We start from the raw sequence: 41,026 nt of genomic DNA on the forward strand, positions 1-41,026 counted from the left end.
CCCCATGGCCTTCAAAAGGTTTTTTCGCGTTACAGCCGCCCCCCCGCCCCGGACTGCGCGGTCCTGGCGGCGCGGCCGTCGGCCCTTCGGGTCGGGCGTTCGTGCGGGCTGGTGGAGCCTGGCCGAGCCTGGTGGGGGTGGGGCGGGACCGCCCGGTGAGCCTGTGCCTCAGGCCAGGCGGCCCGCCGGTGCGCTGGGGGCGGCGTCCAGGAACGCGGGGGCGCCGAAGCCCTCGTGCTCGTAGGCGGTGGCGACGGCATGGGCCACCTTCTCAATGTCCTGGGCGTCTACCAGGGCGATGGCGCTGCCGCCGAAGCCCCCACCCGTCATACGGGCCCCGTGCGCTCCCGCGGCACGTGCCGTCTCTACCGCCAGGTCCAGTTCGGGACAGGTGACCTCGTAGTCCACTCGCAAGGATTCGTGGGAGGCGTCCATGAGGGCCCCAGCGCGGGCAAGCTTGTCCCCGGCCAGCGGTCGCCCGTCCTGGAGCAGGGCGACCAGCTCAATGGTGCGGGCGATCTCGGTGACGACATGGCGAGTACGGCGCACCAGGACCTGGGCGTCGCCCTGGCCACTGGCCTCCAGTTCCTTCAGGCGGGCGGGGAGGTCATCGGCGTCAATGTCGGCCAGGAGCTCGACGCCCAGAATCCGGGCCGAGGTCTCGCAGGCGGCGCGGCGCGCGCCGTACTGGCCGTCAACCAGGGAATGCGGGGCCTTGGTGTCAATGACCAGCAGTGCCAGGCCCTGGCCCGCCAGGTCAAAGGGGACGTGCCTCACAGAGCCATCGCGGCAGTTCAGCTCCAGGGCGTGCCCGGCGCGGCAGCGCAGGGAAGCGGACTGGTCCATGCCTCCGGTCGGAGCGCCTGCGATCTCGTTCTCCGCACTCACGCAGCAGGCCACCAGGCGGGCGCGTCCGGCGTCGTTGGGCTGGGCGACAGTGCCGGCCAGGCCCAGGGATGCCACTTCGTCCAGGGCCACCGCCGTAGCGCATTCCAGTGCTGCCGAGGAGGACAGGCCCCCGCCCAGTGGCACGCAGGAAACCAGGGCGGCGTCGAATCCGGGCAGCGGTCCCAGCCCGTCGCGCTCCAGCGCCCAGGCCACTCCGGCGATGTAAGCGCCCCAGTGGGTGACTTCGCCGGCGGAGCCCCTGGGGCCGATCTGGTCCAAGTCGAGGGTCTCGATCCGGGTGGGATCCTGGGAGGAGACGAGCCGGATGGTCCGGTCTGCTCGGGGGGCCAGCGCCACGTGGGCGCGATGGGGCAGGGCAATGGGCAGAGCCAGGCCCCCGTTGTAGTCGGTGTGCTCGCCAATGACGTTGACGCGCCCGGGGGCGTACCACACGCCGGCGGGCTCGGCGCCGAAGGCGGTGCGGAAGAGTCCGGTGGACGCGGCCATGGCCTCGGCAGGGGGCAGGTGGGGGGTGAAGACGGGGCGGACGGGGGTCATGGTGGCTCCTAAGGTGAGGGCGGTGTGTCGCAGAGGCCTGGTCGGATGTGGATGTTGGTTGCGGCTGGATGCGGGTTTCGGTGAACGGTTGACTGCGGCAGGCGGTGGATGCTCTTAGCGTGCCAGGAGGAGGGTGGCGCCGGCCTCGTCCAGGGCGGCCGTGGTGGACTCGTCAGGTTGGAGGTCGGTGACCAGGATCCCCAGGGAGTCAGTGGGGCAGAAGGAGCGCAGGCCCAGTATCTCCCACTTCGAGGAGTCCAGGACGGCAACAACTGTGCGTCCGCTGGCCACCAGCGCCTGGTTGGTGGCCGCTTCCAGGAGGTTAGGGGTCATGAGCCCCGCCTCGGGGGTGAAGCCATGGGCGCCAACGAACACCCACTCCACGCGCATCGTCTTGAGGGTGTCAATGGCCACTAGTCCCACCAGCGCCCGTGAGATGGTGAGTTCGCCCCCGGTGAGGATCACCGAGGGGGCGGGGCGGCCATCGGAACGGATGGCGTCTGCGGCCTCGAACAGGAGCTCGGCGGCGGGCAGGGAGTTGGTGATAATGGTCAGGGTGCCCAGGTGCGGTAGTGCGGCCACCGCCCGCGCTACCTCCAAGGTGGTGGTGCCCGCGGAGAGTGCCAGGGCGTCCCCGGGGCGCACCAGGCCGGCAGCGGTGGCGCCAATGCGGCGCTTGGCGTCCTGGTGCTGGGTGGACTTCGTCGTGAAACGGGGCTCCAGGGCGGCTGGTCCAGCGGCGACGGCGCCCCCATGAACGCGCTCGACCAGTCCCTGGGCGACGAGCTCGGTAATGTCCCGGCGCACCGTCATCTCGGAGATGCCCAGGGCGTCGACGACCTCGGCCACGCGCACCCCGCCAGTGGCGGCGATACGCGCCAGAATGAACTCCTGACGCTGACGGGCCAGACGGGGCGGCGCGGTGGAGGACATGCACTTATTCTGCCAGAAATTCTCACCTTCGAACAGGGTCGCTCAGAGTCGAACAATTCCTCTGTGTGCTATCCAATGCCGGCCGTGACCGGGTCTGAGCAGGCGGCACGGTATCGTTGCCCCGCGCGCACGCGGAGGCGCGCCACCGCCGAGCCCGCGCACCGCGCTCGCGGATCCCTTCCCGCATCCCTGAGGAGCACAGATGGACGTTCCCGTGGCCAGGTCCTCGGAGTGCGTCATTGGGATTACCATCCCCCTGCCCGAGCCCTGGGCCGCCCAGGTCACGCGCGTGCGCAGCCGCGCTGGAGACCCCTTCGCAGACCACATCGCCCCGCACGTGACGATCGTGCCCCCGACCCTCATTGAACGCGACTGCCTGGAAGACTTGCGCACCCACCTCAGACGGGTCGCCGCCCGCACCGCCCCCATCCGCCTGCACATGGCCGGCACCGAGAGCTTCCGCCCCGTCAGCCCGGTGACCTACCTGGTCGTCGCCTCCGGGGCTGAGCAGTGCGACGAGCTCCACCGGCGCGTGCGCAGCCAGGAGGGTCCTCTGCATCGCCCACCGCGCTTCCCCTTCCATCCTCACGTCACCCTCGCCCAGGGGGTTAGTGACGATGCCCTGGATGCCGCCGCCCAGGAGGGCTCGGCCATTGATGCGGTCTTCATCGCCCAGAATGTCCATCTTCACCTTCTGGCTGAGGACGGCGCCTGGATGCTCCTGGAGGCCCCCGAACTCGCAGGCCTGGACACCCCGAAGAAGCGCGTCGCGACAGGCGCACCATAACAACCCGAACAGCCCCCAACCCGAACAGCCCCATGGATGCTCGCCTGCTCGCTCCCGGCCTCAGCGTCAGTACGCAGGACGCGGGTCGAGACGGGCTCACGAGCGAAGACATTAACCTGGGGCGATGATTAACAGCGCCTCCCCACAACTGGTCCATGCCATTATCCCCGCAGGCGGAGCGGGCACCCGCCTGTGGCCGCTGAGTCGGCGCGACCATCCCAAGTTCCTCTTGGACCTCACCGGGGCCGGACGCACCCTCATCCAAGGCACCGTTGAGCGTCTGGCACCGGTGGCCGCCACGACAACCATTGTCACGGGGACCGCCCACCTCGCCGCCGTGGCCGACCAGCTCCCCGGCGTGCCCAGGGAGAATCTTCTAGCTGAGCCGGCCCCGCGCGACTCCATGGCCGCCATTGGGCTGGCGGCGGCGATTATTGCCGCCCGCCACGGGCATGATGCCATTGTGGGCTCCTTCGCCGCCGACCACACCATTAGCGACGAGTCCGCCTTCATCGCCGCCGTCCGCCAGGCCGCCGCCTTGGCGCAGAAAGGCTGGGTGGCGACCATTGGTATTGAGGCCACCGGGCCCTCCACCGCCTTCGGCTACATCCACACCGGTGAGCTCCTGGGCGTCCAGGGCGCACCGCAGGGGAGGCGTGTTCTGGATTTTACGGAGAAGCCCGACGCCGCCACTGCCGCCGCCTACCTGGCCACTGGCGATTACCGCTGGAACGCCGGCATGTTTGTGGCGCGCGCAGGCGTTCTCCTGGAGCACCTCGCCGCCCAAAGGCCCGCCCTGGCCGCCGGCCTGCAACGCATTGCGAGCGCTTGGGACACCTCCGCGCGCGAGGAGGTCCTGACTGCCACGTGGCCCTCCCTGGAGAAGATCGCCATTGACCACGCCATTGCGGAGCCGGTCGCCGCCGCTGGGGGAGTGGCCGTGGTTCCGGCCTCCATGGGGTGGGACGACGTCGGCGGCTTCGACGCCCTGGCGGAACTGGTCGCACCCCGACACACCGGGACGGCCGCGGGCGTGTCCGTGCTCGACGACGCAGCTCGGGGCGGAGTGGCCGCCGATGTCGAGGCAGTCGCCAGCCGCGGCGCCCTGGTGGCCTCGACCACGGGCCGGAGGGTGACACTCCTGGGGGTGCCGGGGGTCGTGGTTGTCGACACTCCGGACGCCCTCTTGGTGACCACCCCCCGGCACGCCCAGGAGGTCAAGGGCGTCGTTGACCGCCTCACGGCCCAGGGCCGCGACGCTCTGCTCTAGCAGGGGCCCGGGGCGCACCCGGTGGAGCGCCGCTGGTGCGCACCAGTGGGAGCCTCACAACGCCAGCGGATGCCTCAAGCCGTGCGAAGTGGTCCAGATGACACGGCGTGTTCCGCGCGTGATGTCTGATGACGTTGGGCGCCTATGCCGCTACCCTTGATGTGCACGACCAACGCCGGTCCGCCCCACGCACCGCTGACAACTGGAGTCACACCGTGAAGAAGTTCCTCCCCGCAATAGCCCTGAGTTTGGCTGCCGCCCTGGGCCTGGCCGCTTGCGGCTCCGCCCCCACCGACACTGGTGGTACCGCCGATTTCAAGGCCTGCATGGTCTCTGACGAGGGCGGCTTCGACGACCAGTCCTTCAACCAGTCCGGTATGGAGGGCCTGGAGCGCGCCAAGACCGAGCTGGGCGTCCAGATCAATAAGGCCGAGTCCAAGTCCGACTCCGACTACCAAACCAACGTTGACGCCATGGTCCAAGACGGCTGCAACCTCATTATTGGCGTCGGTTTCAAGCTCGCCACCGTCCTGACCGACTCGGCCAAGGCCCACCCCGACATCCAGTTCGCCCTGGTGGACTCCGCCTTCACCGACAACTCCGGCGCCGTTGTCGAGATCGACAACGGCCGCCCGCTGATCTTCAACACCGCTGAAGCCGCCTATCTTGCCGGCTATGTGGCCGCGGGCACGTCCGCCTCCGGTAAGGTCGCCACCTACGGCGGCATGGAGATTCCCACTGTTCAGATCTTTATGGAGGGATTCGCCCAGGGCGTGGCCAAGTACAACGAGGACAATGGCACCAGCGTCGAGGTCCTGGGGTGGAACTCCGAAACCAAGACCGGCTCCTTCGTGGGCGACTTCTCTTCCACTGACAAGGGCCAGACTCTCACCGAGGGCTTTATCGCCCAAGGCGCCGACGTCATTATGCCGGTGGCCGGACCGGTCGGCTCCGGCACCCTCTCGGCCGTCGCCGCCGCCTCCAATGGGGCGGACATTAAAGTCATCTGGGTCGACTCCGACGGTTTCCTGACCACCGGCGACTCCCACATTCTGACCTCGGTCATGAAGGAGATCGACGTCGCGGTCTACGACACTGTCAAGGCCGCCTCCGAGGGCAACTTCACCTCTGACTCCTACATTGGCACCCTGGCCAATGAGGGCGTGGGCCTGGCCCCCTACCACGACCTGGACGCCTCCGTGCCTCAGGACCTCAAGGACAAGGTCGTCGAGCTCCAGACGCAGATCGCCAACGGCACCCTGACCGTCACCACGCCCTACGACCCCACCAACTAACTGACAGCGTGGTGGATGGCCCCCCGCGAGTCATCCACCACGGCGTGTGACACCCGGGTCGGGCGCCCGAGGCGGCCCACAACGCCGCCTCGCAAGCCCCACCCCGCTATCGCAGCGCCGTCGTCCCCCGCCCCGGGGCGGCGGCGCTGTCATTCCGGCCTACGATGCCCCGGGCGGCACAGGCGCAACCCAGAACGCGATAGAGAGACCAAGGACTGTGAGACTCCAATTACGCGGGATCACGAAGGTTTTCGGACCGCTCATGGCCAACGACCACATCGACCTCACGGTCGAGCCGGGCCAGATCCACGCCCTCCTGGGCGAGAACGGCGCCGGCAAGTCCACCCTCATGAACGTGCTTTACGGGCTCTACCGGCCCGATGAGGGTGAGATTCTTCTCGATGACGAGCCCGTCCATTTCTCCGGGCCCGGCGACGCCGTCGCCCGGGGAATTGGGATGGTCCACCAACACTTCATGCTCGTGCCGGTCTTCACTGTCGCCGAGTCTGTTGCCCTGGGATATGAGCCCACAGGCGCCCTGGGGGTCATTGACGCCAAGGCCGCGGCCGCCAAGGTCACCGAAATCTCGGCGCGCTTCGGTTTCGACGTCGACCCTGAGGCCCGTATTGAGGACCTGCCCGTGGGCGTTCAGCAGCGCGTGGAGATCATTAAGGCCCTCTCCCGGGACGCCAAGGTTCTCATCCTTGACGAGCCCACCGCCGTGCTCACCCCCCAGGAGACCGACGAACTCATTGAGATCATGCGCGGCCTGAAGGCCTCAGGGACCTCCATTGTCTTTATCACCCACAAGCTCCGCGAGGTGCGCGCCATCGCCGACAAGATCACCGTCATCCGGCGCGGGCGCGTCGTGGGCGAGGCCTCACCGAGCTCCACCGAGACCGAGCTGGCCTCCCTCATGGTGGGGCGCGCCGTCAACCTTACTGTCGACAAGGACCCCGCCAAGGCCGCGCACCCGGTCCTCAGCGTTCACGACCTCTCCCTGGTCGCCCCCGGTGGGGCCCTGGCCCTAGACCGCATCAACCTAACCGTCCACTCCGGTGAGGTTCTGGCCGTTGCCGGGGTCCAGGGCAACGGCCAGACCGAGCTCGCCGAGTGCCTTCTCGGTATTGAGGCCCCCACCACCGGCACCATGATCCTGTCCGGTCGGAACCTGGCTTCCATGAGCGTGCGCCAGCGCCTGCACTCAGGGCTCGGCTTCGTCCCCGAGGACCGCTCCACCGATGGCATGATCGCCGGGTTCTCCATTGCTGAGAACCTCATTCTCGACATTAACGATGACCCTCGTTTCGGGCGCGGCCCCAGCCTGGACCCCAGGAAGGTGCGCGCCAACGCCCTGGACAAGGTTGCCGAGTACGACATTCGCGTCACCGACGTCTCCGACCCCATTTCCACCCTCTCAGGGGGGAACCAGCAGAAGGTGGTCCTGGCCCGCGAAATCTCCCGCGACCTCGACCTGCTCGTGGCCTCCCAGCCCACCCGCGGGCTGGACGTGGGCTCTATTGAATTCGTCCACAAGCGAATCGTCGCCGAACGCGACGCCGGGACCGCCGTCCTCATCATCTCCAGCGAACTCGATGAGGTTATCGCCCTGGCGGACCGCATTGCCGTCATGTACCGGGGCCGCATTGTCGGCATTGTCCCCGCCGGAACCCCCCGCGACGTCCTGGGCCTCATGATGGCGGGCGTCCCCTTGTCTGAGGCGCGCGCCCAGGCGACCGAGCACACCACGCTCCTCGGCGAGGCCGACGAGCAGGCCAAGGAGGAGCAGTGAGTACAAACAGCACCGGCACGGCTCAGGAACCTGCCGCGCCCCCCACCGACCCGGCCCCGCCCAAGGAGCCCCAGCGCTCACTGACCCACAGGCTCATCTCCGGCTCCTGGCTGGTGTCGGTACTGGCCGTCCTGGTCGCCCTCCTGGTTGGCGTCATCCTCATCGCCATTGCCAAGAGTGACGAGGTCGCCGCCACCTCCTCCTACTTCTTCGCCCGCCCCGCCGACCTTCTCCACGTACTCTTCGATCCCTACGTGGCCATGATCCGCGGCTCAATCGTCGACTGGCAGGCGGCCTCGGCCGCCCGCATGTGGCGGCCCCTCACCGAGACCCTCACTAATTCCGTGCCGCTCATCTTGGCGGGCCTGGGCATGGCCGTAGCCTTCCGCGCCGGCCTCTTCAATATCGGAGGCCAGGGCCAGGTAGTGCTTGGCGCCATCGTCTCCTCCTTCATCGGGTTCGCTTTCAACCTGTTGACGGGCACCTACCTGGTCCTGATGCTCCTGGGCGCCTTCGTGGGCGGGGCCACCGTCGGGTTCGCCTTCAACCTGCCGGGCATCCACATGGTCCTGGCGGTCCTGGGCGCCGCCGTGGGCGGGGCCGCCTGGGCGGCCATTGCCGGCGTCCTCAAGGCCAAGGCCGGGGCCAACGAGGTGATTGTGACCATTATGCTCAACTCCATCGCCGCCCTACTCATTGCCTACGTTTTGACCCTCCCTGTTGTCATTGGTCAAGGCAACACCAACCCCAAGTCCCAGCATGTCGCCGACACCGCCGCCTACCCCCTGCTCCTGGGCTCGGGATTCCGCCTCCACGCGGGCTTCCTCGTCGCCCTGGCCGCCGCCGCCGCCGTATGGTGGCTGCTGGAGCGCTCCTCCATCGGCTTCGAATTCCGGGCCGTGGGCCTCAACCCGGCAGCGGCCCGCACCGCCGGCATTTCGGTGGCCAAAGTGACGGTCCTGGCCATGATCGTCTCCGGTGCCCTGTGCGGCCTGGCCGGAAGCGCCCCGACCCTGGGCACCGAGCGCTTCCTGACCAGTGGTATTGCCGGCTCCTACGGTTTCGACGCGATTACCGTGGCCCTGCTGGGCAAGTCGCGCCCCGGTGGTGTGGTCGCCGCCGGCATCCTCTTCGGGGCGCTCAAGGCCGGGGGAACCCTCATGCAGACCGCCACCTCGACTCCCATCGACATTGTTCTGGTCCTCCAGTCCACCATTGTCCTGTTCATTGCTGCGCCCCCGTTGGTGCGCGCAATGTTCCACCTGCCCGAGCCCGGAGCCCCGCGCCGTCGTCGGGCCACCGCTACGGCTGTCAAGGAGGCACAGGCATGAGCGCCGCAACGACCACCGACGTATCTGACGCATCCGTCGTGGGGGTCAAAGCCCCTGCACCCCTCAAGGCGGTCGTCTCCTATGGCGCGGCGGCTCTCCTGGCCGCCGTGCTGACCATGACCTGTTCGGGAACAACCACCTTCTCCCTGTCCACCTCCAAGGATTTCATCATTATCCCCGCCGTGACAGTGCCCGCCGCGGGCCTGACCGGTCTGCTCACCGTGCTGCTATTGGCCGCAACCGTGTGGGCCGGCCGGCTCAGCTGGACCCGCCGCCTGCCGGGCACGTGGCTCCACGCCCTGGTCGGGGTGGGTTTTGTCCTGGCCTTCCTCACCTGGGCCGGGGCCGGGCGCGGCTCCACCGTTATCCCCCTGGTCACCCTACTGGCCGGCGCCCTGTCCCTGTCGGTCCCCCTCATCTTCGGGTCCTTGGCCGGGAGTGTTGGCGAGCACTCGGGAACCATCAATATCGCCATTGAGGGCCAGCTCCTTCTGGGCGCCTTCCTGGGCGCCGTCGTCGCCTCGCTGGCGGGCTCGGCCTGGGTAGGGCTCGTGGCCGCGCCTCTGGCGGGAGTCCTGGTCTCCCTGGGGCTGGTCCTCTTCGGACTGAAGTACCGGGTCGACCAGATCATTGTGGGCGTCGTTCTTAACGTTCTGGTCCTGGGTTTGACCAACTTCTTCTACAGTACGGTCCTGAACGCCAGCAAGGAGTCCCGGGCCGCCCTGAATTCCGGCGTCTCCTTGCCGGCCATTGACATCCCGATCCTTTCCCGGATTCCCCTGATCGGACCGGTGCTCTTCCGTCAAACGATCTTGGTCTACATTATGTATGTCGTCGTCATTGTGCTGCAGTACATGATGTTCCATTCTCGCTGGGGCTTGCGCATGCGGGCCTGCGGCGAGCACCCCAAGGCCGCCGACACCGTGGGGATCAACGTCTTCCGCACCCGCGTTAACAACGCCATCCTCGGTGGGGCGCTAGCGGGCCTGGGCGGGGCCTTCTTCACCATTGGCCACGGCCTGGCCTTTACCAAGGACATGGCCTCGGGCAACGGCTACATCGCCCTGGCCGCCATGATCCTGGGCGGCTGGAGCCCCATTGGCGGGGTGGCCGCGGCCCTGCTCTTCGGCTTCGCCATGAATCTGGGTTACACCCTGTCCATCATTGGCTCGCCCATGCCCAGCCAGATCGTTCTTATGATCCCCTACGTGGTCACCATTCTGGCAATCGCCGGCTTTGTGGGCAGGGTCCGCGCACCCGCAGCGGAGGGAGTGCCCTACCCGTGAGCAAGGCACCAGAAGAGCCCGCCAATTCGGTGTGCGGGCCAACAGCGGCGGGAACGGCCTTTGCGCCCCTGGACCCCGCCAATGTGGGTCCCGCCCACTGGCAGGCGCTGCGCCGTCTGGCCATTGAGGCCATGGACCGGGCCTACGCCCCTTACTCCCACTTCAAGGTGGGAGCCGCGGGTCTGAATGAGGACGGGCGCCTGGTCTCAGGCTGCAATGTGGAGAACGCCGCCTACGGGGCCACCCTGTGCGCCGAGTGCGGCATGATCAGTGAGCTCATCCGCACCGGTGGGGGGCGCTTAGTCGCCTTCGCCTGCGTCGACGGCAGCGGGCGGGCCTGCTCGCCCTGCGGGCGCTGCCGCCAAGTCATCTCCGAGCACGCTGCCCCCGGCATGCTGCTGGCCATGCCTGAGGGCATTCAGACCATTGACGAGGTCCTGCCCGGACGTTTCGGGCCGGCCGACCTCGCCACCTGAGATGATGGCCTCCGCCCGTCCACTGCCCACCGCCCGACCCTGAGGAGCCACTGGCGTGCCCCCGGCCGCAGGCCCGCACCGGCCACGTGCGCCCAGCAGGCCCATTACCGTATCGACCAGAACACCTGGAGAACGTCATGATTCAGCCCGAGCCCTTCGACGCCGTCGACGTTATCGCTGCCAAACGCGACCGTGAACGTCTTACCGATGACCAGATCGACTGGGTCATTGACGCCTATACGCGCGGAGTGGTCGCCGAGGAGCAGATGAGCGCCCTGGCCATGGCCATCTACCTCAATGGCATGGACCGCGCCGAGACTGCCCGCTGGACGGATGCCATGATCCGCTCCGGGGAGCGCATGGACTTCTCCTCCCTGGGGTGTCCCACGGTGGACAAGCATTCCACCGGCGGCGTGGGGGACAAGGTCACGCTGGCACTGGCCCCACTGGTGGCCGCCTTCGGCGTTGCCGTCCCCCAGCTCTCGGGGCGGGGCCTGGGCCACACCGGCGGCACCCTGGACAAGCTCGAGGCCATTCCCAGCTGGCGGGCCGAACTGAGCAACGACGAGATCATGACTATTCTCGGGCCCCAGGGCCCCGGTGCCGTCATCTGCGCCGCTGGGGCCGGGCTGGCCCCGGCCGACCGCAAGCTTTACGCCCTGCGTGACACCACCGCCACTGTCAGCTGCGTGCCGCTCATCGCCTCTTCCATTATGAGCAAGAAGATTGCTGAGGGCGCCAGCGCCCTGGTCCTGGATGTCAAGGTCGGTTCAGGGGCCTTTATGAAGGACCTCGACCAGGCTCGCGAGCTCGCCACCACCATGGTGGACTTGGGCACCGACGCCGGAATGGTCACCCGGGCATTCCTCACCGACATGTCCACCCCCCTGGGGCTCACCGCGGGCAACGCCCTGGAGGTGCGCGAGGCCCTGGAGGTGCTGTCCGGCGGAGGGCCCGAGGATGTCGTTGAGCTCACCGTAGCCCTGGCCGCCGAGATGCTCGCCGCCGTCGGGCGGCCCGTTGGCCCCGAGGAGTTGAGGGCGGCCCTGGCCGATGGGCGCGCCATGGACGTGTGGCGCGCCATGATCCGCCGCCAGGACGGGGACCTTGACTCGCCCCTGCCGGTGGCCCAACACACCGAGGTCGTCACCGCGCCGGACGACGGCGTACTCACGCGCCTGGACGCCCTGGCCGTGGGGGTGGCCACCTGGCGGCTCGGGGCGGGCCGGGCCCGCAAGGAGGACCCGGTGCAGGCCGTGGCGGGTGTCGAGCTGCACGCCAAGCCGGGGGAGACCGTGCGCTCCGGGCAGCCGCTGCTCACACTCCACACCGCCACCCCCGAGCGTTTCGACCGGGCCCTGGAGGCCCTGGTCGGAGCCATAGAGATTGACCATGAGACGACCGAGGAGGCGGAGGAGGCGCGCGCCAGGCGCCGGGCCGGGGTCATCTTGGAGCGCCTGGACTGACACCACACTCCCCGAGGCCGGTCAGGCGCATTGGGGGCGGACGGGCTGTCCGGGCGCGCCAAGTGCCGGTCGTCGGGCTACCGGGGCCGCCTGGAAGCGGAGTACTTCGGTGCCCTGAGCCCCGGGCCGGCCGGGCGGCCCGGGCCGAGTATCGAGGTCGGGGTCCACCCGGGTGAGGGTCCCATTAGGCTCGGTCCATGACCCCATCGCACCCCCTGACGGTGGCCAATTCGCGACTGCGCCTGGGCGGGCTGACCATCACCCAGTGCGACGCCACCACCTGTGGGGCCACCTGCGTGCTGGCCGCGCGCCTCCTCCTGCAGGAGGCCGCGCCCGGCCGCCTCCTGCGCGCCGCTGCGGCCTCGGCCGCGCCCGGGCGGACAGGCAGGGCCCTGGCCGACCGCGTGGCGGCTCTACAGCGCAGCCTCCAGACCGCCATGAACCGTCGGGGCCTGGGGCCCCTGCCCTGGCCCCGGGCGCTGGGGTCAACGCCCTGGTCCGTGGCGCGGGCCATGGGCTGGATCGGTCGGTATGGTGTCGCAATGGTGCGCGACCAGGGGGCGCCCTGGGGGAGCGCCGTTGAGGAGTGCCGAGCCCATCTGGCCCGGGGGCACCCGGTTCTCCTGCTCACCGGAGGGCCCCTGATCCCGCCCGTAGGGGCGCGCGGCGCGTTCGGCCGGCGCCTGCGCGACGTGGCGGCACGAGCTCCCGCCGTGCCCCGTCACTACGTCTTGGCCGTGCCCTGGACGCTCCTGGGGCGTACCGATCCGGGGGCGGGGCGCGTCTACATTTACGAGCCGAGCAGCGGCGGCGTCCGCCCCCTGGACCTGCTCGCCGTCCGCGGTAACCACGGCGCCGGCCCCCGTGAGTTGGGCTACTGGCCGCGCGTCCTGGCCCTGATCGCCCCCACCGGGCGATCCTGACCGGGCCGGCGTAGGCTGCCCGTACCCGTTCGCCAATGCGGCGGCCCGGCCTGTGGTCGCCCGAAAGGAGCATTATGGCTGCCCGTGCTGACATTGCCCGTCTTATTGACCACACCCTGCTCAAGCCGGAGGCCACTGGTGAACAGGTCGCCGCTCTCATCTCTGAGGCGGTCGCCCTGGGCACCTTCTCCGTGTGCGTCTCACCCAGTCGGCTGCCGATAGAGGTGCCCGCGGGCCTGGCGGTGGCCACCGTCTGCGGCTTCCCCTCCGGAGCCCACGCCACCGCCGTTAAAGCTGCTGAGGCCGCCGACGCCGTCGCCAAGGGCGCCGATGAGGTCGACATGGTCGTCGACCTCGGCCTGGTCAAAGAAGGGCGCTTTGAGAAGGTCGAGGCTGATATCCGCGCCGTCAAAGAGGCCTGTGGCAGAGCCGCGCTCAAGGTCATTATTGAGTCCGCCGCCCTGAGCGACAAGGAGATTGTCGCCTGCTGCCACGCCGTTGAGGCCGCTGGCGGGGACTTCGTTAAGACCTCCACCGGTTTCCACCCCGCCGGCGGGGCCTCCACCCATGCTGTCGCCCTCATGCGCGCCACTGTGGGGGACCGCCTGGGAGTCAAGGCCTCCGGGGGCATTCGGACCGCCGCTGACGCCCTGGCCATGGTGGAGGCCGGCGCCAACCGCCTGGGGCTGTCCGCCTCCGCTGCGGTGCTGGAGGGCCTGGGCGCCTGAGCGCATCGCGGGCCCATTCGACTTGCATAGTTTCGGATGCCCGAAACTATGATGGGCTCATGAGAACTGTTCCTGCCTTCCTCCGGCGTCCCATCGCCGTGCTGTCGGCCCTGCTCCTCGCACTGCCGCTCATGTCGGCCTGCGCGGCGGGCCGTCCCACCTCCGCTGATGGACGGCCGGTGGTGCTGACTACCTTCACCGTGATCGCCGACATCGCTCGAGTCGTTGCCGGCGATCACCTCGATGTCCGCTCAATCACTAAGCCCGGCGCCGAGATCCACGACTATGAGCCGACTCCCGACGACATTAAGGCCGCTGCTGACGCCGACCTCATCGTTGCCAACGGATTGGGGCTGGAGCGCTGGTTCGAACAGTTCACCGCGCATTCTGACGCTCCCACGGTCACCCTCAGTGAGGGGGTGACCCCCATCCTCATCGCCTCAGACGCCTACGCCGGTCAGCCCAACCCGCACGCCTGGATGAGCCCCACCAACGTCCAGTCCTACGTCGATGTCCTGGTCACCGCCTTCAGCGACCTCGACCCCGACCATGCCGCCGACTTCGAGGCCAACGCCACCGCCTACAAGGCCGAACTCGAGACCGTCAAGACTGAGCTGACCACCTCCCTGTCCGCGCTGCCCGAGAGCCAGCGCGTCCTCGTCACCTGCGAGGGGGCCTTCTCCTACCTTGCCCAGGACGCCGGGCTCACTGAGGGCTACCTGTGGCCCGTCAACGCCGAGAACGAGGGCACCCCGCAACAGGTCGCCAACACGGTGGACCTGGTTCGCTCCAACAATGTCCCCGCCGTCTTCTGCGAGTCCACGGTCAACAACAAGGCCATGCAGCAGGTCGCCGCCGAGACGGGGGCGGTCTACGGTGGGACCCTCTACGTCGACTCCTTGACCGCTGCTGACGGCGAGGCTCCCACCTACCTTGAGCTCATCCGCTACGACACCACCACCATCGCTGCGGCACTAACTGGCGAGACTCAGTGATGACCCCCACCCGGCCTGCGCCCATGCTGTTAGTCGACGGCGTTTCAGTCCGATACGGCACCCTCCTGGCCCTTGACGCCGTGAGCCTGACCCTCCCCGCCGGGCGCGTATGCGCCCTGGCCGGCACCAATGGCTCAGGCAAGTCCACCCTCTTCAAGGCCGTTATGGGGCTGCTGCCCCTGGATGAGGGCAGTGTCACCATTGACGGCGGCTCGTCGGAGGCGGCCAGGCGCCGCGGCCTGGTCGGCTATGTCCCCCAGGACGACGCCATTGACCGAGACTTCCCCATTACCGTGCGCGAGGTGGTCATGACTGGCCGCTACGGCCGCATGGGCGTCCTACGGCGCCCGTCCCCTGCGGATCGGGACGCCGTTGCCGCCTCCCTGGAGCGCACCGGCTTAGTGGAGCTGGCTGACCGGCAGATCGGGGCCCTGTCCGGCGGGCAGCGCAAACGCGCCTTCCTCGCCCGCGGCATTGCGCAGGGCGCCCGATTGCTGCTCCTCGACGAGCCCTTCGCGGGCGTGGACCGCACCAGCGAGGCCGCCATTACCGTTCTGCTCCGTGAGCTGGCCGCGGAGGGCTGTGCCATTCTGCTGTCCACCCACGACTTGGCCTCCTTGCGCGAGTTGGCCGACGACGTGGTCCTCCTGCGCTGCTCGGTGGTGGCGAGCGGACCGAGTGCGCAGGTCCTGACCCCTGAGACCATTGCCAGCGCCTTCGGTGTTGACCGAGCCGGCGGAGAGGCGGCCCTACGGTGAACGGCATTATCGAGCTTCTGACCGAGCCCTTCGCCTACACCTTTATGGTCAACGCCTTCCTTGTGGCCACGGCGGCGGCCATCGTCTGTGCGCTGCTGTCATGTTGGATTGTGCTCATCGGCTGGTCCCTCCTGGGTGACGCAATCTCTCACGCCGTCTTGCCCGGAGTGGTCCTGGCCTACATGTTCGGCTTGCCTTTCACCCTGGGGGCGCTGGCCTTCGGCCTGATTGCCGTCGCCCTCATCGGCACAGTGCGCGACACCAGCCGGGTCAAAGGCGACGCCGCCATTGGCGTGGTCTTTACCGCATTCTTCGCCGTCGGCCTCATTCTGAAGTCCCGCTACCCCTCGAACACGGACCTGAACTCCATTATTTTCGGCAATGTCCTGGGCATCTCGCCCACGGATCGTCTCATGGTCCTGTGCTTGGCCGTGGTGGTGGCCGGCGTGCTCCTGGCGCGCCGCAAGGATCTCACCCTGCTGGCCTTCGACCGCACCCACGCCCACGCCATTGGGCTGCGGCCCGGGCGGATTAGCGCTCTGCTGCTCTTGGCGCTGGCACTGACCACGATTGTGGCGCTGCAAGTGGTCGGTGTCATCCTGGTGGTGGCGATGCTCGTCATCCCCGGCACCACCGCCTACCTGCTCACCGAGCGCATGGGGCGGATGCTGCTCATTGCGCCGGTGCTGGCCACGGTCTCAACTGTTACCGGCCTTTACATCGCTTACTGGACCAATGCCTCGGCGGCGGGCTGGATCGTGGTGTGTCAAGCGCTGGTCTTCGCCGCCGCCTACCTGGGCTCTCCGCGCCACGGCGTGGTGCCGCGCGCCTGGCGGCGCCGGCGCCGTCGCTCCGCATGAGGCTGGTCGCCTGTCCCGCCCGCCAAGCCTGAAGCAAGGCTGAAGACTGACTGAGACTGACAGCGGGGTGCGGGAGGGGAGGGGGCCGGCTACGGTCAACCCCCTCCCGCATTCCGCTTCACATTGATGAGGACCGGGCGGCGGGCAGGCTGAGAATCGTACGCAAATCGGTCTTGATGGCCTCGAGCCGGTCGGCGGCCGTACGGCGGGCCAGCTCCACCGGATCGGCCCCCACCGGGACAATGACTTCGCAATAGCATTTGAGCTTGGGCTCGGTGCCCGAGGGGCGCACCACCACCCGGTCATTAGCCGCTGTTGTCCACACCAGGCCATCGGTGGCCGGAAGCGTACCGCCATTGCCGTCCGAGGCGCCGTCGAGCAGGTCAAGGGTCTTGACCACCGGGGATCCGGCCAGGTGGGTCGGAGCGCTGCCGGAGCGCAGGCGCTCCATGGTCTTGGTAATGAGGGACAGGTCGTCCACGCGCATGCTTACGGGGCTGGTGGCGTGCAGGCCGTGTGTGCGGGCCAGGCGGTCCATGAGCTCCAAGACGCTACGACCCTGCTGCTTGAGCACGCTGGCCAGCACCGCCATGCGCACAGCCGCCGAGATTCCGTCCTTGTCGCGCACCATGGCCGGGTCCACGCAGTAGCCCAGGGCTTCCTCATAGCCGAAGACCAGGTCCGGTACTCGCGAGATCCACTTAAAACCAGTCAAGGTGCGCCGGTACTCCAGGCCGTGGGACTGGGCGATACGGCGCAGCAGGCGGGAGGAGACAATCGAGTTCGCCAGGACGCCGGTGCCAGTGAAGGCGGCCAGCTCGGCAGCCTGCTCGCCCAGCAGGGCCCCTACCTGGTCGCCGGTGAGCTGAAGCCAACCGCCGACCGCGTGCGGGTCGGGAATGGCTACCGCGCAGCGATCGGCGTCAGGGTCGTTGGCAATAACTAGATCGGCGTCGACCTGACGGGCCAGGGCGAAGGACAGGTCCAGCGCGCCGGGCTCCTCAGGGTTGGGGAAGGCCACCGTGGGAAAGTCCGGGTCAGGCTCGAACTGCTCGGGGACCACCACAATGTCCTCGAAACCGGCACGCGTCAGTGCTTCGCGGCACATGGGCCCACCCACACCGTGCATGGCGGTCAGCACGATTCGCAGCGGGGCGGCAGCACCCATGCGCGCGGACAGTGCAGCCCTCTCCAAATACTCCTCACGGATCGCGTTGCCCAGGATCTGCCATCCCGAGTCGGCCATGGGTACGCTCGCCAGAGGGCCGACAGCGGCAATGGCGTGGGCAATGGCGGCGTCGAAGGGGGGCACGATCTGGGCGCCCTGACCCGAGTCGGTCACGGCCCGCCCGCCGAGGTACACCTTGTAACCGTTGTCCTGCGGAGGGTTGTGGGAGGCGGTCACCATGACGCCGGCGTCGGCGTCCAGCCGGCGCAGGGCGAAGGCGAGCACCGGGGTGGGGCAGTGCTTCTCAAAAAGGAGAGCCTGCCCGCCGGCCCCGGTGACAACGGCGGCGGTGTCGCGGGCGAACTGCTCGGAGTTGTGGCGGGCGTCGTAGCCGATGACGACGGTGAATCCTCTGCCCAGGGTCTGGCGCAGGTAGGAGGACAACCCGGCGGCTGCACGGATGACGACGGCGCGGTTCATGCGGTTGGGACCGCCCCCCAGGCGCCCACGCAGCCCCGCGGTGCCGAAGGTGAGGGTGCCATTAAAGGCGTCGGTCAGGGCCGCTGTAGCAGAGGCGTCGCCCTTGTCGTGGCGGGCCATGAGCCCACTGAGCTCAGTACGCGTTGCGGGGTCCGGATCCTCGGCGATCCAGGCAGTCACGGCAGCAATGTCGAGATCGGAGGAGGTGGGGGTCATGGCCGTGACGGTACCTTCCGAACGCCTATGGTGACCTGAAGAGTGATGACACTCATGGGTGGCACTCGACACAGGTGTGTTGCGGTGAGCATGGCTGGAAAGCCCATCGAGGCGCCCCTGGTTCGCGGTCCCGCCAGCGAGGCCGCCGGTCTCGGCCAGGCGCCGCCTACCCTGGGCCCATGAGCGAGCCCACCACGCCGGTTTTGCCCGACCTCAGCGGCGACGTCGTCGACCTGGCCCTGGCCCTGGTCTCCATCCCCTCGGTCTCCGGCGCCGAGGCCCCCCTGGCCGACGCCGTCCAGAAGGCACTCGCCGCCCACCCCCACCTGGAGGTTCTGCGCCACGGCAACACGGTGGTCGCCCGCACCAATCTGAACCGCCCTGAACGGGTTGTCGTGGCCGGGCACCTTGACACCGTTCCAGTGTCTCCGCGCACCAATAACCTTCCCGGCCGCATCCAGGAGCGCAACGGCGAACGGGTTCTGTGGGGGCGCGGCAGCGTCGACATGAAAAGCGGGGTCGCCGTCGGCCTCCACCTGGCCGCCACCCTGAGCGCTCCACGGCGCGACGTCACCTGGGTGTTCTACGACAACGAAGAGGTCACCAGCGACCTCAACGGGCTGGGCCGAACGCTTAAATCCCACCCCCAGTGGCTAGCGGCCGACGCCGCCATCCTCGGTGAGCCCACCGGCGGAGCCATTGAGGGCGGCTGCAACGGCACCTTGCGCCTGATCCTCACCGTCCACGGCACCGCCACCCATTCGGCCCGCGCCTGGCGGGGCGTCAACGCCGTCCACGCCGCTGCGCCCCTCATTGAGCGCGTCGACACTGCCCCGATGCGTGACGTGGAGGTCGAGGGCCTCGTGTTCCGCGAGAGCTTCTCCGTGGTCGCCATCGAGGCGGGCATCGCCACCAACACTGTGCCCGACCGCTGCAAGCTAACCGTTAACTACCGCTTCGCCCCGGACCTGAGTGCCGAGCAGGCCCTGGATCGCGCTCTGCGGATCCTGGCCGGGCAGGGGGCCAGGGTCGGGGCCACCGCGGCGGTTGGGGAGGCTCCGCCCGTGATCGCGGCCGGTGCCGGCACGGTCGACGTCCATATCGACGACCTGTGCGAGGCGGCCCGCCCCGGCCTGGACTCGCCTCTGGCCGTTGAACTCCTTGCGGCGGTGCGCACCCGTGGGGGAGGAGTGGGTCCGAAATACGGCTGGACCGATGTCGCCCGTTTCTCTGCCGTGGGCATCCCCGCGGTCAACCTGGGCCCTGGCGACCCCATGCTCTGCCACACCGATGACGAGCACTGCCCAGTGGCCCAGATCCAGGCCGTCACCGAGATTCTGCGCGAATGGTTGACGTGAGACGGCGCACCAATGGCGTCGACCCCGCGCGGGCGGGGTAGGCACCGCCCGCTACCCGGACGCCCGGGTCACCTACGGGTCGACCCCGCGCGGGCGGGGGAGGCACGGTCTTTGCCCGGCCTGGAGCGACCGCCGCCTCGGCGTGACTCTCACCGCACTCAGGCGCCATGGCTGTTTGTTCTGGCGCGCGAGTGCTGCCGAACCCGCATGATGTGCCCATGAATCCACGTGAGTCCTACCGCAGGGGGCCGGTGCTGCTGCGCGGCACCCAGATCCCCGAGCAGACCACGGACGCCCGGCTCCTGACCCATGACGGCGCCGAATGGCTCCACGCCGACCCCTGGCGGGTACTGCGCATCCAGGCCGAGTTCGTCGAGGGCTTCGGCGCCCTGGCCGAACTCGGCCCCGCCATTAGCGTCTTCGGCTCGGCCCGCACCCGGCGTGAGGACCCCGCCTACGCCCTGGCCGAGCAGGTCGGTGCCGGACTGGCGCGCTCGGGCTACGCCGTCATTACCGGTGGCGGGCCCGGAATGATGGAGGCCGCCAATAAGGGGGCTCACCAGGCCGGGGGCGTGTCGGTAGGCCTGGGCATTGAGTTGCCGCACGAGCAGGGCATGAACGAGTTCGTCGACCTGGGAGTGCATTTCCGTTACTTCTTCGCCCGCAAGACCATGTTTTTGAAGTACTCCGACGGCTTCGTGGTTATGCCGGGAGGCTTCGGCACCCTTGACGAGCTCTTTGAAGCGCTCACCTTGGTCCAGACCCACAAGGTGTCCAGCTTCCCAGTGGTGCTCGTCGGGCAGGACTTCTGGGGCGGCCTGGCCGGCTGGATCCGTGCAACCATGATCGAGACCGGAACCATCTCACCCGAGGATGCCGGCCTCTTCTACGTCACCGACACTGTTCAGGAGGCTCTGGACTACGTCGTCTCGGGCGCCAAGAAGATGCGTGCGGACGAGGCCGCCCTGGCCGCCAGGGCCGTCAACCGCTGAAGAGCCCGACCAACCCGTTCGGGGTTCTTGGGCGCACGGCGGATCATTCAGCTCAGACCCGGTCCGCGGCGCGCTCTCGTGCTGGCTTGCGACAGGTTCCGGCGTGTGCGTGGACTGCGCCACTCTCCTGTCGTACAGTTCGCGCCCATGCCGTAGAATGCGGGTGGCAGGGCGGTGAAGACCCGCGCGAATTCAACGAAAGGGGAGCACATGGCTGCCATGAAGCCCAGGACCGGTGACGGGCCGCTCGAGGTCGTCAAGGAAGGCCGCTCCATCATTATGCGAGTGCCTCTTGAGGGTGGCGGTCGCCTGGTCGTCGAGATCACCCCGGACGAGGTCAAGGCGCTTGGTGACGCCCTAGCCACCGTGAAGATCTAAGACGCCACGCCTCCTGGCGGTGAGGCCGGAGCGCGCGCGAGTACAGCGGGTACGAGGACCAGGTTCCCCGAAGGTGGGGGTGCCTGGTCCTTGCGCGCATTGGCGGTAGAACGGCTCCGGCGGCGTTCGCCCCCTCAATGCCCGGTCCCGGCGCGAATGCCCGGTCCTGGCGCGCGGGCAGTAGTGATTCCCACAGGTCAGTGACCTGTGGGGCCGGCGCGCCCGGTGCCGGTGCGCGGGCAGCGCAGTGCGGTGAGTGCGGCATTGGACGCTGGGCTTGGATTGGCCGCGGGCGTCTCAGGACTGGCGCACGGTCACCAGGAGGCCGTCACCCACCGGCAGCAGGGCTGTGAGCAGTCCCTCGGCGTCGCGCAGGAACTTCCCCAGCTCGCGGGCTGTCACCGTCACCGGGTCGCGGCGGGCGGGGTCGGCAACATGGTCGTTCCACAGGGCGCGTGTCACCGCCAGTACTCCACCGACCCGCAGCATTCGTACAGCTCCGCCGATCAGGCCCGCCGCCTCCTCCGGGGGCACGTCGAGGACCACCATGTCGTAGGAGCGCGAGGCCATGCGCGGCATGACATCCGAGGCCCGCCCCCGAATGACGCGGATCCGCGAGGAGGCGTAGCCGGCGGCGTCGAAGGCGCGGCGAGCCTCCAACTGGAGTTCGGGCTCAATGTCAATGGTGGTGAGTACGCCGTCACCGCCCATGCCCCCGAGTAGCCACAGCCCGGAGACCCCTGTGCCCGTGCCGATCTCGGCGACGGACTTCGCCCCCACCGAGGCGGCCAGCACCCGCAGCGCGGCGCCGGTGCCCGGTGAGACCGGTGAAATGCCCAGCTCCATCCCGCGCATCCGCGCCTGTGCCGTGGGCTCGTCCTCCGTGAGGAACTCCTCCGTGTAGGACCAGCTCAGGGTCTTGTCCGCACTCACCATGTGACCTTTCCACGTCGCCTGCGCCCGCCCGGGTGCCGTGCCGGCCCCCATTGTTCCAGGTCGCCCGTGCAGCCGGGAGCACCGTCAGTAGCGATCCGAGCTTGCTGGACCAAAGGGCGCAGTACGAGAGAGCCTGGCGTGGTCCCTATACTGTGCCCCGTGGCAGGTATCTCTGGCAATGAGTTCATAGTCCTCATCCTTGTGGCGGTGATCGTCGTCGGTCCGCAGCGCCTGCCCGAGTACACGCGCAAGCTCACCCAACTCATCCGTCAACTGCGCGTCTTTCTTGACAATGCCAAGACGCAGATCGCGGAGGAGGTCGGCCCCGAACTGGGCGACCTCAACCTCGCCGACCTCGACCCGCGCAACTACGACCCGCGCAAGATCGTGCGCGACGCCCTGGGCGAGGATCTTGACGCCATTCGCAGAGACCTGACCACCCCCATTAAAGCCGTGACTGACGCCGCTAAGGAGTCCTCGCAGGAGGCGGTGCGCTCTGTGACCGACGTGGTGCGGAAGGAGCGAACGGACACCCTGTCCAAGCGCATTGAGGGCATTGAGGACAAGGTTGAGGACAAGGCGGTGCAGGGCAGGCAGAGCACCCTCCCGGCGAACAACGAGCCCGACCCGGATGCCAAAACCCCGGAGTCTGAGAGTCAGACCGGCCCCAATGAGTCCTCGGCGCCCGACCACGTGCAAGGTCCCCAGGAGGGGGCCGCGGCTGAGATCCCCCAGGAGGGGGCCGCGGCCGGGAGCCCCCAGGGCCCCCAGGAGGGGGCCGCCGCTGAGGGCGGGCGGCTCAAGGACGGGCCCGCCGGTGCGGAGGGCGACTCCGCGGGGCGCAGTAGTGAGTCGGTGGAGGCATCCGCTGGGGATGGTGACCTTGACTCGGCCAAGGCCGCCAATGCGCCAGACGAGCCGGCCGCTGGCGGTAAGTCCGCTGATGGTGAGCCAGCTGATGCTGCTGCGGTGGCAGCGGCATCGAGTGCTGCCGCGGCGGCAGTGCCGTCAAGCCTGACCAAGGCGCCTGCGGCTTCTGACGCCGCTTTGACGCGGCCGGTGTCACCGCGCGAGATCGTGCGGGCGGCCAACGCCGCGGCCCGCACTCGCGCTGAGGCCGCAACTGTCACGGTCGACGCCTGAGATCTCAAGACGGAGACAGGACAACAACTAGGGGGCAACTGAGGGCTAGGGGCAGCACTGCGGTCCGCCTCACCCCACCGTCCACCGTGCCGGTTGGAATCCCGGCCCGACCGTCCTTCAGGACACCGGGGACACGCCCAGCTTGCGCCCCGCCAGGCCCCGTGCGCGGTGCGCCAGCCGGCCTGCCACGGTACTCAGCTCCAGGGCCGCCGGGGCGTCGGCCTCCGGCTTGCCCTGGGCGGCAACCGTGGCTGGAACGCCCGCATCCGATCCCTGGCGCAGCTTAATGTCCAAGGGAAGCTGGGCCAGCAGGGGCACCTCGTAGCCGAGCCTGCGGGACAGGGAGTCGCTAACCTCCCTCCCGCCGCCGGAGCCGAAGATCTCAATACGGGAACCATCGGGCTGCGGCATGTAGGACATGTTTTCAATGACGCCGACCACCCTCTGGTGGGTCTGGACGGCGATGAGGCCGGTGCGTTCGGCGACCTCCGCCGCCGCGGTCTGCGGGGTGGTCACCACCAGGATCTCGGCGCCGGGCAGGAGCTGGGCCACCGAGATGGTGACATCGCCCGTTCCCGGGGGCAGGTCGAGGAGAAGAACGTCGAGGTCCCCCCAGAAAACGTCGGAAAGGAACTGCTGGACAGCCCGATGCAACATGGGGCCGCGCCACACCACCGGCTGCTTGTCCTCGACGAACATGCCAATGGAGATGACCTTCACTCCGTGGGCCACCGGCGGGATGATCATGCCATCAAGCTGCGTGGGGGTGCCATGGACGCCCATCATCCGTGGAATGGAAAATCCGTAGATGTCGGCGTCGACCACACCCACGCTCAGGCCCCGAGCGGCCAATGCGGCCGCCAAGTTGGCCGTCACCGAGGACTTGCCGACCCCTCCCTTACCCGAGGTCACCGCGTAAACGCGGGTGAGGCTGCCGGGCTGGGCGAAGGGGATCGTCGGCTCGGCTGCGCCCCCGCGCAGGCGCGAGCGCAGCTCGGCGCGCTGCTCGTCGTTCATGGCGCCCATGCGCACCTCGATACCGGTGACCCCCTCGACGGCGCCCACTTCCTTGTGAACATCGCTGGAGATCGTGTCCTTCATAGGGCATCCCGGCACAGTGAGCAGAATTCCTATACGCGCCACGCCGTCGTCGGAGATCTCAATAGAGTCGACCATCCCCAGGTCGGTGATGGGGCGGCGGAGTTCGGGGTCGATGACCCGGGTCAGGGCCTGTAGGACAGCATCGCGTGTGGGGTTGGCCATGAGCCCATCCTAGAAGGTGACGCGCTCAGCGCATCGTGAGCAGTGCCTCTCTGTGATTCGGCTTGAGTACCGGTTTCATATTGCGCGTCCAGCCTAGGCTGGACGCGTTAGGTCGAGTCTCAAGTAGCTATGCGTGGATTGAGTTCTCTTATATGTCACCAGACGCACGCTCTGCCCACAATCGCATTGCCGGGATCGATGGCCTAAGGGCCATTGCCGTCGTCCTGGTCCTCGTCTACCACCTCCTGCCGGGAGCCCTGCCCGGCGGGAATGTTGGAGTGGATGCCTTCTTCGTCATCTCGGGCTTTCTCATCACCACACTCCTCGTCGCCGAATTGCGCCGCACCGGCCGGATCGCTCTGCGTCGTTTCTGGTATCGGCGTCTGCGACGCATCGTCCCCGCCCTCCTAGTCGCCATGGTCACCACGGTTTCGATCGCCGGCCTGCTGGGGGGCGATGTCCTGCTGGGCGTGCGCCGCCAGGTGCTCAGCGCTGCGACCCTGGTCTACAACTGGGTGGAAATCGCTGCCGGATCGTCCTATTTCGACCAGACTCAGCCGCTGCTGCTGACCAATGTGTGGTCCCTGGCGGTGGAGGAGCAGTTCTACATTGTGTGGCCACTGGTCATTATCACTGTGCTGACGGGTGCGCTCAGGCGCCGGCGCACCCGTTTGGCCGGCCTGCTCGCCCTGGCTCTGGCGGTCGGCTCCCTGGGATGGACCTTGTGGCTGGGCGACTACGGAGCCTCCCCGTCGCGGCTCTACATGGGCACTGACACGCACGCCTTCGGGCTCATGCTCGGTGCCGCGCTGGCGCTGTGGCACGGCCGGGCTGCTGATGGCGCCAAGGTTCCCGGGGTGGGGACAATCCAGTGGCTGGCGCGCACCATTGCGGCCTGGGTCGGTCTGGGCGGGCTTTTAGTCTGCGCCCGTGTGGGGGCTGAGGGCCTCACCCGGGTAGATCCGGCCCGGGCCACAACGACGCTGTTGGCCCTGGGCTCAGTGGCGACCGCCCTCGTGCTTCAGGGCCTCACCCCCGAGATGACCCGGGGGGCGCGCCGGGGGCACTGGCTGGTGGCGCTGCTCGACCTGCCGCCAATGAGATGGTTGGGGCTGCGCTCCTACGGACTGTACCTGTGGCACTGGCCGCTGTGGGTGCTGGCCTTCTACGGCCTGCCTCCCACTGTGGGCGGGCGTCCGGTGGCCGCCGGGGTCATGGTGATCACGGTGGCGGCGGCTGAGGCCTCATACAGGTTCCTTGAGACCCCCATCCGCCGTCAGGGCATGCTGGCGTGGCTCCGCTCGGTGGTGGGCGTGGGCCTGCGTGCGCGCGCCACTGCCGCCTGCGGCGTCACCTCCGCCCTCTTGCTAATGGCCTTCGCTTTGAGTGTGCAACCCACGGTTTCCAGTGCGCAGGCGGCCATTGAGGCTGGGCAGCAGGCGTTGAGCGCTGCGGCGGTCCAATCGTCCGCGCCGTCGCCAACGCCCGGCGACGCCCCGGCGGCGCCAGAGCCCGGGTCCGCCCAGGAGGCCCCTCCGGCGCCGGAGCCCGTGACCGGGGATCAGGTGGCGATCGCCGGGGACTCGGTGTCCTTGGCCTCCGCGGCGCCCTTGGGCGAGATATTGCCGGGCGCGGTGATTGACGCCGAGGTGTCCCGCTCAATGTATGCGGGCTTGGCCACCGTCCAGGCTCTTGACGCCCAGGTGGGTGCCCGCCCCTACGTGGTCGTGGCTATGGCCACCAACGGGACCGTGGACACGGCACAGCTTCAGGAGATCCTGGATTACCTCGGCCCCGACCGGCGCCTGGTGCTCGTCACCGGCTTCGGTCCAGAGCGCGCCACCTGGATCCCTCCAGCCAACCAGACGGTGCGGGACTTCGCGGCCGCCAACCCGGACAGGGTTGCGGTGGCCGGATGGGACGAGGCGATCGGGGGGCACCCGGAGATGCTGGCCGAGGACTTAATCCACCCCTCTGGTGAGGGCGGGGCGGTTTACGCCGACATTGTCTACCAGGCCCTCCAGAGCCTGGTGCGCTGAACAGACACCAGATGGGTTTCCGCCGCCGACCCCGGGCGAGGGCTCGCGCCGCGCCAGGGTCTGGTGCTGGCGGGCTTGAGTGCTCAGTCCTGAGAACGAGGGCCGTCAGCCGTGTTGACCGCCGTGGCCGGCCGGTTCCTCTTGGTCGGAGGCGTCGTCCTCGCCCAGTTCGGAGATCTCCTCACGAGTCAACCGCTCCTCGGCCAGGATTTCACTGAGCATGTCCCGCAGTTCGCCGCGCACGAAGTCACGGGTGGCGACGTCGTTCATGGCCAGGCGCAGGGAGGCGATCTCCCGGGTGAGGAATTCGGTGTCCTCCAGGTTGCGCTCGGCGCGCTGCCGATCCTGCTCGGCGGTGACCCGGTCGCGGTCGTCCTGACGGTTCTGCGCCAGCAGGATCAAGGGCGCGGAGTAGGAGGCCTGGAGTGAGAGCATGAGGGTCAGGGCGGTAAAACCCAGCTCGGCCTTGTCGAAGCGCAGTGACTCAGGACCCCAGGAGTTCCACACCATCCACAGGGCCACGAAAACCGTTAGCCAGATGAGGAAGGTCGGGGTACCCGAGAAACGGGCGATTGCCTCGGAGGCCCGGCCGGCGGCATCGGAGCGCCCAGAGGAACGCTGCCAGGGCCAGCGTGGGCGGTTGGCCCTCTCCAGAGGGGTGTCCAGCGAGTCAGCCATTGGCGTTCCTCTCAATCATCTCGTCCGTGACGGCCTCGTCGGCCTCCCGCCAGTCGTCGGGCATGAGGTGATCCAGGACGTCGTCGACGCTCACCGCCCCCAGCAGTCGCCCGGCGTCATCCAGGACCGCCAGTGCGGTGAGGTTATAGGTGGCCAGGAGGCGGGTGACCGTGCCAATGGAGTCCTCGGCGTGGACGGTCTCCACGTCCCGGTCCAGAACGGAGCCGAGCATGCGTTGGGGGCGTTCTCGCAGGGCGCGCTGCAGGTGCACCACGCCCAGGTACTTGCCGGTGGGGGTCTCCAGTGGAGGACGCACCACGAAGGCCACTGCGGCCAGCGCCGGGGTGATCTCGGCCTTGCGGGCCTGGGCCAGGAAGGTGGCCACGGTGGACTCCGGGGGCAAAATGATGGGCTCGGTAGTCATGAGGCCACCGGCCGTGTAGTCGTCGTAGGCCATGAGGCGACGCACGTCCTCAGCCTCTTCGGGCTCCATGAGGGCCAGGAGCTCGGTGGCCTTGGGTTTGGGGAGTTCGGAGACGAGGTCCGCAGCGTCGTCGGGTTGCATGGCGTCCAGGACGTCGGCGGCGCGGGCGGACTCCAGGGCGGAGAGCATGGCGACGGCGTCTTCATCGCCGAGCTCTTCCAGGGCGTCAGCCAGGCGCTCATCGGAGAGCTCGCCGGCCACCTCCAGGCGGCGCGCCTGCGGCAGGTCCCGCAGGACGTCGGCGAGGTCTGCGGGCTTGAGGTTCTCCAAGGTCGCCAGCAATGCCGTCGCCCCCTGCTGATCCGCGCTGCCGGCCAGGCCGGTGACCTCGTCGGGGGCGACGGTCAGGGTGTCGCCACGGCGCAGCCCCAGCGGCCCCGAGGAGGAGCGCTGGACGTATAGGCGGGTGACTTTCCAGTCCATGCCCCGGTCGCGCTCAATGGCCACGTCGCGCACGGTGACATTGCCCGAGCCGTCCTTAAGGGTGACCACGCGGTCCAAGAGCTCGCCAATGACAAGGGTCTCGACGTGACGCTGCTCAAAGCGGCGTATGTTGACCAGGCCGGTGGTGATGACCGCGCCGGGCTCAATGGCTGTGACTCGCGACAGGGGCAGGAACACCCGACGGCGCCCGGGCACTTCAATGACCAGCCCCACCGCGCGGGGGGCGCCACGCATTTGGAGCAGAACAATGACGTCATGCACCTTGCCGACCGGGTCCCCCAGCGGGTCGAAAACGGTGGTGCCGACGAGGCGGGCAACGAAGACCCGGCTGGTAGTGCGCGTCCTGGTGTTCTCCACGTCCCCAGACTATGCGCCCTGGGCGTGATCGTCCGTGGGGCGCCACCAGCGCCACCCGAGCGTGGGACCATGAGGGCATGAGTGACCCGTTGAGCCCGTATCCCGCGCGATCTCGGCCCACGGGCATGGGGCGTGAGGGCCTTATGCCGGTTGGGGAGGAGGTTGCCTCATTCGCCACCTACCCCGAGGCGCAAAGAGCCGTGGATTCCCTATCCGATGACGGTTTCCCCGTGCAGCACCTGGCCATCATCGGCACCGACCTGCGTCAGGTCGAACGCATTACGGGCCGCAAGACCTGGGGGCGGGTGCTGCTGTCCGGGGCCGCCTCCGGGCTGTGGATCGGCCTGTTCTTCGCCGCCATGATGGCTCTGGTGGGCGCAGGGGCCGGTAAGGGGGCATTGGTCATGGCGGTGCTCATGGGGGTGCTGTGGGGAACCTTCTTCCAGGCGACCGGCTACGCCTTGTCCCGGGGCAGGAGAGACTTCACTTCCGTCAGTCAGGTGGTTGCCGCCCGCTACTCGATCATCGCCCAGGCCCACGCCTCCTCGGCCGCCCAGGCATTGGCCCGCTTTCCCGGCAATCTCACGCGCGGGGGCCAGGCGGCGGTGCGCGCCCGGGAGCGGCGCCGGGAGCGCTCCCAGGAGGGGCCCACGGCCTTCGGCTCGCGCCCCGATGAGCAACCCCGCTTCGGGGTGCGTCTGCCCGAAGGGGTTGACCCCGCCCAGTACGTCGGTCAGCACACCCCTGGCCCCACCGCATCTCCTCAGCCGGCCACCCCCGGAGCCACCGGGCCCACGACTGCCCCTGAGGCGCCCGAGTCCACCACGGGGGTGCCGGGGCCCGCCGCATCCCCACCGAGGCGCCCCGAGGAGCCAACCGCAGGCGGTGCGGCCGCTCCCACCCCGCCCCAGGACGAGACGGGGGAGGGTGCGCTCCCGCAGCCAGCGCCGTCGTCCCCTGCGCAGGGACATGGTGCCGTCGGGCAGGACGACGACCCTTACCCGCACCCCGCCCGCAGACGCCGGGACGAGGACGAGGAACCGAGATGAGCATCCCCGTTGGCTTGGCGACTTCCTCGGCCTACCCGGGCAGCGCCGTCGACGCTTTTGAGATGTCGGCGGCACTGGGTTACGACGGCGTTGAGGTCATGGTGTGGAGCGAGAAAATCACTCAGGACGTGCGCGTTCTGGGCGCACTGTCCTCCGACCTGGGTCAGCCCGTGCTGTCCATCCACGCACCCACTCTGCTGCTGACCCGCGGCGTCTTCGGCACCGAGCCCTGGGACAAGGTCGACCGTTCCATAGAGATGGCCCAGGCTCTGGGGGCGCCCACCGTGGTGCTCCACCCGCCCTTCTTCTGGCAGAAGCGCTACGCCCGCACCTTCGTGGCCGGCGTTGCCCGCCGCGAGGCCACGACCGGCGTGCACCTGGCGGTGGAGAACATGTTCACCTGGCGCCCGCGCACCGCCTACTCCACGCGCGACTTCCAGGCCTACTCGCCCACGTGGGACCCGGTGGGCCAGGGCTACCGCTCGGTGACCCTCGACATTTCCCACGCGGCGACCTCCGGGTCCGACGCCCTGGCCATGGCCCGCTCCCTGGGGCCGACGCTGCGGCATCTGCACCTGACCGACGGTGTTGTGGGCCCCCTGGACGACCACCTTCTGCCCGGCCAGGGCGACCAGGACTGCGCCGGGGTGCTCTCCTACTTGGCCGCCACGGGGTTCGAGGCTCGTGGCGGTCAGGTCGTGGTCGAGGTCAATACGCGCACCATGAGTGACGCTGAGCGGCGTGAGGGCCTGGCCAGCGCCCTGGCCTTCGCCCGCGAGCACCTGGAGGGCGCGGGCGGGCAGGTCTACGTCCCCGAGCCCACCCGCAAGCGCTACCGCAAGGGCATCTGAGCGATCTCACCCACGGCCACCCCTCAGGGGGGCTGGGGTGTGATCGATCGGGCCGGTGGTGGCTGCTGGAGCAGCGCTCCGTTCAGGTGCAGACGGTCTCGTGCTCGCGGTGAGAGGCCGGTTCGAGCTGGAAGGTGGCGTGCTCAATACGGACCGGGAAGTGCTCGGCCACGCACTTGTGCAGGCGGTCGAGGATCTGCTCGGTGTGGCCGTCGCGCAGGCATTCGTCGCGCACTGTCACATGTGCCGTGAGCACCGGTAGCCCCGAGGCCACCGTCCAGGCGTGCAGATCGTGAACCTCTTCGACGTGGTCCAGGTCCAGGATGTGGGCGCGCACTTGCTGAAGATCCAGGTCCTCAGGGGTGAAATCCATGAGCACCCGGCCCGCGGCCCGCAGCAGTGCGACGGCGCGTGGCACAATCAGCGCGGCAATGAGCAGTGAGACGACGGCGTCGGCCTGCATCCAGCCGGTGGTGGCGACGACCCCGGCGGCGACGAGCACGCCGACACTGCCCAGGGCGTCGTTGAGGACCTCCAAGAAGGCGGCGCGCATATTGAGGCTTTCGCTTCGCCCGCCAGCGAGGATCAGCAGCGCAGCAGCATTGGCGAGTAGACCGATGACGCCCATGACGAGCATTCCCTCGGCCTCGACGGGAGTGGGGACAATGAGGTTGTGCACGGCGCGCGCCGCCACCACCACGCCCACGACGCCCAGTGTTCCCGCCTGGAGTGCGGCGCCAATGACCTCGGCGCGGCGCAGCCCCCAGGTGCGCTGAGGTGTCGCCGGGCGCTGGCTGAGCTGAGCGGCGGCGAGCGCCATAATGAGGCCGGCGACATCAGTGATCATGTGGCCCGCGTCCGCCAGGAGGGCCAGCGACCCCGTCAACAGGGCGGTGACGACCTCGGCGATGAAGACGCCGGCCGTCAGGGTGAGGGCGGCGGCCAAACGGGTGGTTGAGGCGCCCCGACCGTGACTGTGGCTGTGCTCGTGCGACCCGTGATGCTTCTGCGGTCCATGGGGGGACGGTTCGGTGCTCACAGTGACTCCTGTGACTCCCGCTGCCCGGGTACCTGAGCGTCCCCGGCTTCGGCGGCGGCGTTCACCAGGGCGCTGGCCGCCTCCAGAAGGTGGTCCAGGGCCGCGGCGTGCTCCAGGCGGTTGACGCTGGCGCGCCCGTGGGAGTGGGTGGATACCAGACCGGCGCTGCGCAGAATCGCCAGGTGCTGGGAGACGGTGGACTGCGCCAGACCCAGGTGCTCGGTGAGCTCGACAACCCGGTGCTCGCCACCGTGGAGGTGACGCAGGATCGCCAGTCGGGTTGGGTCGCCCAGGACGTCCATGAGGGCGGCTAGTGTGGAGGCGTTGGCTAAGGCGTCATGGTCATCAGGGCGGTCTTCAGGAAGGAGGCCATGAATCATCGTCATGAAACGATAATAGCGTTGGTAGGGGATGTGCTGTCAATGGTGTGGGCAACAGCCAGTGCCAGGCGGGCCGATGCGGCCGGCATGCGGCACCTGGCACTCCAATGCGCGGCGCCCCTGAATGCGCAGCGCCCCTGGCATCAGAGGGCTCTGAAGAGGGCTCTGATGCCAGGGGCGCCGCGCTGCCAAGACTTAGTCGTGGGCGATAAGTCCGCTCACCCACGCCTCCACCTCATCGGCGGTGCGGGGGAAGGCGGCAGTCAAGTACTCCACCCGGCCGTCCTCGCGCACCACCACGTCGTCCTCAATGCGCACGCCAATGCCGCGCAGCTCCTCAGGAGCCTTGAGGTCGTCGGCGCGGAAGTACAGGCCGGGTTCGATGGTGAAGACCATGCCAGGCTCCAGCAGGGCGTCCATGGCCATTTCACGGCGCGCCTGAGCGCAGTCATGCACATCCAGACCCAGGTGGTGGCTGGTTCCATGCACCATCCAACGGCGGTGGTATTGGCCGGTGGGCGCCAGCGAGTCCGCAGCGGTGACGCCCTCGGGCAGCAGCCCCCACTCTTCCAGGCGGGCGGCAATGACCTCCATCGCAGCAGTGTGCACGTCCTTGAAACAGCAACCCGGCTCATTGGCCCTGGCGAAGGCGGCATCCGCAGCCGCCAGGACAGCTTCGTAGACCCGGCGCTGCGGGGGGCTGAAGCGCCCATCCACCGGGATCGTACGGGTCACGTCCGCGGTGTAGAGAGAGTCGACCTCCACGCCGGCGTCCACCAGCACAAGGTCGCCAGGGCGCACAGCGCCGTCGTTATTAATCCAGTGCAGGGTGTTGGCGTGGTTACCAGCGGCGGCAATGGTGTCATAGCCCAGGCCGTTGCCCTCCTCGCGGGCGTGCGCCCCGAAGGCCCCCTCCAGCACCCGCTCACCGCGCCAATGGCCGGTGGCCCGCGGAATGGAACGGATAAGCTCTTCGAAACCGGCCTTGGTGGCGTCCACCGCCGCCTGCATCTGCTCGACCTCGTAGGGGTCCTTGCGCAGGCGCAACTCGCTGGCCGCCTCGGCCAGACGATCGTCGACCCGCCTGGCCTCCTGCCCGGCCGCCAAACCCGCCGCCTGACGGACCTGGTCAACCTGAGCGGTAACGGCCTGATCGGCCTCGGCGATGACGCGCAGCTGCACGCCGTCAACCCCAGCGTCCTTGGCCAGGGCGTCCCCGAAGGAGTCGATGTGCGCGCAGCGAATCCCGGTGAGGGCCTCGACCTCCTCAATGGAGGGGCGGACCCCAACCCACAGCTCGCCATAGCGAGTATCGGCGTAGAACTCTCTGCTTGAGCGCGAGGCGCGGGGGCGGAAGTATATGACCGCCTCATGGGTGGCGACCCCTTCAGCCACCTCCTGCCCGGGTGCGGTTAAGGGCTCCAGGACGAGCACGGCGTCGGGCTCGAAGTCAGTGCCGGTGCCGGCCAGGTGTGCGAAAGCCGAGTGCGGGCGGAAGCGATAGTCGCAGTCGTTGTTGCGCACGCGCAACGGGCCGGCCGGCACCACCAGGCGTTCACCGGGGAAAAGGGCCCCCAGTGCTTCGCGGCGCTTGGCGGCCCAGGGAGCCGACTCCAGCAGCGCAGGCGGCTCGGCTGGGCGCGGCCCCCAGCCTGCGCCCATGAAATCGCGGAAGGCCTGGTTCGAGGGCTGCCGAGAGCGGTTGGAGCCGCGTTCGGCCAGGGACTGGTCGGCCTGGTCGGCGCTGACCTGGTCGATGGAAGTGCGGGTTGCGGCGTCGGAGCCGCTGGGGGAGTTGGTCTCGGTCATCATGGCCCCATGGTGGCACCTGCGTGGGCCGACAACGCAACCGGGGGAGGAGAAGACACCGGTGACGGCTCCCAGGATCAGGCCGGGGCCGACAATGCGACTGGGCGGAGAAGACTCCTGCCCCAGGGCCCAGTGAGGGCCGCCAACTGGGTGCTCAGGGCTGAGGGGCGTCGTCGTCGGCGGGGAAGCGCACACCTACCTGGCGGCGAGCCTGGGAAAGCACCTCAATGGCCGTCACCGAACTCTCCACGGGGTGCAGCCCGCACTCGCGGGCGCCGGAGCGCACGAGCTCGCAGAAGGCGGCCAGCTCATAGACCTGGGCGGGGCCGGTGCGCTCCACTGAAAGATCCTCGGGGGCCTGCGGGTCGGCGCCACCGGTGCGCTGACGAGGCCCGTGCAAGGTGATGCGCCGTGGCCACTGGCAGTCGTCCATGACCAGCACGTGGTGCTCGCCGGCTACCTGGCAGTCCAGGCCCGTGGAGGAGGCCTTGGAGTGCATGCAGACCACCTCCGGCCCGTCGTCATAGCCCAGGACAATAGTCCCCATGGCGTCGACCCCCGAGTCCAGGAGAACGCCCGTGGCGGTGACCCGGTCCGGTGTACCGAAAAGGTGGATCGCCATGCTCACCGGGTAGATGCCCAGATCCATAAGGGAGCCGCCGGCCATGGCCGGGTCGAAGGCGCCGGGCAGAGACCCCGCCTTGTAGGCGTCCATGCGCGAGGAGTACTGCTCCTTGACGAAGACGGCCCGCCTAACCTCACCCAGGCGAGCCAGGTTCTCACGGATCACCGCTGTCCCCGGCTCGAACGCAGGTAGCCAGCCCTCCACGAGGAGCCGGTCGGCGCGGAGGGCCTCGGCCGCCATGTCGCGGGCCTGAGCCGGAGTGACGGCGAAGGGTTTCTCCACCAGAACATGCCGCCCCGCACGCAGGGCGGCAATGGTGTGCTCAGCGTGCAGGTGGTTGGGGGAGCCGACATAGACGGCGTCGACCGCGTTTTCGCCCTGGGCGGCGAGCATCTCCTCCAGACTCGCCCAACTGGCGGAGACCTTGTGCTCGGCGGCGAAGGCGGCGGCACGTTCCGGGCGGGCCGAGGTGACCCCCACAATGCGAGCGTCGGGAACGGCATCCACGGCCTGGGCGAACCAGTTGGCAATGAACCCGGCGCCAATGACGCCGAAGCGGACGGGGCGGGGGTCGGGCGACGGCGTTGTGGTCCCGGAGGTGCTCATGGGTCGAGGTTACCGGTCGCTGCTCTGCGGCGTGCCGCCTCGCCAGGTGGCGTGCCCACCTCCGAGGCGACGGCCCCGGGTGCAGCCCTCACGAACCGGCGAACCAGCCGGGGCGGCAAAGTCAGCCGTAGGGCGTCATGCTGCGCCGCCAGTGCCCCCAGTCCCTACACTGTCAGCCGTGCGCATTGACCCCCACACCCACTCCACCTGCTCTGACGGCACCGACACCCCCGCCGAGCTCATGGCCGCAGCCGCCGCGGCGCACCTGGACGTCCTGGGCCTGACCGACCACGACACCGTCATCGGGTGGGAGCAGGCCGAGGCGGCCGTGCCCGCCACGGGTGTGACCCTTCTGCGCGGCACCGAGATCTCCTGCTCCGCCGACGGCGTCACCCTCCACCTGCTGGGCTACCTCTTCCGACCCGATGACATTGCACTCCAGGAGGCCTTCGCCAGGGCCCGTGACTCGCGCGGCACCCGCGCCCAGCGCATGGTCGAGCTCCTGAGCCAGGACTACCCCATTACCTGGCAGGACGTGTGTGAACAGGCGGCCGGGGCCGTCACCATTGGACGCCCCCACATTGCCGACGCCCTTGTCGCGGCGGGGGCCTTCGCCGACCGCACAGCCGCCTTCGCCGGGCCCCTGGCCACCGACAGCCCCTACTACGTGCGCCACTGGTCCCTGGACCCGGTGCGCGCCTGCGAGCTTGTGCGCGCTGCCGGCGGCGTGCCCGTGGCTGCGCATCCGCGCGCCAGCCGCCGGCAGCGCCGGCTGGTGCCCGACGAGGTCTTCGCCGCTATGGCCGAGGCCGGGCTCGCCGCACTCGAGGTCGATCATCGCGACCACACCGAGGCTGACCGCGCTGCGGCCCGGGAACTTGCCCTCCGCCTGGGGCTGGGACAGTCAGGGGCATCGGACTACCACGGCACCGGCAAGCCCAACCGTCTGGGGGAGAACCTCATGAACCGGGCCCTGCTGGAGCGGATTGTTGACGAGGGCGCCCTGCCCCTGATCGAGGCATGAGGCGTAAAGGAGGCTACGACGATGGATAACGTCTTGGACCCCGTCCTTTTCGCCACCACGTTGGCTACGCTCCTGGTCATCCAGGATCCGGCCGGCGCCATCCCCATCTTCCTGTCACTTACCAGCCGGCAGACGCCCCAGGAGCGTCGCGCCTCCGCGCGCCAGGCCACAGCCGTGTCCTTCGGCGTCATCACCGTCTTCGCGGTCTTCGGGCGCTACATCCTGCAGTTCCTGGGGATCTCGGTGCCCGCACTCCAACTCTCCGGCGGGTTGCTGCTCCTCATGGTGGCCATTGAGTTGTTGACCGGTAAGACTGACGAGAGTCCCGACCCCGACGCCGTGCGCGTCAATGTGGCCCTGGTGCCGTTGGGGACGCCCCTGCTGGCCGGCCCCGGCGCGATCGTGGCCGCCATGGTGGCCGTGGAGTCCTCTGGTGGGGCCTTCTCCGGGTGGATTGCCGTGGGGGCGGCTGTGCTTGTGGCGCATCTGGTGATTTGGCTGACGCTGCGCTTCTCCATGGTCCTCAACCGGCTCCTGCGCGACTCCGGTATTACGCTGCTGACCCGGATCGCCGGTCTGCTGCTGGCGGCGATTGCCGTGCAGATGGTGGCCGACGCCGTCTTCGCCTTCATTGCTCAAGAGCTGTGAGGCCGGGCGCCGGCTTCCCCTTCGAAGCAAAAGACCAAGACCGCGCCAGACCGGCCAGAGGGGGCGAAAGGGAGAGATGGGGGTGTTGCCCCGGTCGGCGGGCGGCGCTCAGTCTTGACGGTCCCGGCGCGGCACCTCCTTGCCGCCCCGTGTGCGTTTGCGCTTGCGCTTGCGCCGCTCGCCGCGCTGGGTCTTGGTGACTGGGTTGCTTTCGCTCGAAGTTGAGCTAGACCGGCCCCGTCCACGGCCAGAGCCCGCTCGCCTTGAACCGCTGCGTCTACGACCCGCCCGATCCTCGCGGCCGCGCTCACGGCGTCCCGTCTCGCCCAAATCCTCAATCTCCTCGGCGTCCAGGCCCGCCAGCGTCTGCTTGTCCTTGGGGAGCCGGCCGGTGACCCCTTCAGGGATCGACAGGTCCGTGAAAAGGTGCTCGCTGGTGTGGTAGGTCTCCACCGGCTCCTCGATAGAAAGGCCCAGGGCCCGGGCGATGAGCCGCCAGCGCGGTAGGTCGTCCCAGTCCACGAAGGTCACGGCCGTCCCGGAGTTCCCGGCGCGCCCTGTGCGCCCAATGCGGTGGACGTAGATCTTCTCGTCCTCGGGGCACTGGTAGTTGATGACATGGGTGACATCGTCGACGTCAATGCCTCGCGCGGCTACATCGGTGGCCACCAACACGTCCACCTTGCCGTTGCGGAAGGCCCGCAGGGCCTGCTCCCTGGCTCCTTGCCCCAGGTCGCCATGGAGGGCGCCGGTGGCGAAACCACGCGCACCGAGGTCCTCGGCCACGCGGGCAGCGGTGCGCTTGGTGCGGGCGAAAATAATGGTGCGACCGCGGCCGCGGGCTTGCAGAATGCGCGAGAGGACCTCAACCTTGTTCAGTGCATGCGTGCGGTAGACGACTTGTTGAACGGTTTTGACGGTCATGCCCTCATCACCCGGGTCTTGGGCGCGAATATGAGTGGGCTGGGTCATGTAGCGGCGCGCCAAGGAGACAACGGCCCCGGGCATGGTGGCGCTGAAGAGCATGGTTTGACGGTCAGTGCGGGTGCGGGCCAGAATCTTCTCCACGTCGGGCAGGAACCCCAGGTCGAGCATTTCGTCGGCTTCGTCAAGGACCACTGTGGTCACATGGGTCAGATCCAGGACGCGGCGGTCCATGAGGTCGATCAGGCGCCCGGGCGTGCCCACCACGACTTCGGCGCCTTTCTCCAGGGCTTCGATTTGCGGCTCGTAGGCGCGCCCGCCGTAGACCTGCACAATACGCACGGTCCGGTTAGCCGCTGCGGTGGACAACTCCTCGGCGACCTGTTTGGCCAGTTCGCGGGTAGGTAGGACCACCAGGCCTTGCGGGCTGCCGGCGGCCGGGTCCTCGTCCCATCCCTCTTCCCCGGGGCCGAGGGTGTCCATGAGCAAAGGGATGCCGAATCCCAGGGTCTTGCCAGTGCCCGTCTTGGCCTGGCCAATAATGTCCTGGCCTTTGAGGGCCACTGGCAGGGTCAGGGCCTGGATGGGGAAGGGGTGAGTAATGCCTTTGGCGGCCAGGGCCGCGCAGATCTCCTCCTCCACGTCGAAGTCCGCGAAGGTCTTCTGGGCCAGGTCGGCGACAGCGCCCTCGTCGGTGATGTCCGGGGTGGCCTCGTCCAGGATCGGGGCGTGAGCGCCGGCCGTTTCCATAATGCCGGAGGAGGTGGTTTGGTCGCGTGTGGAGTCCTGCGCTGGGGCGCTTTCGTTCTCGTCGATCACGAGCTTCCTTCAGTCGATCTGACCGTGCGCGCCGCAGGGCGGTGGCGCTATGGCGCCGCGGCATCCCAGGCGCTGCAATCGGCGGCGCGGTGCGGTGCAGTCACGGGAGGCAGCCGATCGTGATTCGTGCTCCGCTCCAGGCCGAGATGGCAGGCGGGGCCAGGCTGCTGGACGACCGGTCAACCATGGACTTCCACAGGGTAGCGGCTAGGTTGTTCCCACGTCTGGTTTGGGGCGGAATATTCGGCAATCCCGTGGGGGAACTCACGCGTACGAACAGTGTGTGGCCGGGTCCGGGAGGGCCTGGAGCGCAGCAGATGCGGCAGTTTCGGCTGCGGTGTGCTGCGCCGGCGCCGCCATGGTGAGGGGTTTAGGGTGCGCCTCAAGGTTGAAGCCGGGAGGCGGTAGTGCCCAAAAACCAGAGAGGCGTGGTTCCATGCCCGCCGCGGGTGCGGCCTAGGCTGGTGCCATGACTGTGTCGCCCCCTCCTCCCGCCCTGGTCCCCGACGGTGGGCCTCCCGCCCGACACCTCCAGGCCGTGCTGGGCCTGGTCGGCTACACCTGCACCGTGGCCTGCACCCGCTACGCCAAGGACGCCGACAAGGCGCCCGCCATGATTCCCCGGGTGGAATTGCTGCGCATGAGCGCAGAGCAGGTCACCTCCTTCGAGCGCGTCCACGAGTTGGCGGGGGCGCATGGCGTGGACCTCTATGAGGCATCCGAGGGCTTCGTGGGGGCCTTGGGCGACTTCGACGCGCGTCTGCGCCCCAGGGACTGGCCCGAGCGCCTGGTCAAGACCTATCTGGCCTTTGGAATGCTCGTGGACTTCTCAATGGCCCTGACCCACGGGCTACCCCGTCAACTCGGCACCCAGTTGCTGGACATCCTGGGCGCCGACCGCTACGGGTCCTTTGCAGCGGACGAGATCATGGCTGGTATTGACAGCGACTCCCAACTGGCCGGTCGCCTAGGGCTGTGGGCCCGGCGTGTTACCGGTGAGGAAATTGGCACCCTGCAACGAATGATGGCCCGCTTCCCCGAGCTGCACGACGGCGGAACCGAGGTAGAGCAGCTGCACGCGGTCCTCTCTCAGGGGGCGGTTTCCCGTATGCGCGGCTTGGGCCTGCGGGCCTGAGCCCCGCTGAGAGTCGGAGTCGCAGAGCCTCACCCCTTCTCATGGCAGGTTGGCGCCGGGCCAGGAGGGCGATATGGAGTCGGGCCTCGCACGTCCTGAGGGTGCGTCTCTTAGTGTGGTGGTAATTTCTGTGGGGTCTTGGTCGGTGGGGAGTGCTGGGTGGGCATTGTGGGGATCCGAGTTCTTCGACCAAGATTCACAAGGAGTGTTCCCACGATGCCCAGGAACCAGTCTGCCGTGTCAGCTCTGATCGGGGAAGTCCTCGCCGATCCTGATCTGGTCCACGATGACGTCTTTAGGCGCATGCTGCAGGCCGGGCTGCAGGACCTGATCGATGCCGAGGCGGCCGCGGTCATCGGCGCTGAGCGCTACGAGCGCACTAGCGGGCGTATCACCAGGCGCAACGGCAAGCGCGCCAAGACGGTGGCCGCCACTGCCGGCGAGGTCGAGCTGGCCATCCCCAAGCTCCGCCAGGGGTCGTTTTTCCCCAGCCTGCTCAACCCGCGCAGGAGGGTCGGTCCTGTACGCCGTGATCTGCTCGGCGTGGATTGAGGGAGTCTCCACCCGCAAGGTCGATGAGCTGGTGCGGGCCCTGGGGTGCGAGTCGGGGATCTCGCGCTCGAGCGTGTCGCGCATCTGCCAGGACATCGACCAGGGTGTGGGCCAATTCCTGTCCCGGCCCCTGGACCACTCCTGGTTCCCCTACCTGTTCGTGGACGCCACCTACCTCGATGTGCGCATGGGCCACCGGGTGGTCTGCCAGGCCCTGGTAGTGGCCACCGGCGTGTCAGCCCTGGGCCGGCGCGAGATCCTGGGCATGGCCATCGGGGACGCCGAGACCACCGACTTTTGGACCGAGTTCCTGCGGTCTTTGCGCCAGCGGGGTCTGAGGGTCGCCAGCACCACCGATCCCCTGGGCGTGGCACTGGTGACCAGCGATGCCCACGCGGGCCTCAAGGCCGCGATCAAGGCTATCGGGCCCGGGGCGGCCTGGCAGCGCTGCCGGGTCCACTTCGCCCGCAACGTCACTCAGCACCTGGGCTCGGCTCACTCCAAGCCCGTCAATGCGCTGATCTCTACCATCTTCGCCCAGACCAGCCACGAAGCCGTCACCGCCCAGTACAAGCAGGTCATCGACTCCCTGCAGCCCTCGCTGCCAGCCATCGCCCAGATGCTTTAAGACGCCCAGCCAGACCTGACCGCCTTCGCCGCCATGCCCCGCGAGCACTGGCCCAAGATCTGGTCCAACAACCCGATCGAGCGCCTGGGCCGAGAGATCAAGCGCCGCGCCGACGTCGTCCAGATCTTCCCCAACCGCGACAGCGTCACCCGCCTGATCGGCTCCGTCCTCCAGGAGCAGCACGAGGAATGGCAGTACGGCGAGCGCCGCTACCTCTCCCAGACCTCACTCCAGCGACTGACCCACACCCTGACCCACACCACCCCCGACAACCACCCCCTGATGACCATCACCACCTAACACAAAAAACACCACACCAAAAGACTTGACCCATCCTGATGCCCTCATCACTCATCCGGCCGGTGTTGGCTCAGCGCCTGCTGGGCCTCGCCGGTGTGAGGGCACCCGATTCAGCCCCGCAGCGAGTGCTGCGGGGCTTTCTTGTTTGAGGGGAGGTGCGCGCATGCGCACCATGTGCGTTCTGCGCGGAGCACCCGGCTCGGGTAAGACCACCCAGAGCCGTCAGCACGGCTTGGCCGACGGATCATTCCCGCGCGAGCGGGGATGACCCGATGTATCGGGTGGGTACCACGTCGACCCTGCGGGAGCAGGGATAGCAGTGGCGGGGGGCCCCCGGGGGGGGGGGGCGCCCCCC

Annotated in this window: 35 protein-coding genes and 1 pseudogene; 24 read left to right on the top strand and 12 right to left on the bottom strand. The window is 68.5% G+C overall.

The window, feature by feature from the left end; all coding sequences use genetic code 11:
* Positions 1–168: 168 nt before the first annotated feature.
* Both galK and EUC46_RS02205 read right to left on the bottom strand, forming a co-directional pair.
* Complete coding sequence (gene galK / locus EUC46_RS02200) at positions 169–1,446, bottom strand: galactokinase (RefSeq protein WP_128772573.1); 1,278 nt, start codon at positions 1,444–1,446, stop codon at positions 169–171.
* Positions 1,447–1,560: 114 nt separating this feature from the next.
* Complete coding sequence (locus EUC46_RS02205; RefSeq protein WP_128772574.1) at positions 1,561–2,379, bottom strand: DeoR/GlpR family DNA-binding transcription regulator; 819 nt, start codon at positions 2,377–2,379, stop codon at positions 1,561–1,563.
* Between the two features lie 202 nt (positions 2,380–2,581).
* Here EUC46_RS02205 and EUC46_RS02210 point away from each other — a divergent pair, with 202 nt between their 5' ends.
* The 13 genes from EUC46_RS02210 (at position 2,582) to EUC46_RS02270 (ending at position 16,346) form a co-directional block, all read left to right on the top strand.
* A complete protein-coding gene (locus EUC46_RS02210; RefSeq protein WP_128772575.1) occupies positions 2,582–3,166 on the top strand; it encodes a 2'-5' RNA ligase family protein in 585 nt (194 codons plus the stop codon).
* 124 nt (positions 3,167–3,290) lie between these two features.
* Positions 3,291–4,436 carry a mannose-1-phosphate guanylyltransferase gene (locus EUC46_RS02215; RefSeq protein ID WP_128772576.1) on the top strand — a complete coding sequence of 382 codons (1,146 nt, stop codon included), beginning with the start codon at positions 3,291–3,293 and terminating at the stop codon, positions 4,434–4,436.
* Positions 4,437–4,651: 215 nt separating this feature from the next.
* On the top strand, positions 4,652–5,731 hold the full coding sequence (locus EUC46_RS02220; protein WP_206645862.1) for a BMP family lipoprotein: 1,080 nt from the start codon (positions 4,652–4,654) through the stop codon (positions 5,729–5,731).
* 217 nt (positions 5,732–5,948) lie between these two features.
* Complete coding sequence (locus tag EUC46_RS02225) at positions 5,949–7,523, top strand: ABC transporter ATP-binding protein (RefSeq protein ID WP_128772578.1); 1,575 nt, start codon at positions 5,949–5,951, stop codon at positions 7,521–7,523.
* A gap of 80 nt (positions 7,524–7,603) precedes the next feature.
* Positions 7,604–8,854, top strand: coding sequence for an ABC transporter permease (locus tag EUC46_RS02230; RefSeq protein ID WP_421701073.1), 1,251 nt, complete (start codon positions 7,604–7,606; stop codon positions 8,852–8,854).
* Entirely contained in the window at positions 8,851–10,140 is a 1,290-nt protein-coding gene (locus EUC46_RS02235; RefSeq protein ID WP_128772580.1) for an ABC transporter permease, read from the top strand. The genes EUC46_RS02230 and EUC46_RS02235 overlap by 4 nt, the downstream gene beginning before the upstream one ends.
* Before the next feature lie 68 nt (positions 10,141–10,208).
* The gene (locus tag EUC46_RS02240; protein ID WP_277750464.1) at positions 10,209–10,616 is read left to right on the top strand and encodes a cytidine deaminase; all 408 of its coding nucleotides are present in this window, start codon (positions 10,209–10,211) and stop codon (positions 10,614–10,616) included.
* A 137-nt stretch (positions 10,617–10,753) separates the two neighbouring features.
* A complete protein-coding gene (locus EUC46_RS02245; RefSeq protein ID WP_128772581.1) occupies positions 10,754–12,082 on the top strand; it encodes a thymidine phosphorylase in 1,329 nt (442 codons plus the stop codon).
* 197 nt (positions 12,083–12,279) lie between these two features.
* Complete coding sequence (locus EUC46_RS02250; RefSeq protein WP_128772582.1) at positions 12,280–13,005, top strand: hypothetical protein; 726 nt, start codon at positions 12,280–12,282, stop codon at positions 13,003–13,005.
* Between the two features lie 74 nt (positions 13,006–13,079).
* Positions 13,080–13,733 carry a deoxyribose-phosphate aldolase gene (gene deoC, locus EUC46_RS02255; RefSeq protein ID WP_128772583.1) on the top strand — a complete coding sequence of 218 codons (654 nt, stop codon included), beginning with the start codon at positions 13,080–13,082 and terminating at the stop codon, positions 13,731–13,733.
* A 59-nt stretch (positions 13,734–13,792) separates the two neighbouring features.
* A complete protein-coding gene (locus EUC46_RS02260) occupies positions 13,793–14,728 on the top strand; it encodes a metal ABC transporter substrate-binding protein (RefSeq protein ID WP_128772584.1) in 936 nt (311 codons plus the stop codon).
* Entirely contained in the window at positions 14,728–15,486 is a 759-nt protein-coding gene (locus EUC46_RS02265; protein ID WP_128772585.1) for a metal ABC transporter ATP-binding protein, read from the top strand. The genes EUC46_RS02260 and EUC46_RS02265 overlap by 1 nt, the downstream gene beginning before the upstream one ends.
* Entirely contained in the window at positions 15,483–16,346 is an 864-nt protein-coding gene (locus EUC46_RS02270) for a metal ABC transporter permease (RefSeq protein WP_241655344.1), read from the top strand. The genes EUC46_RS02265 and EUC46_RS02270 overlap by 4 nt, the downstream gene beginning before the upstream one ends.
* Positions 16,347–16,464: 118 nt before the next feature.
* On the opposite strand, the gene EUC46_RS02275 is transcribed toward EUC46_RS02270, so the two are convergent.
* Positions 16,465–18,210: a phospho-sugar mutase gene (locus tag EUC46_RS02275; RefSeq protein ID WP_128772586.1), complete on the bottom strand. Its 1,746-nt coding sequence runs from the start codon at positions 18,208–18,210 to the stop codon at positions 16,465–16,467.
* A 179-nt stretch (positions 18,211–18,389) separates the two neighbouring features.
* On the opposite strand from EUC46_RS02275, the gene dapE reads away from it, so the two are divergent.
* From dapE to EUC46_RS02290, 3 genes are all read left to right on the top strand, one after another.
* Positions 18,390–19,568 (top strand): succinyl-diaminopimelate desuccinylase, encoded by a 1,179-nt coding sequence (gene dapE / locus EUC46_RS02280; RefSeq protein ID WP_128772587.1) that lies wholly within the window; start codon positions 18,390–18,392, stop codon positions 19,566–19,568.
* Positions 19,569–19,786: 218 nt separating this feature from the next.
* Positions 19,787–20,560: an LOG family protein gene (locus EUC46_RS02285; protein ID WP_128772588.1), complete on the top strand. Its 774-nt coding sequence runs from the start codon at positions 19,787–19,789 to the stop codon at positions 20,558–20,560.
* Between the two features lie 210 nt (positions 20,561–20,770).
* Positions 20,771–20,938 carry a DUF3117 domain-containing protein gene (locus tag EUC46_RS02290; RefSeq protein WP_128772589.1) on the top strand — a complete coding sequence of 56 codons (168 nt, stop codon included), beginning with the start codon at positions 20,771–20,773 and terminating at the stop codon, positions 20,936–20,938.
* A gap of 297 nt (positions 20,939–21,235) precedes the next feature.
* Here EUC46_RS02290 and EUC46_RS02295 read toward each other — a convergent pair whose 3' ends face one another.
* A complete protein-coding gene (locus tag EUC46_RS02295; protein ID WP_128772604.1) occupies positions 21,236–21,871 on the bottom strand; it encodes an O-methyltransferase in 636 nt (211 codons plus the stop codon).
* A gap of 162 nt (positions 21,872–22,033) precedes the next feature.
* Here EUC46_RS02295 and EUC46_RS02300 point away from each other — a divergent pair, with 162 nt between their 5' ends.
* Positions 22,034–23,017, top strand: a complete 984-nt coding sequence (locus EUC46_RS02300; protein ID WP_128772590.1) for a twin-arginine translocase TatA/TatE family subunit — start codon at positions 22,034–22,036, stop codon at positions 23,015–23,017.
* Between the two features lie 117 nt (positions 23,018–23,134).
* Here the strand turns inward: EUC46_RS02300 and EUC46_RS02305 are convergent, their stop codons facing one another.
* On the bottom strand, positions 23,135–24,280 hold the full coding sequence (locus tag EUC46_RS02305; protein ID WP_128772591.1) for an Mrp/NBP35 family ATP-binding protein: 1,146 nt from the start codon (positions 24,278–24,280) through the stop codon (positions 23,135–23,137).
* A 152-nt stretch (positions 24,281–24,432) separates the two neighbouring features.
* On the opposite strand from EUC46_RS02305, the gene EUC46_RS02310 reads away from it, so the two are divergent.
* On the top strand, positions 24,433–26,319 hold the full coding sequence (locus EUC46_RS02310) for an acyltransferase family protein (protein ID WP_128772592.1): 1,887 nt from the start codon (positions 24,433–24,435) through the stop codon (positions 26,317–26,319).
* A gap of 105 nt (positions 26,320–26,424) precedes the next feature.
* Here the strand turns inward: EUC46_RS02310 and EUC46_RS02315 are convergent, their stop codons facing one another.
* Both EUC46_RS02315 and EUC46_RS02320 read right to left on the bottom strand, forming a co-directional pair.
* Positions 26,425–26,997 (bottom strand): DUF1003 domain-containing protein, encoded by a 573-nt coding sequence (locus tag EUC46_RS02315; RefSeq protein ID WP_128772593.1) that lies wholly within the window; start codon positions 26,995–26,997, stop codon positions 26,425–26,427.
* Entirely contained in the window at positions 26,990–28,282 is a 1,293-nt protein-coding gene (locus tag EUC46_RS02320; protein WP_128772594.1) for a magnesium transporter MgtE N-terminal domain-containing protein, read from the bottom strand. The genes EUC46_RS02315 and EUC46_RS02320 overlap by 8 nt, the downstream gene beginning before the upstream one ends.
* A 77-nt stretch (positions 28,283–28,359) precedes the next feature.
* Between EUC46_RS02320 and EUC46_RS12850 the strand changes: the two genes are divergently transcribed.
* Positions 28,360–29,331, top strand: coding sequence for a YflT domain-containing protein (locus EUC46_RS12850; RefSeq protein WP_241655345.1), 972 nt, complete (start codon positions 28,360–28,362; stop codon positions 29,329–29,331).
* Entirely contained in the window at positions 29,328–30,182 is an 855-nt protein-coding gene (locus EUC46_RS02330) for a sugar phosphate isomerase/epimerase family protein (RefSeq protein WP_128772595.1), read from the top strand. Before EUC46_RS12850 ends, EUC46_RS02330 begins: the two co-directional genes overlap by 4 nt.
* An 82-nt stretch (positions 30,183–30,264) precedes the next feature.
* Here EUC46_RS02330 and EUC46_RS02335 read toward each other — a convergent pair whose 3' ends face one another.
* The 4 genes from EUC46_RS02335 to EUC46_RS02350 form a co-directional block, all read right to left on the bottom strand.
* Complete coding sequence (locus EUC46_RS02335; RefSeq protein ID WP_128772596.1) at positions 30,265–31,221, bottom strand: cation diffusion facilitator family transporter; 957 nt, start codon at positions 31,219–31,221, stop codon at positions 30,265–30,267.
* Positions 31,218–31,607: an ArsR/SmtB family transcription factor gene (locus tag EUC46_RS02340; protein ID WP_128772597.1), complete on the bottom strand. Its 390-nt coding sequence runs from the start codon at positions 31,605–31,607 to the stop codon at positions 31,218–31,220. The genes EUC46_RS02335 and EUC46_RS02340 overlap by 4 nt, the downstream gene beginning before the upstream one ends.
* A 189-nt stretch (positions 31,608–31,796) precedes the next feature.
* Positions 31,797–33,413, bottom strand: coding sequence for an aminopeptidase P family protein (locus tag EUC46_RS02345; protein ID WP_421701069.1), 1,617 nt, complete (start codon positions 33,411–33,413; stop codon positions 31,797–31,799).
* Positions 33,414–33,564: 151 nt separating this feature from the next.
* Complete coding sequence (locus EUC46_RS02350) at positions 33,565–34,641, bottom strand: Gfo/Idh/MocA family protein (protein WP_128772598.1); 1,077 nt, start codon at positions 34,639–34,641, stop codon at positions 33,565–33,567.
* A gap of 178 nt (positions 34,642–34,819) precedes the next feature.
* Between EUC46_RS02350 and EUC46_RS02355 the strand changes: the two genes are divergently transcribed.
* Positions 34,820–35,665 (top strand): PHP domain-containing protein, encoded by an 846-nt coding sequence (locus EUC46_RS02355; RefSeq protein WP_128772599.1) that lies wholly within the window; start codon positions 34,820–34,822, stop codon positions 35,663–35,665.
* 21 nt (positions 35,666–35,686) lie between these two features.
* Complete coding sequence (locus tag EUC46_RS02360) at positions 35,687–36,313, top strand: MarC family protein (protein WP_128772600.1); 627 nt, start codon at positions 35,687–35,689, stop codon at positions 36,311–36,313.
* 108 nt (positions 36,314–36,421) lie between these two features.
* On the opposite strand, the gene EUC46_RS02365 is transcribed toward EUC46_RS02360, so the two are convergent.
* Positions 36,422–37,987, bottom strand: coding sequence for a DEAD/DEAH box helicase (locus tag EUC46_RS02365; RefSeq protein ID WP_128772606.1), 1,566 nt, complete (start codon positions 37,985–37,987; stop codon positions 36,422–36,424).
* A gap of 538 nt (positions 37,988–38,525) precedes the next feature.
* Here EUC46_RS02365 and EUC46_RS02370 point away from each other — a divergent pair.
* Both EUC46_RS02370 and EUC46_RS02375 read left to right on the top strand, forming a co-directional pair.
* Positions 38,526–39,191, top strand: a complete 666-nt coding sequence (locus EUC46_RS02370) for a ferritin-like fold-containing protein (RefSeq protein ID WP_128772601.1) — start codon at positions 38,526–38,528, stop codon at positions 39,189–39,191.
* 216 nt (positions 39,192–39,407) lie between these two features.
* Positions 39,408–40,671 (top strand): annotated as a pseudogene (locus tag EUC46_RS02375) (IS256 family transposase).
* The last annotated feature ends 355 nt before the right edge of the window (positions 40,672–41,026 follow it).

Origin of the sequence: Actinomyces oricola, from assembly GCF_004104015.1 — a bacterium.
Classification (GTDB): domain Bacteria; phylum Actinomycetota; class Actinomycetes; order Actinomycetales; family Actinomycetaceae; genus Actinomyces; species Actinomyces oricola.

Coding starts and splice junctions, on each gene's coding strand:
- galK (WP_128772573.1), bottom strand. CDS start 1,446: ATGACCCCCGTCCGCCCCGTCTTCACCCCCCACCTGCCCCCTGCCGAG.
- EUC46_RS12850 (WP_241655345.1), top strand. CDS start 28,360: ATGAGTGACCCGTTGAGCCCGTATCCCGCGCGATCTCGGCCCACGGGC.
- EUC46_RS02275 (WP_128772586.1), bottom strand. CDS start 18,210: ATGACCCCCACCTCCTCCGATCTCGACATTGCTGCCGTGACTGCCTGG.
- EUC46_RS02205 (WP_128772574.1), bottom strand. CDS start 2,379: ATGTCCTCCACCGCGCCGCCCCGTCTGGCCCGTCAGCGTCAGGAGTTC.
- EUC46_RS02210 (WP_128772575.1), top strand. CDS start 2,582: ATGGACGTTCCCGTGGCCAGGTCCTCGGAGTGCGTCATTGGGATTACC.
- EUC46_RS02290 (WP_128772589.1), top strand. CDS start 20,771: ATGGCTGCCATGAAGCCCAGGACCGGTGACGGGCCGCTCGAGGTCGTC.
- EUC46_RS02235 (WP_128772580.1), top strand. CDS start 8,851: ATGAGCGCCGCAACGACCACCGACGTATCTGACGCATCCGTCGTGGGG.
- EUC46_RS02285 (WP_128772588.1), top strand. CDS start 19,787: ATGAATCCACGTGAGTCCTACCGCAGGGGGCCGGTGCTGCTGCGCGGC.
- EUC46_RS02310 (WP_128772592.1), top strand. CDS start 24,433: ATGTCACCAGACGCACGCTCTGCCCACAATCGCATTGCCGGGATCGAT.
- EUC46_RS02360 (WP_128772600.1), top strand. CDS start 35,687: ATGGATAACGTCTTGGACCCCGTCCTTTTCGCCACCACGTTGGCTACG.
- deoC (WP_128772583.1), top strand. CDS start 13,080: ATGGCTGCCCGTGCTGACATTGCCCGTCTTATTGACCACACCCTGCTC.
- EUC46_RS02305 (WP_128772591.1), bottom strand. CDS start 24,280: ATGGCCAACCCCACACGCGATGCTGTCCTACAGGCCCTGACCCGGGTC.
- EUC46_RS02250 (WP_128772582.1), top strand. CDS start 12,280: ATGACCCCATCGCACCCCCTGACGGTGGCCAATTCGCGACTGCGCCTG.
- EUC46_RS02345 (WP_421701069.1), bottom strand. CDS start 33,413: ATGATGACCGAGACCAACTCCCCCAGCGGCTCCGACGCCGCAACCCGC.
- EUC46_RS02265 (WP_128772585.1), top strand. CDS start 14,728: ATGACCCCCACCCGGCCTGCGCCCATGCTGTTAGTCGACGGCGTTTCA.
- EUC46_RS02215 (WP_128772576.1), top strand. CDS start 3,291: ATGATTAACAGCGCCTCCCCACAACTGGTCCATGCCATTATCCCCGCA.
- EUC46_RS02340 (WP_128772597.1), bottom strand. CDS start 31,607: ATGACGATGATTCATGGCCTCCTTCCTGAAGACCGCCCTGATGACCAT.
- EUC46_RS02245 (WP_128772581.1), top strand. CDS start 10,754: ATGATTCAGCCCGAGCCCTTCGACGCCGTCGACGTTATCGCTGCCAAA.
- EUC46_RS02350 (WP_128772598.1), bottom strand. CDS start 34,641: ATGAGCACCTCCGGGACCACAACGCCGTCGCCCGACCCCCGCCCCGTC.
- EUC46_RS02260 (WP_128772584.1), top strand. CDS start 13,793: ATGAGAACTGTTCCTGCCTTCCTCCGGCGTCCCATCGCCGTGCTGTCG.
- EUC46_RS02315 (WP_128772593.1), bottom strand. CDS start 26,997: ATGGCTGACTCGCTGGACACCCCTCTGGAGAGGGCCAACCGCCCACGC.
- dapE (WP_128772587.1), top strand. CDS start 18,390: ATGAGCGAGCCCACCACGCCGGTTTTGCCCGACCTCAGCGGCGACGTC.
- EUC46_RS02370 (WP_128772601.1), top strand. CDS start 38,526: ATGACTGTGTCGCCCCCTCCTCCCGCCCTGGTCCCCGACGGTGGGCCT.
- EUC46_RS02330 (WP_128772595.1), top strand. CDS start 29,328: ATGAGCATCCCCGTTGGCTTGGCGACTTCCTCGGCCTACCCGGGCAGC.
- EUC46_RS02365 (WP_128772606.1), bottom strand. CDS start 37,987: ATGGAAACGGCCGGCGCTCACGCCCCGATCCTGGACGAGGCCACCCCG.